Origin of the sequence: Pelagicoccus mobilis (assembly GCF_016595505.1) — a bacterium.
Taxonomy (GTDB): domain Bacteria; phylum Verrucomicrobiota; class Verrucomicrobiia; order Opitutales; family Opitutaceae; genus Pelagicoccus; species Pelagicoccus mobilis.
On sequence record NZ_JAENIL010000054.1, the window covers coordinates 1 to 48,477 of the forward strand.

The 48,477-nt window shown below is 53.1% G+C and carries 26 protein-coding genes; 13 read left to right on the forward strand and 13 right to left on the reverse strand.

The window, feature by feature from the left end; all coding sequences use genetic code 11:
* Positions 1-35 precede the first annotated feature (35 nt).
* From JIN87_RS22475 to JIN87_RS22515, 9 genes are all read right to left on the reverse strand, one after another.
* Positions 36-1,685: a sulfatase gene (locus JIN87_RS22475; RefSeq protein ID WP_200357880.1), complete on the reverse strand. Its 1,650-nt coding sequence runs from the start codon at positions 1,683-1,685 to the stop codon at positions 36-38.
* 129 nt (positions 1,686-1,814) lie between these two features.
* Positions 1,815-5,591, reverse strand: coding sequence for a TonB-dependent receptor plug domain-containing protein (locus JIN87_RS22480; protein WP_200357881.1), 3,777 nt, complete (start codon positions 5,589-5,591; stop codon positions 1,815-1,817).
* A gap of 447 nt (positions 5,592-6,038) precedes the next feature.
* Positions 6,039-7,460: an aldehyde dehydrogenase family protein gene (locus JIN87_RS22485; protein ID WP_200357882.1), complete on the reverse strand. Its 1,422-nt coding sequence runs from the start codon at positions 7,458-7,460 to the stop codon at positions 6,039-6,041.
* Position 7,461: 1 nt separating this feature from the next.
* Positions 7,462-8,607, reverse strand: a complete 1,146-nt coding sequence (locus JIN87_RS22490; protein ID WP_200357883.1) for a mandelate racemase/muconate lactonizing enzyme family protein — start codon at positions 8,605-8,607, stop codon at positions 7,462-7,464.
* 198 nt (positions 8,608-8,805) lie between these two features.
* Positions 8,806-11,613 carry an alpha-amylase family protein gene (locus tag JIN87_RS22495; RefSeq protein ID WP_200357884.1) on the reverse strand — a complete coding sequence of 936 codons (2,808 nt, stop codon included), beginning with the start codon at positions 11,611-11,613 and terminating at the stop codon, positions 8,806-8,808.
* 69 nt (positions 11,614-11,682) lie between these two features.
* Positions 11,683-13,659: a glycoside hydrolase family 127 protein gene (locus JIN87_RS22500; protein ID WP_200357885.1), complete on the reverse strand. Its 1,977-nt coding sequence runs from the start codon at positions 13,657-13,659 to the stop codon at positions 11,683-11,685.
* Between the two features lie 29 nt (positions 13,660-13,688).
* On the reverse strand, positions 13,689-15,257 hold the full coding sequence (locus JIN87_RS22505; RefSeq protein WP_200357886.1) for an MFS transporter: 1,569 nt from the start codon (positions 15,255-15,257) through the stop codon (positions 13,689-13,691).
* A 44-nt stretch (positions 15,258-15,301) separates the two neighbouring features.
* Entirely contained in the window at positions 15,302-16,738 is a 1,437-nt protein-coding gene (locus JIN87_RS22510; RefSeq protein ID WP_200357887.1) for a sulfatase-like hydrolase/transferase, read from the reverse strand.
* A gap of 31 nt (positions 16,739-16,769) precedes the next feature.
* On the reverse strand, positions 16,770-18,212 hold the full coding sequence (locus tag JIN87_RS22515) for a sulfatase-like hydrolase/transferase (RefSeq protein ID WP_200357888.1): 1,443 nt from the start codon (positions 18,210-18,212) through the stop codon (positions 16,770-16,772).
* 419 nt (positions 18,213-18,631) lie between these two features.
* On the opposite strand from JIN87_RS22515, the gene JIN87_RS22520 reads away from it, so the two are divergent.
* The 7 genes from JIN87_RS22520 (at position 18,632) to JIN87_RS22550 (ending at position 33,041) form a co-directional block, all read left to right on the forward strand.
* Positions 18,632-19,540 carry an IclR family transcriptional regulator domain-containing protein gene (locus tag JIN87_RS22520; RefSeq protein WP_200357889.1) on the forward strand — a complete coding sequence of 303 codons (909 nt, stop codon included), beginning with the start codon at positions 18,632-18,634 and terminating at the stop codon, positions 19,538-19,540.
* A gap of 139 nt (positions 19,541-19,679) precedes the next feature.
* Positions 19,680-21,701, forward strand: coding sequence for a DUF3857 domain-containing transglutaminase family protein (locus JIN87_RS22525; RefSeq protein WP_200357890.1), 2,022 nt, complete (start codon positions 19,680-19,682; stop codon positions 21,699-21,701).
* 19 nt (positions 21,702-21,720) lie between these two features.
* Positions 21,721-23,730: a transglutaminase domain-containing protein gene (locus tag JIN87_RS22530; RefSeq protein WP_200357891.1), complete on the forward strand. Its 2,010-nt coding sequence runs from the start codon at positions 21,721-21,723 to the stop codon at positions 23,728-23,730.
* 247 nt (positions 23,731-23,977) lie between these two features.
* On the forward strand, positions 23,978-25,726 hold the full coding sequence (locus JIN87_RS22535; protein ID WP_200357892.1) for a 3-keto-alpha-glucoside-1,2-lyase-like domain-containing protein: 1,749 nt from the start codon (positions 23,978-23,980) through the stop codon (positions 25,724-25,726).
* A 413-nt stretch (positions 25,727-26,139) separates the two neighbouring features.
* A complete protein-coding gene (locus tag JIN87_RS22540) occupies positions 26,140-28,458 on the forward strand; it encodes a TonB-dependent siderophore receptor (RefSeq protein ID WP_200357893.1) in 2,319 nt (772 codons plus the stop codon).
* A gap of 160 nt (positions 28,459-28,618) precedes the next feature.
* Positions 28,619-30,229, forward strand: a complete 1,611-nt coding sequence (locus tag JIN87_RS22545) for a sodium:solute symporter family transporter (RefSeq protein ID WP_200357894.1) — start codon at positions 28,619-28,621, stop codon at positions 30,227-30,229.
* A gap of 307 nt (positions 30,230-30,536) precedes the next feature.
* Positions 30,537-33,041, forward strand: coding sequence for an ABC transporter permease (locus JIN87_RS22550; RefSeq protein ID WP_200357895.1), 2,505 nt, complete (start codon positions 30,537-30,539; stop codon positions 33,039-33,041).
* An 88-nt stretch (positions 33,042-33,129) separates the two neighbouring features.
* Here the strand turns inward: JIN87_RS22550 and JIN87_RS22555 are convergent, their stop codons facing one another.
* From JIN87_RS22555 to JIN87_RS22570, 4 genes are all read right to left on the reverse strand, one after another.
* Entirely contained in the window at positions 33,130-33,915 is a 786-nt protein-coding gene (locus JIN87_RS22555) for a hypothetical protein (RefSeq protein ID WP_200357896.1), read from the reverse strand.
* Positions 33,916-34,193: 278 nt separating this feature from the next.
* Entirely contained in the window at positions 34,194-35,546 is a 1,353-nt protein-coding gene (locus tag JIN87_RS22560) for a Gfo/Idh/MocA family protein (protein ID WP_200357897.1), read from the reverse strand.
* Between the two features lie 69 nt (positions 35,547-35,615).
* Complete coding sequence (locus JIN87_RS22565) at positions 35,616-36,188, reverse strand: hypothetical protein (RefSeq protein ID WP_200357898.1); 573 nt, start codon at positions 36,186-36,188, stop codon at positions 35,616-35,618.
* A gap of 120 nt (positions 36,189-36,308) precedes the next feature.
* A complete protein-coding gene (locus tag JIN87_RS22570; protein ID WP_200357899.1) occupies positions 36,309-37,880 on the reverse strand; it encodes a tetratricopeptide repeat protein in 1,572 nt (523 codons plus the stop codon).
* A gap of 872 nt (positions 37,881-38,752) precedes the next feature.
* Here JIN87_RS22570 and JIN87_RS22575 point away from each other — a divergent pair.
* The 6 genes from JIN87_RS22575 (at position 38,753) to JIN87_RS22600 (ending at position 48,355) form a co-directional block, all read left to right on the forward strand.
* Positions 38,753-40,981 carry an NADP-dependent isocitrate dehydrogenase gene (locus JIN87_RS22575; protein ID WP_200357900.1) on the forward strand — a complete coding sequence of 743 codons (2,229 nt, stop codon included), beginning with the start codon at positions 38,753-38,755 and terminating at the stop codon, positions 40,979-40,981.
* 147 nt (positions 40,982-41,128) lie between these two features.
* Positions 41,129-43,492, forward strand: a complete 2,364-nt coding sequence (locus JIN87_RS22580) for an RCC1 domain-containing protein (RefSeq protein WP_200357901.1) — start codon at positions 41,129-41,131, stop codon at positions 43,490-43,492.
* Between the two features lie 254 nt (positions 43,493-43,746).
* Complete coding sequence (locus JIN87_RS22585) at positions 43,747-45,183, forward strand: ATP-binding protein (RefSeq protein WP_200357902.1); 1,437 nt, start codon at positions 43,747-43,749, stop codon at positions 45,181-45,183.
* A gap of 10 nt (positions 45,184-45,193) precedes the next feature.
* Positions 45,194-46,459 (forward strand): M48 family metalloprotease, encoded by a 1,266-nt coding sequence (locus JIN87_RS22590; RefSeq protein ID WP_200357903.1) that lies wholly within the window; start codon positions 45,194-45,196, stop codon positions 46,457-46,459.
* Positions 46,460-46,465: 6 nt separating this feature from the next.
* A complete protein-coding gene (locus JIN87_RS22595; protein WP_200357904.1) occupies positions 46,466-46,726 on the forward strand; it encodes a DUF7683 domain-containing protein in 261 nt (86 codons plus the stop codon).
* Positions 46,727-46,921: 195 nt separating this feature from the next.
* Positions 46,922-48,355, forward strand: a complete 1,434-nt coding sequence (locus JIN87_RS22600; RefSeq protein WP_200357905.1) for an efflux RND transporter periplasmic adaptor subunit — start codon at positions 46,922-46,924, stop codon at positions 48,353-48,355.
* Positions 48,356-48,477: the final 122 nt, after the last annotated feature.

A 48,477-nucleotide genomic window follows, 5' to 3' on the forward strand; every position in this document is an offset into this window, starting at 1 on the left:
GGAGCGGCCGTACCACCATAGTAAAAAGAGGAGATTCAGCTACTCGGTGGTTGATTACCTTCCCAGCCAGCGTCGAACTGCTTGATGAGCTTCTTGACCAGCTTCGGACGCTTGGAGGCGATGTTCACCTTTTCCATTTCACCATCCAACTTATAGTCGTAGAGCTCCACGTCTATCGGATCGGCCTCTGGGTTTCTGACATCCTTCCAAAGCACTAGACGGTAGCGATCCGTACGCATGGTGTAACCCATCAAGTGATTCTCATAGAGATCGCGATCCCAACGATCCCCCTGCTGAGCGACGATTCGATCTTCCACTTCCTCAATGAGCGGACCGAAGAAGGTTTCCCTCATACCATGGGAAAGTGGATTCGCCGCCCATTCGCGAAGCGCAGGATTGGGGAACTGGCTAAACGCAGCCCCTTCCCACTCGCGATCTGGATCGTCGAGAAGAGGGACAAAGCTCGTACCTTCCAGATGGTTAGGAAGCTCCAGACCGGCGAGCTCGCAAAGGGTCGGGTAAATATCCACGAGCTCGACAAGAGCATCTGTAGTTTTTCCACGACTACCGGCTGGCATATTAGGCGTCCAAATCATCATCGGGACGCGAGTAGAGATTTCATAGTTGGTCGCCTTACACCAGACCCCCATGTCCCCAAGGTGCCAGCCATGGTCACCCCAAACAATGATGATGGTATTGTCGCGAAGTCCGAGTTCCTCGAGTCCTTCGATCACTAAACCAATTTGTGCATCGATATAGCTCACACACGCAAGATACGCATGTTTCAAAGTCCGCGATAGCTCTTCGTCAAAGTCACCCGCTTTGGGGATTCCGTCACGTACCCGCATTTCAAATGACGCATGTAAGCCCATAGCAGCTCCATCCTTCGGACCTTTTGTCTGTTCTGCGAGTGGGATGTCCTTCGGGTCATACATATCCCAATACTTTTTCGGAGCGATGAGGTCGAGATGCGGCTTGTAGAAGCCCATGCCGAGAAAGAACGGTTTTTCGGGATTCTTCTCCACCATATCTTTCATGGTCTCGATTGCGACCAGGGCGTTGTATCCATCACGGTACTGATGATCTTCCACATCCGCCCCTTCGTAGGCGGGACCTTGAACGAGTCCAGTCTTCGCGATCCCGACACCGTACTTCGCTTCGAGCACCTTCTTGTTGTGTTGCTGGATCTTGCGATTTTCCGGAAGTGCGTACGGGTGGAAAGGCTTTCCGACTGTCACGCGCTTGACTGCAGGATCTCGACTCCAGGAGAACTCCCGATCGGAGTGATCGAGATTGTGGTAGATCTTCCCCACTTGAACCGCTTCGTAACCATTGGCTATGAAGTGCTGGGAGAGTGTGAGAATGTCAGGGCTCGATTCACGAAGCTTCGCTCGGTTTTCAACAACTCCAATGCTATCCGGACGAGCTCCCGCCATCAGACTGGCACGAGACGGCCCGCAAATCGCTTCCTGGCAATAAGCTCTGTTGAAGAGCAGACAGTTGTCGGCCAGCTTGTCGAGATTCGGAGAAATCGCCACTGGCGAACCATAGCAACCAAGCTCCGGACGCAAGTCGTCGATCGCAATGAATAGAACATTTGGTTTGTTAGCAGCTTCAGCGTTGCTCGTAGGAGCGAGGCCACTCGCAAGCAGAACGGTTAAGGTTAAAATAGTCTTCTTCAGCATTAGACGATTCGATTCACGATTCTAATCATAAGTATCCAATAAGCAATGTCGTCGGCTCTTTGCACCCGAAAGGGCGTACCCGGTCTAGCACCAGATACGCCCCTGACTAAGAACTTCTAAATCTTACCCCTAAAATTCGAAGCTATTAGAGAATTGAACAAGGAACGGCGGATCCCAGCGTACAGTGGACGCGGTGCCATCGAAGTTGGCTCGGACTGTAGTGAGATTGTCGCTACCGTGGTTGTTGATGTTCTTGAGGTGGACACGTGCATTGTAGCGCACCTTGTCGTCCATGATCTTTTTGCTGAAACCGGCATGTAGGTCCACATAGAGGGCATCGTCACCCTTCCATGGACGTGACACGTCTGGAACTTCAAGCACAACGCCTGGAGACACCTCGTAGTCCATGAGCGGGTAACCGATCGCGCCCGAGCTCTGCCAACGTACCGCGCCACCTACTGAGAAGCCCTTGAACTTGCCTTCGGTGAACTTGTAGTTGGTCACGAAGTTCGCGCTCCACTCACGTACTTCGTTAGTGGATGAACCTTCCTGAAGTTTCTTCTGGAAGTAGCTCATCACGTGTGGCTCGAACCAGCGGCTAAATGGCGCCCCACCATTGGTGTCGTGAGACTGCCAAAGCGTGTAGTCCTTGATGGTGTTGTAGTGCGGGAAGAAGGAGTTCATCAACTTCTCCGTCAATGGGCCAACATTGCTCGATATCGACTTAAGCTGAGTCGCGTTGATAGCGATACGCCAGTTGCGAGTCGGGTTGTAAGTGATATTCGCTTCATAACCCTTGGCTACACGATCTTCCGTGTCCTCAAGACCTGGATACCATTGCTGGAATTGCTGGATACCGTTTGGACGCATGACGAGCAGACCGTTGTCCAACTTGCCTTGCTCCCAACCGTCGTCGACGATGAACTGCGTGGCTTCGAGCACGTTGTAGGTGCGAGAGATGTCGAAACGATCGTTGCCAGCACGTGGGTGAGCTCCACCATTCGCGTTGACGTCGATGATGCCGTTTCCATCTGGGTCATCAGAAGCGATGTCCTGCAACGCCCAGTGGCGAGCGCGGATGCCCCAGTTAACCAATTGGTTGAGCGTGTTGCCGAGACCCGCAGCGGTGTTGTTCTCGATGGAAGACTGGAACCAGTTGAATCGAGCGACCAACTTGTTCTCGTTGAGGCTAACGGTGAAACCTACGTCTTCACCTTCACCAATCGGAGAAGAAAGAGCCTCGAAGCTGTAGTCGGAGCCAGTGACGAAGGTGTTGCGGCTCGCATCTGGTACGAAGTTCTTGGAGAAGTTGTAGTGGAAAGACAGACCTGTTCCATCTGGCAGGCTGAAGATACCCAAATCCTTAGGCATGTGAAGCACGCCGCCGTAGCCGAATGAACCGTCGCCCGATGGACCCTTGTCAATCTCAGTGAAGATCGCTCTTTCCGGATCGTTAGCGTAGAAGTACTCTGGATCGATCATGAGAGTGCGGTCGCCGAGATAGGAATCCGACAACTGACCTGCAAGAGCAAGATCGTGCTTCTCTTGAGCAAGCGTATTGAGCCAGTTCTCCACAACGTCTTCGCGGTAACCGAGGTTGGTAACGAGATGGTTGTTGAAGAACATCGACTGGAGATTGATCGCCCAGGATTCAACGACCGTTTCACGAGTGCTGTTGTTGTTGGTTGGTGTCCAACGCGAGTCCACATGACCGATATCCCAATACTCACGGCGGTCGCCGGTGTACCAATCTGGCTCGGTACCATAGTGGTTTGAAGGGGGATCACCGTAGTTGGTTTCTGGAAACAGAACTTCTCTTTCCGCTTCGCTGTAGCCGGTGGTCATCCAATTAGAGCCTTCCGCATCTGGACCGAGATTCCAGAATGTAGTGCGAGCAACAGGATTGTGGTCGAGAAGGTTCGCTCCCGAAGCATCGATGATGATGTCATTGATGTTAATCGGCGTATTCGGATTGAAAGGATCGTCGATGTAGGTCTGAAGAGCTGGCCCCATGTAGATCATCTTCGAAGTACGACGGTATCCACTTGCTGGATCATCACCATTGCTGGTGCCTACTTGCCAACCGAGATTGAAGTCATTCGAGTAAGTCTGGTGGCTAGTGTGCGCCGTGCGGAAACGCTCCGTGTATTCATCTCCCAATGCGGTCATGGTATGAGAACCGAGCCACTTGAGGAACGAATCTGAATGCTTCTCCTCGAAGTCGTACTTTACGAACGCAGTCGCGCGGATCGTCTCTCTCTCCTCGAAGGAGGTGGAGCGATTTGGCTCAGTGACGTAAAGCGGGCGTCCATAGTTCGGATTTGGCATCGCCTCCGAAACTACGTTTCCATCGAGATCCGTCTTGAACGAACCGTCTGCATTGAGAGCCGGCAGCGGTAGAGTCTTGTTGATGTCGATCAGGAATTCGCCCTTCCAACCATTGAAGTTGGTGATCGCGTCGTTGTTCATCGTTTCACGATCGAAACCGATCTCCACACCCGCTTGTCCGTCCCAGAAAATCTGCTCCAGAGAGAGATTGTAGGTCTGGAAGTCGTGCGAGTAGAAGTCTGTGTTGCCGCCGAAGTTGCGACGAGAGAAGTCAAATCCGTCGAGCGATGTGAACCCCTGAGCAGGTCCGCCTACTGGACGATCATCTTCCAGACGGGCGTTGCGGTAGAACATCATCTGAACCGCGCCATCGGCCATGCCGCCTGGCGAACCGTCAGCGAGAACCGCTGGGTCCCAGAAAGGATCGCCCGGCAGGTCACCGTTCGTCTCGTACTGGTTGTTCGCGATTTCAGGCTGGAAACCAAAGCTCGGATTGCCTCCGTTGGCACCATCGTAAACCATCGCGTAGCCCCACATGGAGCCGTTGCTCAAAACAGAACCTTGAGCGCTGTCGCGGTTTACGAACTGAGCAGCCGCAGCTGGATCTTCCGCATAGAGCGCATCCCATTGCGCCTGATCGGGGCCTTCCGAATCACCAAAGTGCTGCACGTTGTAGAACAAGTCGACCGGTGTGCGGTACTTGATGAAGCTATCGAAAGCCTGCGTCGGCAGGAGCGTATCAGGAGCGTTGCCCATGATGTCGCCATCCTCGAAGTGAGCGCGGAAAGTCGTGTTTTCGAAGGGCCTGTAAGTGATCGCTCCGAAGTAGCGATTGTCGTCGCGGTAGGACGGATCTTGACGGTAGGTCTTGTTGTTCACAAGCGCCGCCATGCGGACCGCGAGCTTCCCTTCAATCAACTCGCGATTGAAGTTCAATGCAGTGCGGAAGCTTCCTTCGCTATCCACATCAACATCGACTCTTGATGTATTCGAAAAGTTAGCACGTTGGTACCCGGTATTGATCAAGCCAGCTGGCGACCCAAGACCAAAAAGCATGGAGTTCGCGCCACGGTTAATGTCAACACGGTCCGTATTGTAGCTCTCCATCGGAATGTTCGTCTTGTAGTAGTTACGAACGTAATCCGGACGACCAATTCCACGTAGACGCGTATTCTGGTGAGGAGCGCGGCGAGCCGAAGTGTTGTCGGCCTGGCCATCCTGACCACCCGCAGAGTGTCCTACAAAATTGCCTTGGCTACCACCAACTTCACCACCAGTGGTGTATTGAAGAAACTCTTCAACGTTGCTCGCACCGACGTCATCAAGGAAGTCCTTGGTAATGACTTCGATGGATGTGCCCACGTCCTTGATGTTGGTGGCGGTACGGCCACCTGCCAAGGTTTGCGATGCACGGTATCCTTCGTCCTGCGACCCATCGACAGTGAAGGGTGACAGTTCAAAGATTTCTTCTTCTTCATCCTGCGCATATCCAATTTGCAGGGCACCAAAAAGAGCCGCCGACACGAGCGACCACTTCCTGAGGCAATATCGTTTATTATATCTAGTTTCGTTTTTCATTTATCCCTGGGGTGTAATTCAGTTGCTGGAAAACAGAACCGCGTCAGACGGTTAAAATGAGCGCTGAGGCGTAATCCTTCGATGCATACAGCATCCACGTTAGGAAGACTTTCTCAGAGCAATAATGTCGAATGGGTGTTGTCGGTTCTGGGGTAATTGGATGACTCGAACAGAGTGATCATCCAGTGGGTGTATTATTCTGACTGTGCCCAGTATATAAACTTTTGGATACCCCAGCTATGCAATTTTCAACTTGGGCCATACACTTTTTGATTCAGCTCCCTCCTGCCAACGTAGCACTTTGTGCTAGCGAATGTTCAAAACTCGTAAAACACCATTAAACCCCTTAGGAACACTTGCTGTAACACCCCAAAAGACGGAGCCCTCTTACCTGGATAACTCCAAGAAAGAGGGCTCTCACTAATTGATTAAGAAAAGCGCAATGTGCTAATCGACGAGCACGGATACCCGTTTTAGCGTAAGGTACTCAGCAATGCTGTAGCGGGAACAATCCTTCCCCACGCCACTCTGCTTCAACCCGCCATGAGGAAGCTGAACCGAGTAATGAGGCTCGTTCACACAGACGCTTCCCGACTTGATGTCGCGTGCCGCCTTCAAGCCCTTTTGCATATCCTTGGTGAAAACGTAAGCCGCGAGTCCAAACTCAGTATCGTTCGCAAGAGCGATCTCGTCATCACTGTCTGAATACGGGATAACTGGAAGTACTGGACCAAAGATCTCCTCCTTGGCTATGCGCATGTCGCAAGCTACTTCACTGAGAATCGTCGGCTCCATGAAATAGCCATCGCCCTCCAAGGCCTTGCCGCCCGTTACGACATTAGCTCCATTTACGATCGCATCCTCGACAAGACCGATGACCCGCGAGCGCTCCTTTTCATTGATGAGCGGTCCCATGTTTACGCGACCGGCACGGGCTGCCGCAGCCTCAAGAAATCGCTCGTAAACAGACTCGTGCACAAAGCATCGATTAGGCGAGACACAAACCTGACCTGAGTTAGCAAACTTTAGATCAACAATCTTGTTCGCAGCCTCTACGACATCGGCGTCTGGATACACGATTACAGGAGCGTTTCCACCCAGTTCAACGGAGAAATGCTTGATGCTCGTGCATGAGGACTTCATGACTTCAAGCCCACCCCGAGTCGACCCAATCATGGTGACGAGTTCAGGAATATCGCTTTCCAACAGGCCTTCCGTGACAACGTGGTTGCCAGCTGTAATCACATTCACAACCCCGTCGGGGATACCTGCCTCTTTAGCAAGGTAACCGACTTCAAGAGACGCTAATGGAGTAACACCTGCAGGCTTGATAATGGTGCTGCAACCAGCCGCGAGAGCCGGTCCCAATTTGTATCCAACGTTCAACAACGGAAAGTTCCAAGCAAGGAAACCAACGACCACGCCGAGAGGTTGGCGTTGCACGTAGTGAAGAAAACGGCCATCGGGATCATGCAATACTGGCTGATCCAATCGCTCGACCTCTTCCACAAAGAAACGCAAGCAGGTCGTCAGCATGCCAAAGTCGTACTCGGCATTTTCTAGCGGCTTGCCTGTTTCTTCCATCAACAAAGAAATCAAACGATCTCGGTTATCCTCGAGGATATCCGCATAGCGCAAAATAATCTCCTTGCGCTCAGCAGGAGACTTAGCGGACCATGCCTTGAAGCCACGCTGGGCTGCTTGAAGAGAGAGCTGAATCGATTCCGGATCGATGTCCGGCACGGAACCAATAATCTCACCCGTGCTTGGATTCTCAACGTCGAAGGTCTCTTCAGCAAGGACCTGCTTCCCGTCGATCAGCAGTGGGTAGAGCTTAGTTTCAACTTCAGGTGAAATAGTTTCTGACATGTTAAGTTTCTGTTTTTTGGATACAGAAGGATTCCATGCGCTCTCGATCCGGCTCTACACCGAGTCCTGGCACCTGTGGAACCTCAACGACTCCATTTTCGATTTTGAGGGCTGTTACATACATGTCGTCCCGCATCGGGTTGGGGGTATTATCTACCTCCAGTAGGGGCTCCGGAGATTCAGCCCGGCCTGGTTCAACATAGTTGCTTGCTAGAAAGTGTGTCGCGCTGGCGAGATTGAGCATCGTTCCCCACGAGTGCGGGACCGTATTGACTCCATGCGATGAAGCGATGGCACGGATCTTCACCGCTTCAGAAGGCCCGCCGCAGTAGGCGAGGTCAGGTTGGGCGATATTTACTCCGCCCGCCGATAGCAGATCTTGAAATCCCCATCTTGTTTGTTCGCACTCGCCTGTCGCAATGGGAACATCAACCTTTTCGGACAATTGACGAAATAGGTTTTGGTGCTGCGGTGAAAGTGGTTCTTCGAACCATGCATAACCACACTCGTCGAGGACGCGGCCCATTTTGACCGCCTCTGGCAAGTCGTAAGCATGGTTAGAATCCGCCATCAGCTGCGTATCCGGAAATGACTCACGCATCTTGCGCACCTGGCGCTCGTCGAAAGACATATTCTTTCCGACCTTTATCTTCATCGCCCCATAACCACGATCAACATACGTGGCAGCTTCCTCTACGATGATGTCGAGCAGTTCATCCTCGGATACCTTTCGGAAGTACATACCGGTCGCGTAGCAGCTCACCTGCTCACGAATCCGCCCCCCCATCAACTCAGAGGCCGACGCTCCGAGCAGCTTTCCCTTCAGGTCGAGCATCGCCATGTCTAGGCCAGACATCGCTCCCATCATTATTCCTTTGCGGGAGAAGTCCAAACCCGCTCGCCACATATGCTGCCATGCGGCTTCATTTCGCGTTGCATCCCGCCCGATAAGAAGTGGAGCGTAAAACGAGCTGATCGCGGACTGAGTCACCTCTGAAGGACCATAACACTCGCCCCAGCCAACCGCGCCCGAATCGTCCACAATCTCTACCAGGAGATTGTTACGGGTGTCGTAATGCCACTGCGAAAAACCGAAGGATTCTTCGAGCTTGTGCTGCAAACGGTAAGTGTTGATGCGTTCGATCATGTGTTGGGGAAATCCTCTCCCCTCAGCGGGCAGAGCTAACGGGGTACCCTAAACTATCACGATGCCGCTGTCCTTGATATGCACTTTTCAACTTTGGGTATACCAGTTGTGGCAGGCACATTTTGTTTTCGCTTACTAGAGGCCGCTTTCTGGGGAGAATTCCCCCTATTTTAGGCGTTTTCAGGACTGCCAGCTCCATTACTCGACGTTTTCGAGTTTCACGCGAAACAGGATCAGTTCGATCTCCCCGTCAGTCACTTTATGACTTGAGACTTCTAATCCTTCGTAAGCGGATGGAGAAGAGCTCTGCACCTCCCAATCAGAGGTCCACACACCGGCTTCGATATCCTCAGTCCACTGGGCCACATAGTCGATGTCCCACCGGTTATGAGAAGGCCTCACAAAGGTAAAGGTAATGGACCCGTCCTCATTGATTTGCGTACGGGGGCGATGTCCACGAACCAAGGGGTCAACCGGATCGCCTCCAAAAGCATACTCTTCGAAATCGACCACCCCATCTGCATCAAAGTCAGCGGCAAGATCCCCGCTCAACCCATGTTGCTCGACTAAGGCCTGCCAAGCACTCGTACCCTGCTCCCGAAGCAACAATACCTCGTAGGGGTCCATAGTGAAGTTTTCCCCGTACTCCCGACCAGTAAGCAGATCAACAAGGACCACCTCGTCGCCATCTCCCGAGGAAAGTTCCACCTCAACAGAGCGAAGCCCTTGGCTTACATTGATCAATGAAAAGGTCCGCCGCCCTACACTCGCCTCTTGGTCTTGGGTGAGCAACACCCCGTAAGCCGGATTCGCGTTTTCGTCCTCGACTGTCAGCTGGACCGGCAATTCCGGAATCACGCTCTGCAAAAGAGAGCCGAAGGAATCCGCCATACCCAAGACCTCACCAAGCTCAAGCTCGCCGAAAGGAGTAAACCCGAGCTCCCCCTCTCGCAGCGCGCCGAGTTCAGTGCGAGCAAAGCAATTGTCAGGATCAACCAATACAACGCGCCCTCCCGCTTGGGCAAACGCTTGGATGCCTGCAAAGTCCGCGTCGGAAACGTAAGCCGTTGAGGGAACGATCAAGGTCTGGGACTCGATCGAGACGCTACCCAAGCGCTTTGGAGTCGTGAAACCGACTGGCACGTTCAGGATCTTCAGTGCTTCATAGACATCGATCAAATTCTCCGGGTACTGCCCATCTTGGATCGCCGAATCCTGGCTGTAGTAGATTATGTGATACCGCTCGCTAGGAACGACTGAATCAACTGCATTTCCATGAGCATTGAGTTCCTTGAACGCCCGACCGAAGGCATCCATCTGGATTGGTTGAAAATCGGAAGTTGCCAGGTATACGGACGCACGGACCGATCCATCCGAGCGACGATTCCAAAGCCAAGCATTCATCGCGTTCAAGCCGTTGGTTCCCGCAAGCCACAAGCCGGCTTTGACAAACTCAGGTGGTAGATGAAAGTCCAACCAACGCCCACCGGACAGACCATGCCACTCCGAATCGAAGAAAGGCTTGTTGGGAGCGAGCGACTTAACGAAGTCCAACATGATCGCCTGTGTTCTCCACTCCAAGATCCACCGATCCTGCCAGTCGAGATTACGCCGCGTATTGTAATGAGCCGTGCTGGAGGACATCTGGTTATCCGTCCCAGGGACATCGACCAAATCGACAACGTACTCGATATCGATTCCCTCATCGACAAAGTCCTGATGAATTGATCCCTCGCCCCATAGCTTGATGTGGGTCTTCCCCGCAGGATCCACCGCTTTGACTTCGTCGTTCAAGAACTGGAACCATTCGTTCACACGATCCATGTTGAACCGCATCCAATCGTACCAGACCGGCCCACCACGATAACTGTTAGCCAAGGGAATCGTGTATGTCGCCTTAACTGACGCAAAGTCGGCGTGCGACGTTCCGTAAACAGCGTTCAACTCTGTGATGGACGTGTATTTGTTCTGCAACCACACCCCGTACTTATCCATCGTCAGATCAGAAACCCCGTGACTCGCATCGCGGCCTCCTTGTCGAATTGCGAAGTTCGGTTCGTTTGAGAGCATGTGGATTCGCTCCGAATCGCCGAGACGTGCAGACTGATCGCCAAGCATTTCATCCAGCAAGGTCTCGATCCATTGCCTAACCAGAGGATTGTCGATGTCGTAGTCGGTAAACTCCCGCCCTCCTCGCTCGAAGACCTCCGGGTGCTCAATCCGCGCCCAAGAATCAGGTTGCACATAGTGCCCGAGAAACGTCTGTAGCGGCAAACGATTCGCAGCCACCTGATCCTCTATCGATGAGTGCAACAAGGTTCGGCGCCCCTCACGAATCGTTGTAGCAGACTCCATATCGGAAACAGCCATGTACTGCTCGCCCATGCGACCGTACGCTTGGAGCAGATTCTCCTGAAACTTGCCCCAAAAGAACTTGCTAGGAATAACCGCTTTCCCATCACGCTCAAAACGCCCTCCTGCGACTCTCGTATTGCCAGAAGCAAAATCGGGAGGAGCTTGCAATATAAGTTCACCGTCGATTTGCCTCTGCAGTTCGGCAATCGCCGCATCCGCAAGTTCAATACAATCGGCTAACTCATCAAAGGGAACTCCTTCCGCCCCGACCGGATCGCGGTTGCCGAGAAAGCTCCTCGCTGAGTACATATCTTGAATGAACTGATTGTTCTCCCGATCCCAAATCGCTATCACATTGCGATACTCATCAAGAGTCGCCAGCGACACCTGGGCATAAGCAGTGGTATGCCCGGCCTGTTCCGCCTCATCCATCTTTGCCACAAGATCGACTCGCTTCGCATCAACATCGCTTAACAACTGCGTGAACGCCGCATCTGTTGTCGGTCCGTCGTAAACGCCAGCAAATGAGAGCTGAGCGAAAACAACAAAGCAGATTGCAACTAAGGCAGGGCGTGACCGCCGGGCACGCCGCTCTGCATTCGGATGGCTTGACAGTCCACCCCTACCGAAATTCGGGTTATCTAGGCACATAGATAGAAATAAGGGGTTGGTTCGGGCCAACCCCTTGTATCAATAATTCAGTTACTCCTTGAGAGGCAATCAGCCCCACAGAACCGGCATGAACACCGTCATCTCAGCGTCGCCACGGTTACTCCAAGCAAAGTAGGGGACCAGCTGCACTTCCTTCTTTTCCCATTCAGGGCGATAAACCGTGCGATACATTCCATTGAGAGAGCTTGTACGCAAAGAAACCTCGGCGTTGATAACAGTCACCCCTCCTAGGAAATCTGGCTTCACTTCAATTTCACGCTTCCCGTCGAACGGCAGGTAAACATCGGTGACTCTTGTATCCCTCGGCAGATCTGGGGACTCGACACAATACACGACAGGACCGCGCTTTATCGCGAGTTGATTACGAACCTCTTCAATACGCTCGTGGCCTTCCACCAGAGTGATGTCCATAGGCATATAAAGTTCGATCACATCTCCCGCACTCCAAACACGCTCTATCTTAGCGAACTTGCCTGGGACGGCCTCTACGCCAGCTTCTTCACCATTGACCTTGATCGTAGTGCCTTCCGCCCAATTCGGAATACGCAACAGAACCTCGAAGGCTTCGAGCTTACAAGCTTCAACAGTTATCTTAACGTCTCCATTCCACGGATACTCTGTTTCCTGCTTAAGTCGCAGTTCCGATCCGTCCTGCAATTCGGTAGTGAGTTCGTTACCTCCATAAAGGTTCACAGAGACCCCATTTTCCGATAGGCTATACGCCCATGACGCAGACTGAGCCACAGTGCGTACCAAATTTGGCGGACAGCAGAAACAATACAAATACGGCAAACGGTCAGAACTCTCCGTATTCATCGTCGAGTAGTCACGAGCGCCGTGAATCTTCCGCAAAGGATTAGCGTAACAGTAATGCGTCCCGCTAATGCTGATTCCGGACAAGCCACTATTGTGCAGAACCAACTCCATAACATCAGCGTACTTCGACTCGCCATTAAGTCCCAACATGCGGTAGCTAAACATCGAGTTACAGATATTCGCGCACGTCTCGTTGTAAGCAGTCAAATTCGGCATCATGTACTCGTCGAGGAAGCCTTCCTCAATCTTGTCATGACGGCTAGACGCGCCGTAGTGGGTCTGCCCCACCGCTCCGGTGACGTACATCTTCTTGTTCACGACATTATCCCAAAGACGGTCGAGCGCATCGAGAAGCGCCTTCTCACCAGTCTCGGCATACACATCGGCAGCACCAGCATAGTAGTACAATGCCAAAACAGCGTGGCCAACCGCTTCCGTTTCCTCACGAAGCGGTACGCGCTCCTGTACCATATCACCAATCGGGTAACCCTCAGTGGATGGCTCCTCAACGATCTCCGACTTGCCACGGTTATTGATAAAGAGCTCTGCGAGTTCGAGGAAGCGTTTGTCTTTAGTTGTTCGATACAATTCTACCAAACCCATAATCTGAGTTTGGTTGAATCCGAATCGTCGGAGATGCTTGGGATTCGGGGAGAAGAGCTCGTAGAGCAAGTTTGCGTTCTTTAGAGCGATCTCAAGCAAGTTGGTCTTCCCAGTCAAACGGTGGTGCACACACGCTGCCGTGTAGAGGTGACCGCAGTTGTACATCTCATGATACTTGCGGTTCGAGAAATGCTCGATCCCATTGATCTGGATGTGCGTATGCATATAGCCATCCTCACACTGAGCTTCGCCTATGATCTCAATGATCTCATCAAGATCATCGAGAATTCCCTGATCTTTATTGGTCGCGTAGATATAGGTAGCCGCTTCCATCCATTTCAGGAAGTCTGCATCATGCCAATACTCACCGAGATGCTCGCCTTCCTTCCGGCCAGCTGCGATCTTGAAATTGTTTAGACCATGCCCGGTATCCCCCTTGAGGATTTCACCCATGTGCGGCACCATCACCTCTTCGCAGACCTTATGCTTGTCCGCCCAGAAGCCACTGGTCCACTTACAATCTCCGAAGTTGATGTTCCTCAACTTAGCGTGCGGACTTTCGGAGTTATCAATAACGACTTCGTTTTTTGAATACACAGAACTCATGACGAATAAATATAAATAAGGGTCAGCGACTAGCCTCCGTTCGTATAGGACGCTTCAATTTCTTCAATGGACATGCCCTTCGTTTCCTTAAGCGTGAAGAACATGATCAACAGGCCGACCGATACCGTTGATGCGTAGAAAAGAAAAATAGAACTCATCCCCATATTATCGAGCTGCCATGGGAAGAACCACTGCACCACCGCGCTCGTCACACTGGTAATGATCGTGAAGAACGGGATCGCAATCGCTCGAATAGATATAGGGAAAATCTCAGAGAAAAGCACCCACATGACCGGCCCTACCGAAAAGTGGAAGGCCGCTACAAAACTTAGGATGCCAACCAGCACCAGTACTGCGTTCATCTTAGTTGAAGATTGCTGAAGAGCAGCCATGTGGTTGGCGGCCTCCTCTTCACCGAGGGCTTCCTTAACCGCTTCCTTAAACGCGATGTCGTTTTCGAACTCTACCCCGGCAAGAGCAGCTAACTTGTCGACATTCGGCACATCCGACATCTCGGCGATGGTTTCTTCGGAAATCGTATAACGAGCCTGCTTAAACGCGTAGGAGCATACACCGAGACTGGCAATGATCCAAACCATACCCCAAATGATCAAAGGGCGACGACCGAGCTTATCGACTAGGAGCAGTCCTAAAAATGTGAATACAATGCTATTCAGACCCACCCATACAGATTGCGCAAACGCAGCGTTCTCACCGATCCCGAGCTGTTTGAATACAGTCTGAGCGTAGAAGAGAATCGCATTGATGCCGGTTGTCTGCTGAGCAATTCCCAGGGCGAAAGCGATCACGAAGATGAGCCGCATGCGTTTGCTGAAGAGCTCCTTTAGCTGCGAAAGCATAGAATGATCCTGAGACGCCTTCTGCACACTCGCGGTCATCTCCTGGATATGCGGCTCGATTTCGTTTTCTGGCAGGATCTTGCGAAGTGTCTTCTTCGCATCCTCGACTCGACCTCGCAGGAACAACCACGATGGGCTTTCTGGAATTCCTATCAGCAAGAAGAACCAAAGAAGGGCGAACGGGATTTCGGATCCAAGCATCCACCTCCACGTATTGTCCGCGATGCCCAAGGAAGTGACCCACTCCGCTCCGGAGGTGGACCAGCTGTGGATCATGTAGTTGATAAAGTAGGCTCCCGAAAGACCAATCACGATATTGATCTGAATCATGGATACGAGCTTACCACGTAACTTTGGCGGAGCGATCTCGCCAATGTACATCGAGGCGAGCGATATCGAGCTGAATGCCAAGCCGCCTAAGAAACGAGCTGCCACTAAAACCCAATAGCTAGGAGCGAAAGCGGAGGCAACCGCTGAAACCACATAGAGGATCGCGATCAGGATAATCGCTTTTTTCCGACCAAAGTTGTTACAGATGATCCCCATGAACGGGAGGGCCACCAAGACACCCCATGCGGGAGCGCTAACTGCGGTACCCAACTCCAACGAGCTCAAGTTAAACTCCTTGGTGATCGAATCGACCGTTCCGGCGATCAAGGCCGCATCGAGGCCAAATATAAGGCCTCCCATCGCCACGATCGTGGAGTAGATTAGTGCATTCGTCTTACTAGAACTCATTCGTTTGCTTGCTTGGGGTTTGAGGAAATTTTGAATACGGGGATTTAGTAGTCTTCAGCAGGAGGCTGGCGGAACTGATCCGCTCGGCGTGCCGACCAGCCTTCCTCCTGGCGACGCAAGAGGAACAATGGACGTTCAAGAGTTTGCTCCCATTCGAAGTGCTGACGGAAAAGTTTCTTAACGAGCTCGGGCTGCTGAGCCGCCAAATCGTTTTGCTCTCCCGGGTCCTTCACGATATCGAAGAGCTCTGCAGGACGATCTGGATAGCGGATTAGCTTCATGTCACCATCACGAATAGCGCCCCTACCCTCCATTTTCCAATGCAATGTCTGATGAGGACGTCCCTCATTCTTTCCAGTTAGGTACGGTACCATGTCCACACCGTCCAAAACCTCGAACTGGCTGGCATCTCCGCCACCGGCATTGATAAAGGTAGGCATCAGATCAAGCGTGATCATCGGCTTGTCATAAACAGTACCTGCAGAAAGCACCTTCGGCCAAGTGATGATACCAGGAACACGAAGACCGCCCTCCAACTGAGTTCCTTTAACCCCGGCAAACGGATAGTTGCTGGAACCGTTTTTGTCCATCGGGCCGCCGTTATCATTACTGAAAACGATGATGGTATTCTCGTAGAGCCCAAGCTCTTTCAGCTTATCCATGATTTGACCACAGGCCCTATCCATGGAGAGCGTCATCTGAGCTACCTTACGACGATCTCCTTCGAGTTGAGGAAACGTGCCCTTGTCCTTCGGGTCCGGGTGCATCGGTGTGTGTACCGCATTGAAGGATACATAAGCGAAAAACGGCTTATCTTTGTTTCGCTCGATGAAGTCGCAGGTCTCGTCCGCGAGGACATCCGTGAGGTAGCCCTCGTGTTCCTTGTAGTTTTCGAAACCGCGTTCCATCCAATTTTCGTGCGGCTCTCTCTTCAATTGCTTTTCAGTGTAAGGAAAGAAACTACGCGCCCCGCCACGAAAACCATAAAACTCGTCAAAGCCGCGCTTCAATGGGTGATAACGATCCGCCACTCCCATGTGCCACTTGCCAAAGACCGCAGTCCGGTAGCCGATATCCTGCAAATACTTGCCCATCATAGGAACGTCCGTCGGCAATCCCATTTCATCCCCGAGCAAACCACTGTGAGGACTCATGATTCCGGGTACATTGATTTCTTCGAAACCAAAACTCTGCTGATAACGCCCCGCTAGCATGCCAGCCCGTGAAGGCCCACAAGTCGCGCCAGTCACGTAGAAGCTGGAAAGCAAAACGCCGTCGGCGGCGAGACTATCCAAGTGCGGTGTCTTGAAGTGCTTGCTGCCATGGAAGCCAAAATCTCCGTAGCCTGCATCATCCGCAAACAGGAGGATGATATTCGGTTGCTCTGCGGGCTTAGCCCATAAACTACCCCAAGGGCCAGCCAACAGAGCAACCATGTACAAACCTACGATACCTAATCTAGAAATTCTTGTGCGTTTCATTTCAACTGACTTTTCTGTACTTAAATTATAACTACTTAGATCCGAACGCTTCGTCATAGCGCGGCATCTTTTCCTTTTCCCACAAATTCATTTCCTCAACAGAGTGAAACCACAAAGGCTCAACATGGGTGGCCGCCCAGCGACGGATCCCGGCTTTCAACTCCTGGAGCCTTTCCGGATACTGCGAACTCAGGTCTTTCGACTCCGCTTTATCCTTATCGACATTGTACAAGCGCCAGCTCCCACCTTTCATGTCCCAAATCGCTTTCCAGCTATCACGGCGCCCGCTTATCTCGCTGTGGTCTCCTCTGTGACGGACAGCATAAACCATTTCGCCTCCACGGGGGCTTTCGCCTTTCACAACAGAATCCATCACGTCGACCCCATCGAGGATCTTACCATCCGGAGCTACCGTCTCCGCTAAGGAAACGAATGTCGGATAAAAGTCTAAGGTCGTAACAGGATAGTCGTACACTTGGCCAGAAGGCACTCGCTTCGGCCAATGGAAGAACATCGGGACGCGTATTCCTCCCTCCGATACACTCCCCTTCCCTTTTTTCAGCGGATAATTGTTCGCGCCCAACGAGGATTTGCCACCGTTATCACTCGTGAAAATAATCAGAGTATTTTCAAACTCGCCCGTCTCCTTCAACGCATCGACCAGCTTACCTACACCTCGGTCCACCGCAGCCATCATGCCCGCATACTTACGACGTTTGACGTCCTTGATGAACTGATACTGCTCCATATCTTCTTCCTTGGCCTCGAGCGGACTATGCGGAGCATTGTAAGCGAGATAGAGGAAAAACGGCTCCTCCTTTCGAGAAGCGTGAGAGACGAAGCGAATCGCTTCTCGAGAAAGACCATCGGTGATATACTCGGTCTCATCCACTTCCTTACCGTTATGCTCCAAAGGAAGCAGGTACTCATTGATCGGGCTCTTACCCGCTTTCAACTGACGTTCGTAAATCGGCTTGTACTGCTCAGGAAAGTAAAAATGCCCGCCTCCTAGGAAACCATAGAAGTCGTCAAAGCCACGCATATTTGGATGATACTCGGGCTCGAAGCCAAGGTGCCATTTCCCAACAATTCCCGTAGTGTATCCAGAGTCCTGCAAAACCTTGCTGATGAGAGTCTCCTCAACAGGAATGCCCAGCTTGGAGGATTCTTCGAAGTCGTAGGAAAGGGGAGCCAAATTATAGGGTGTACCCATCGGGTGCGGATACCGGCCTGAAAGCAAAGACATGCGGCTCGGTCCACAAAAGGGGTGAGCGACGTAAGCCGACGTGAACAAGGTTCCTCCCTCGGCAAGCTTATCCAACTCCGGTGTACGAATGTCCTTCGAGCCATTGAAGCCTAAATCTGCGTATCCAAGATCATCGCACAGTATGATCACGATGTTTGGTCGTTCATCAGACGCTGAAGCAGTAAGCCCGAGGGCCAACATGAATACAACTGCCAGTTTTCTAATCATCAAAATTCTGTTCGTTCTCGCTCCTTAGCTCCGTGTCCGAACATTCCACTGAGAACTGTTCGCTATCAAGCTACGCAAAAACGCTATGCAATACAGGGGTGTGTTCATCGGGGTAGCTAAAGTAGTTTTTGGAGTTTTGCAGCTCCCGGCCTAAATCTGAGCATTCAGACGAGGCCAAGCAGCTGAGACTACACTAGCGCAAAGCCGCAGCATAGCCTATGCACTTTTTGATGCTCCGTATTCCACATTCGGTGGGGCGCGTGGATCAAAAAGTACACTCGCATACACTCGAAACGCGTCACCCCAGAGGGGAGTCTTCACTTTTTGGCTTTCGATTTACAGATTCTGAAGTATATTCGCCCACAAACAGGTACTCTTATCTGCACGAAACGATTGCCACTACCCCTCGTCGAATCCCTATGAACATTCAGGAACCGGAAAGTCAAAATCTACTCGTAGAGAACATCTTAGACATCCTCGCCAACCTTCGCGACACCACCGGAATGACTTCCGCCGTCGCCATGCTCAGCAAGGCAAAGACCGAGGGAATCGTACTCGCCGCGCTTGGTGGTACTTGCGACCACTCCTACGTTCCGCGCGTGGGTTCCCGATTCCAGCTTCATTGCACCGCACCTGGCAAAGCCTTGCTCGCCTCGCAACCTCGCGAGGAACGCCGCCGCATCGCCACTTCCATAGAATACACCCAGCTCACCTCTCGCACGATATCGAACGCGGAAGACTTCATCAGCCTCCTCAAAAAAGAGGAGGGCCAAGGCTTCTCGATAGACGTCAGCGAAAATGTCGAGGGCGTGAACTGCGTCGCCAGTTGCGTGCATTCGCCCAACGGCATCCCCCTCGCCGCGGTCTGGATCACCGCCTTGTCGATCGATCTTCCCACTTCTCGGCTGGGAGAGTTCACCCGGACCGTGCTCAACGCGGCCAAGGACATGGAACTGCGCCTGCAAAACGCACAGGAAGACCCCAATTTCCACGCCAACGCCATCGTCGAGGAGGCGAAGAAGTTCATCGATCAGAACTACGTCAACGCCGACACCATTCAGGACTACTTCGACAACATCAGCCTAAGTTACAGCTGGTTTCGGAAACTCTTCCGCGAAAAGTACGGGATCGCCCCCATGCAATACCGTCAAAAACTTCTGCACGACCGGGCGCTGAAGCTGATCACCAACACCCGCCTCAGCATCAAGGAAATCGCCTTCCAGCTGAACTTCGATTCGCAGAACTACTTCTCCCGAGCCTTCAAGAAGCAGTTCGGGCTCTCACCGCAGCACTACCGCGAAAAAGCCCGGTCCCGGATATCGGGCTAAGCCCCCGTACCCGTCGCCCCGAAGCAACGACGGGCAATAGCGGTAAATACGATCTTGCGCTTACTACTATTTCGCTACCCAATGTAGGTACTATCCCGCAGATGCGATCACCGCATTCCCGAACCCATTGTACCTACCCATGAACCGAAATCACCTGTCCCGATCCCTATTCTGTCTCCTCGCCCTGGCGCTTAGCATTCTCGATCTCAACGCCTACAAATGGGACGAAATCCTCCCTGAGGATTTAGCCGCCACCGAATGCAGCTTCGATCCCGAAGCTCCGGCCGAAGTTCTCTACAAGCAGATCATCTACGACCTAGTCGACAATAGTTCGATTCGCGACGCCAAGACCTCCATTCGCGTCATAAAGTACCATCTTCGTACAAAAATTTATGACAAAAGCGCCTTGGACTACGCCCGCCGCACGCGTTTCTGGTACAGCGACTACTTCAAAGCCTCCGCCATCCACGCCCGCGTCATTAAGGCAGACGGCAGCTACATCGAAATCGATCAAGAGGACGTCGTAACCAAGGTCGACAGTAAAACCAAAGATCGTACCCTAAAATCAACTACGATCTCCATTCCTAACGTAGAAGTTGGAGACATTGTAGAATACAAATACCGCATCACACTCGACGAGGGTTACTATTTGCCCAAGGACGATGTAAAATTCCAGGAGGAGTGGCCCATACGAAAACTCCACCTGAAAATGAAGCCCTACATCTACAAGGGGGATGGCTTCAAGTGGACCTCTCACCGAACCAACAAATCCATGAGCAAGGGCAAAAACGGTTTTTTCGAGATCACCCTGGAAAACCAGCCAGGCTACCCGGAAGAGCCCCACCAAGCTCCGGATAGCGACGCCAAAGCATGGTTCGCCTTCTACAACGTGAAGTCGCTCGCAAGCGGGGACGCCTACTGGAAAGGCGAGGGCAAACGACTCCACAAGCAAATGCTCACCCAAACCAAGGAATCAAAAACGATCTCCGCCAAGGCAGCAGAGCTCACCAAAGGCAAAGCCTCCGAGCAAGAGAAGCTCGAAGCGATCTACGACTTCTGCCGCTCCGAAATCGTCAGCCTCTACCACGGAGAAGCCGACCGGCTCACTCCAGAGCAACGCAAAGAGATAGACAGTAAATGGACCGCGAGCAAAGTCCTCGAAAAAGGATTCGGCAACTCCAAGAACATCAACACCCTGTTCTGCGCCCTCGCCCGCTCGGCAGGGATTGACGCTCGCTTGAGCCACTGCGCGGACCGAAGCGACTACTCCTTCACCAAAACCATGGAAGAGGTCGATATAGCCCTGCCCCACACCATCGTCGCCGTCAAAGAAGAGAGTAGTTGGAAATTCTATAATCCAGCCGCAAAATACATCCAATTCGGTCAGCTAGACTGGATACACGACAACGTGACCGCCCTCGTCCCCGATAAAAAGAAGCTGCTGCTCGTCAAAACCCAAGCAGCTTTACCCGAACAAAACGCCAGCAAAACCAACGGTAAATTCACACTTCACGAAAATGGCGATCTCTCCGGATCCATCGAACTCATAGCCAACGGAAACCAAGGCCTCCGCCTCAAATACCTGCTAGACGACAAGAGCGAAGAAGACCGCAAAAAAACGCTCCGCAAAGCGCTCAAAGAAAATTGGCCCAACGCGAAGATCAACAACATCATTGCTCAAAACGTTACCAGCACATCCGAACCACTGCGTATCAGCTGCGAACTTACACTCCCCAACTACGCAGAGTCAGTCGGCTCCCGACTCTTCTTCCAAGCAAACGTCGACGCCCGCTACACTGAACCGAAATTTCCCAGCCCCACCCGAAAGACAGACATATTCTTTGACTACAAGTACCTCGACGAATCCTACTTCGAAATCGCCCTTCCAGAAGGCTACACCCTCGAAGCTCCCAGCGCTCCCAAGCCATTCATCGTCGAATATCTAATGAGGTACGAACCCAAGCTTTCCTTAAAACGAAAGAGCAACACCCTTGTGTACAAGCGACTATTCGAATTCGAAGGCAACCGCTACCTGGAGAGAGCCTACCCGATCATCAAAAACGCCTTCGACGACCTTCACACCCAGGACCAACACGCGCTAACGCTCAAAATGCAAGAGGTCAGCACCTCCACCAACAAGCCAGAAACAGGCGATTCCTAACGCCCCATCGGCTACAAGAATGCTACACAAAAACGTATTCGCGCTCCTATTACTGATCTCCTTCTCGGTAGTCCCCTCGCTAGAAGCGAAAAAGAAGAAATCAAAACTTCCGGATTGGGTGAACGCCGCCCTCGAACTGCCCGCGGCGCCTCGGCATAAGGACGAAAAACCGGGTTACGAAGTCCTGTGGGACGAAGCCCACTACACCGTCCTCTCCAACGGACGCGTCCACCAAACGGTTCGCTACGCTATCCGCATCCTCGACCTCGAGGAACGCTGGCGAGCCAAAGCCTACGCCTCCTACTACAAATCCTCCGGGACTCGTCCCGAGATATCGGCATGGACAAGACATAGCGACGGCGAAGTCTACAAATACAAGCGACAGGACAAATCGGAGCGAAGCAATGGAAACTACCTCACGCTCGATACAGAATCCAGCACCGTAACGATTGACGGTTGGGAGCAAACACGCGTTGGAGACGTATTCGCATACGAATACGAGAAGACTCAAGCGACTATCTTCACGCAGTACTACTGGCGCTTTCAGAGCAACTGCCCAGTCGCCTTCTCCCAGATCAGCATAACAACCCCGGAGGATTGGACAATCTCCGAGCACTTCTTCGGAGAAGCACCCAACCGTGTCCAATCTGGCAATACAATCACTTGGGAAGCCACAAACCTTCTCTCCAAAAAGTCCGAGCCGCTTAGCCCAACCTCAGCAAACAAACACCAGTACATGATCGCTTCCATTACACCACCGGAAGGCTCAAATGCTCGCTACACCAACCTTATACTCAACTCATGGGAAGACCTTGCCGCCTACAAAGCCAAAGTTAGCGATCCGCAAGCGGAACCCACCCCCGAAATCATTGCAAAAGCCAACGAAATCGTCAGCGGCAAAGACACCGAGTGGGAGAAGATCCAAGCTCTCGGGGAATTCGCCAAATCGATAAACTACGAACACATTTCCCTCGAGCTAGGTGACGGTGGCGGCTACACCCCTCGCCCAGCAAGCGAAACCCTTCGCGTCGGCTACGGGGACTGCAAAGACAAAACAGCACTGCTCAGAGCACTGCTCAAAGCCGTCGATATCGACTCCTACAGCGTCACGGTCAACGCAACCGACAACGACAACGTCGAACCCGACCTCCCATCCCCATCCTTCTTCAACCACTGCATCACTGCAGTTAAAGTGAGTGACAGCGTGGACACACCCGCCGTCTACGAAGACGAAAAGCAGGGGCGCCTCCTCTTTATCGATCCAACCTGGAACAACAGTCCAATCGGGGAAATTCCCTTCGAAGCCCAAGGCGGGCTCGCAGTTGTAGGAAGCCTCGAAGCCAACCCACTCGTTAAACTCCCGCTCAGCACCCCCGAGCAAAACAAGATCCAACGCGAAATCCTCACCGAAATCTATCCAAACGGAATGCTCGTGGGACGAATGGAAACCACCCTGCATGGGCACGCCGCTGTGCAAGAGAGGAGAACCCTCAACTCCACGGACGAAAAGGAATACAAAGAAGACCTAGTCGGCCGATTCTCCGAAGGCGGCAACCCAAGCCCCATCGTGGCGATCATAGATCAGTCAGACAACTACCTCACGGACCGCACCTACCAAAAAACAATCGAGTTCGCCTTCAAAGGATACGCCAAACCGATGCGGAACGTCCTCATGATCGTGAAGCCAGCCATCCTAGGTCGGATCTCCAAAAACCCCTTCACCAAAAACCAGAGAAAACTCCCCGTGCGTCTCCGCTCCCGGATGGTCGAGGAAAAGGTACAATTCTACATCCCGCTAGGGTACGCCGCAGACGAGTTCGAGAAAGAGATATCGATCGAGACCGATTTCGGCAGCTACCACGCCACAACCGAGTACGACGAAGCCAACGCTCAAATTCACTACACCCGGACTTTCCGCCAGACGGACACCACCATCCCAGTCGACCGATATCCCGAACTGCAAGATTTCTACTCCTCAGTGATCCAAGCGGAGCAAACCCCAATCGTCCTCGCTCGGTCGGAAACGTAATCCAAGAATCGGATACAACTGAGAGCCAATGAATTCGTCCGAAAGACGAAACAGAGAACACCAACTACGAGCACCCACATTGCCCCCGCTATCCCGGAGTCCAAAAGCTAAGAGAGAAGGATAGACTTTAAGCAACGACTTGGGCTTGCTCACTAGGCTAGACGTTGAAACGGTTTAGCGAAGCCTTGATCGCAATATTCAGACAGGCTGATTGAAGCTTACTTAGCTTCGTACCCAACCATATACTATGAGAAAACTACTCCTGTCCCTCACGGTGCTCGCCCATGGCTTGCTACCGTTCGCCCTGAGCGAGACAGCCGATGACAATATAAAGGTCATGCTGCTCACCGGCCGCTCAAATAAGTACCACAACTGGAAAGGCAACTCTGCCGCAATCCATCGACATCTCGAGAACGCGGGTATCTTTGAGGTGGATACAGTCGTTACCACTCCCACTGGCGAAAGTCTCGAAGGATTCTCACCCAAGTGGAGCGACTACCAAGCCATCGTCATGGACTACGAAGGAGAAGAGTGGCCCGAAGCCACCAAAGAATCCTTCGTAAAATATATGAAGAACGGTGGCGGCCTTGTAATCGTGCATGGCTCAGACAACTCCTTCCCTCACTGGCCGGAGTTCAACGAAATGATCGGTCTAGGAGGCTGGGGCGGCGCTGGGCTTCATGCTCCTCCGCTCTACCCGGACGACCCATCCAAACGCGGCAGCCGCAACCACGAATGGGGACCTCGCGTCCATTGGAAAGGCTGCCAAGCGGTACATCTCCACGATAAAGGCGGCGCCTTCCACCCACCGAGTCACGACTTTATAATGACAGTTCGCACTCCGGATCACCCTATCACAAAAGGCCTTCCCGAAATGTGGTTGCACGCCAACGACGAAGTCTATTCCCGACTACGCGGTCCCGCAAAGAACATGACGATTCTCGCAACCGGATTCGCCAACCCTGCCAAGCGAAACGCATCTCCCTACAACGAACCTCTGCTCTTCACCATCGATTACGGAAAAGGACGAGTGTTCCACACCACTCTCGGCCATGTGGGAGCCAAGCAAGACGACACGGTTCCCGCTGTGAACAACGTCGATTTCATTCTCACACTGCAGCGTGGGACCGAGTGGGCCGCCACCAGCGAGGTCACCATCCCAGTACCAGATGACTTCCCGCACGCCTACCAAACCTCCATCCGCCCGCATCCAAAATCGGGGTGGAGCGATCTACTCGATCCAGAGCTCAGTAAATGGGAGACCTTCATGGGCATTCCACACAGCACTGTAAAGGACCTGCCAGCTGGAACCTTTCAAAGCGAGGATGTCACCAAAGGCACCCCCATGGGACTCAACAACGATCCGAAGAGAGTATTCTCCACCTACCATAAAGACGGCGAAACGATCCTCCATATTACCGGAGAAATCTACGGTGGACTCACCACTCTCGAGTCCTACGCCGACTACCATTTGCAAGCCCAAGTCCGCTGGGGCGAAAAGAAGTGGGAACCACGCCTGACAGTAAAACGGGACAGCGGCATTCTCTACCATTGTCACGGCGAACACGGAGCCTTCTGGAACGTTTGGAAAAGCTGCCTCGAGTTCCAAGTTCAAGAGAGCGACATGGGAGACTTCATCACCCTAGCAGGCCCCAAAGCTAAAGCCCCGCAAAAGAAGGACGGCAAACGAACAGTCTACGCGCTCGGCAAAAAGTACGAAGAGTGGTCAGGCTACCTACACGCGGAGGTCGAGCCCGACTATCCCAACGGGGAATGGAATACCTTGGATATTTACGTCGTTGGCGACCAGGCAATCCACGTCGTCAACGGTAAGCTCGTCATGTCATTAAAAGACGCCGTCGACAAAAACGGCAAAAAGCTGACAAGCGGCCAAATTCAAATCCAGTCGGAAGCGGCCGAAGTTGAATACAAAAACGTACGCATTCGCCCGATAAAGACGCTGCCTCCAGTGCTCGTGCACAAAGCGCAACTCTAGCACGAACCACCCAAAGTCATTCAAAGCCCTCTCGATTTCGAGAGGGCTTTTTTAGTAAACGCGTCGTAGGAAATACATGTTTCCGCCATGCCGCTTTTTCTATGTTTATTTAAGCAAACGAACATTACAAGAAGGGCTCATAGATCCTATAATCCGAGCTGTTTCAATACCCCAACTTTGCCAGAACGGCGTTCATAATCCGCATCCATTCCGCTTCTCGACGAAGCAAGGCCTCGTACCCCTTCCCTATGATTGGTATCGCTAATTCTGATACGTTTTTCTGACGAAAAGTTAGACCACGGTTACTCAGTCCAGGTCGCTAATGTCCGAACACATTTGGCCTGTTTTCCAACCCCCTGCTTCCAACTCACACAAAGGCAGGGACTATCAAACTGTATCTAACCTCTATCCCTATGAAGAGAAACAAGGCTACCCTATGGGCGACGGCTTTAACACTTAGTGCGTCACCATTATTACACTACGCATACGCTCAATCCACGGACGACGAAATCTTTAACCTGCAGCCCTTCCAGGTTACCTCCAACCGCGAGGAAGGCTACCGCGCCACCTCTACGATTTCCGCTTCCCGCCTGAACGTCCAACTCGACGAAGTTCCCGTCAACATTCCCGTTATGACGGCAGACTTTATCGACGACACAGTCAGCGTCACCCAGCGTGAAGCGCTCGAATGGCACGCCGCCGTCGAAGGAAAGAACGTACGCGGATTCGGGACCGAGGAATTCTACCGACACGGCTTTCAACACCTTTCAGACACTCAAGGCTTCCTCATCCAGCGTATGGAAATCGTACGTGGACCAACCGCGATTCTCAGCGGGCCGATTCACCCTGGTGGAGCGATAAATGTTATTACAAAGCAAGCCGTTCTCGACTCGAATTTCGGTGAAGCACGTTTTCAACACACGTTCGCGGAGAACCACTCCTACGGAAACATCGGATTTGATATCAACGCGGGAAACCTTGGCAAGGACACCGACTACGGAAACACCATGGCATTCCGTTTCACCGGCGCTTACCAACAAGACAGTGGACGCGGTGCATGGACTGGTAACGACTACGGAGCCGGCCTCATGTCCTTCCGCTGGCGCCCCCAGGAAGAAACCATAATCACGGCCGAGTACTACAACTACAAGCTCGACTCCGATCGTACGGACCACATGGCCGGGCTCCGTCTCAACATGCCTACCGACTCGGCAACCGGCTTCCAAAAGCCAGTCGGACTCGCTGCTCGCGAACAGGGCTATAGCGACATAATCAACGGAGCAAACTGGCTCGGCCCGGACGCTTCCGCGCCAGAACGGAACAATGAGTTCATCATCAATGTGAACCACAAGTTCAACGACTTCTTCTTCGTCGACGCATCCTTCACTCGTGCCGACCGCGACCTAGACTTTATCAACATGATGCACGGCAACGGTATGGGCACCTACCAGCTTCGCTTGAAGGACGGAGCTCCCGCTGGCTCGCAAGACGTGGACGACTACCTCATCTACCGTCGCCTCGGCCCCTCCCGCCTCATCGGCAACATAGTCGATCAAATTGGCGTCATGGCGACCTGGATACCGGACTTCACCGAGAACTCGAACCACAAGGTCATGTTCGGCTACCAAAGCTTCGAACAGGACAAACTGCTCGACTTCAAGTGGTACAAAGAAATCGGAACCGGCGAACTCTGGCATAGCCCGGTCGAAATCTCCGACTACCCTAGAGGCGACCTCTCCTACGACTTCAGCCTTCTCTACGAAGACGTCCACCTAGACCGACAAGAGGTCAACGAACAAGACACCCTCTTCGTAAACTGGACCGGCGAATGGCTCGACGAGCGCCTCCACACCATGTTCGGTCTCTTCAATACAGACCTCTCGCAAAACCAGACCAACTTCGGCACCGCCAAAGAAGTTCACGACAGCAGCAAGACCCTTCCGCAAATCGGAGCCGTCTACGACTTCACTGAAGACTTTGGCATGTACGCTAGCTTCACCGAGTCTGCTGCCATCAACTCAAACCAAGCGCCTCCCGCCGACAACGCCGACTTCCACTTCCCGCCCAAATCCGGCGAGATGCGTGAGATAGGCTTCCGCTTTGATCTCCTCGACAAGAAGCTCGTTGGCAGCCTTGGTATCTACGAAGTCAATCAGACCGATGTCGTCTCATACAACTCCGAGACCGAAGAATTCGTGAACCTCGGCGATGTAGAATCAACAGGCTACGACCTCGACATTTTCTACTACCCCACCGCGAACTGGTCAGTCATCTTCGGCTGGGCTCACAACGACAAGGACGTCCCCGCCCTCATCGCATCCACCGGCGGCACCGCAGCAGACCGCAACGCCTTCGCGAGCCCGCCAAACAAGTACTCGCTCTGGACCAAGTACACCATCAAAGATGGTCCGATGCACGGCGTCTCGTTTGGTGGCGGATTCAAGCTCGTTGAAGGCACTCCGACAGAGCGTACTGTAAACGGCACTACATACCGTGCCTCGACTCCAGACCGCACCCGCTTCGATCTCTTCGTGCAAAAGAAGGGAATGTTGAACGACGACGTAGAATACTACGTTTCACTCAATGCCAGAAACCTGACCGGCAAGGAACTCATCAACCAAAACCCAGGCCTTGGATCCGGCATCGCTTACGGCTGGCGCCCAAATTCCGCCCTCCGCTACGAGTTCGATCAAGACCCGGAATACACGGTCACTACTGGTCTGAAGTGGTAGAAACAACTGTAGGGCGGGGCGTCGACCCGCCTTCACAAATCGCCTCAACGCGGCGACCTACAATCAAGTCTCAAACCTTTTCAAAATCTGAGTAACCAACCACCGCAGGGTTAGCTTCGCTATCGGAGCTAGCCCTGCCTTTTCTTTTTCAGCGTCGCACATGCCTTCCAGCCCGCTCACGTTCCTCGACTACCTTGCCATCGCCGCCTACCTAATCGCCGTGGCGGCGATCGGCTACACCGTATCCAAACAGGGAGCACGAACTACAAAAAAATATTTCATAGCGGACCGGAACATGCCGCACTGGGCTGTCGCCTTCACCTTGATGGCCACTCTCATCAGCAGCAACACCCTCGTCGCTCACCCAGGCATCGTCTTCAAGAACAGCATGGTCCTGGTTCCCGGCTTCCTCGTCCTACCGATCGTACTGGTCCTCATCGCGAAATTCGTCGTTCCCTTCTACCGTCGAGTCATCGGGCTCAGCGCTTACGAATACATCGAGAAACGTTTCGGACTCGAATCGCGTATGTATTCGTCATTCGGATTCCTCATTGATCGCATTTTCGACATCGGCGTCACCCTAATGACCACCGCCCTCGTGGTGAACGTAATCGCTCCTCAGTGGCCTGTGGCTTATGTTCTCTTCGGACTCGGGATCTTCACCCTCCTCTACACTATGATCGGAGGAATCGCAGCCGTCGTATGGACAGACGTATTACAAGGCGTCATTCTAATAGGTGGGGGGCTGCTGATCTTCCTCTACCTACTTTTCACACCTGCCGCAGGCGCTCCGTTCTCGACCCTTACTCACGCATGGGAGGCCGGGAAGTTCAGTTTCGGTTCAACAGAACTCACATGGGCAAGCCTCTTCGATACGGAAAACCGTACCGTCTGGATGTTCATGATCGCTATGGCGATCATCTGGACACGCAAGTACGTGAGCGACCAAAACATGGTACAACGCTACTTGCTCGCCCGCACAGACCAAGAAGCGCGGCGAGCAGCTCTTCTCGGAGCCGCCCTTTCCGTTCCGATCCTCATCGGCTTCAATCTGATCGGGGCCGCCCTTTTCGGTTTCTACGAACTGAGCGGAGCCACTCCACCCGATGTTGCAGACAAAGTGCTGCCGCACTTCATCGTTACACAACTTCCCAACGGAATTGTCGGCTTGATTGTGGCAGCCATCCTCGCCGCCTCCATGTCCTCGGTAAGCTCCGACCTCAACAGCGTCGGCACCGTCGTGACGAGCGACTACTTCCAACGCTTCCTCCCTCGCAGTGCAGATCGGACACGCTTGCTCGTAGGCCGTACAACGGTTCTTATTGCCGGCCTTCTGGCAGCCGCGATCGGAGTCTGGCTGATCCCAAGCGAAACCTCAGAATCAACAGCCAGCCGCGTGCTCGCCTACGCGACCATCTTGTCTGCTGGGACTCTCGGGCTCTTCTCGCTCGGATTCCTCACCAAACGCGCAACCCGCCAAGGCGCTTTCGCAGGGATCGTCGCATGTCTATTATTCACCACTTGGGGAACGCTAACGCATGGCAATTCGCCCATAGTCGACCTTGGCCCTTTCAATTGGCAGATGAACTTCATTCTGCTGGGCGTCTTCGGTCACTTCGTCCTCTTTGGGGTCGGCTACTTGTATAGCCTCCTCTTTGGCGGCTATCGCCCGGCAGGAGTTGAACAGCTCGTAGTTGGAGCCGAAGTGCCCGATGAAGAGATCGCCGAGCCGGCCTACGCGACAGGCCAACAGAAAAACGGCGACCTCTGAGAGATCGCCGCTCTATTACCCCTAATATATACCCTTGAATACCTAAAACTGTGTGATTCAGCGGCCTCATTCTGTTTTGTTCGGCTCGTTCCTGAATCTGGAAAAAGAATACCACGAAGCCTCGAAATCCGATATAGGACCATGGTCTTATGCTGCGATCGGGAGTCGTACCGGATGACGATAATTCTCCCCACAAAATTAGACGTAACCGCTGGCGGGCGGCGTAGTAAGGGTTAAGGTAAGAGGCTGTGCGGCGCCACCGCATGCCTTCCCAGAGTCTGTCCAACTGCACCCCCACCTCCCCGCCATGCTCAGCTCTTCCCATGACCTGAAAGTCGGTCTCCGTTCGCTCGCCAAGGAACGTTCCTTCAGCGTGCTCGCCATCTTCGTCCTCGCCATTGGCATCTCCGCAGTGACCACCCAGCTTTCGGTGGTCAACTCCGTCCTCTACCACGCCTTCGAGTTTCCGCAAGCCGACCGGCTTGTCGATGTTCGCATGGTAGATCCCAACAACTTCACTCCCACCAATTTCAACTCGATCATGTCCACCAAGGACTTCGTCGAGGTACAAGAGATCGCTACATCCTTCGATGAACTTGCTGCCTACATCAGCGGATCCACCGTCAACATCCGCTACAAAGGACAACCCAAACGTCTCACCGGCGCCTACGTAACCCATAACTATTTCAAGACGCTCGGCGTCAGCCCAGAAATAGGGGACGACTTCCGTCCCGAAAACGATCGCGTGGGAGCTGAAAAAGTTGTGCTTCTCGCCCACTCACTCTGGAAGTCGGACTTCGATTCGAATCCCAACATCATTGGCGAGTCACTGAGAGTGAACGGTAACGTCGCAACAATCGTCGGAGTGATGCCACCTCGCTTCAACTTCCCTACTCGCGAGCAAATTTGGATTCCGCTCAACTCGGAGTTTCCAGTCCGAGAACGGGGAGATCCAGGGATCAATTTCGTCGACGCACTCGGGCGCTTGAAAGGTGACGTATCGATCGACCAAGCACAGCTGGAAATGACGGGAATTGCCCAGCAGTTCTCCCAGAATTTTCCCGACACCAACGAACAGTTTACCCGCGGCTTCGTTCGTCCACTCATAGACTATTTCACTCCCGGCAATCTCGCTGGAACCATCCTCTCCATGCTCGCCTTCTGCATTGGCGTCCTGCTGATCGCTTGCGTCAACGTCATGAACATGCAGTTCGCCCGCGCCACTCTCCGCGCCCGCGAACTCGCAATCAGAGCCTCCCTGGGCGCCTCCCGTTACCAGCTGATTCGCCAGATGCTCACCGAGAGCTTCCTGCTTGCGGCAATCGGTGGAGCCATTGGAGTCTCCGCTGCAGTTTGGGCAACCACAGCCCTCGACACGCACCTGCATACGAACACGCGACAGATCCCCTCCTGGATGATCATTCAGATCGATCCGAAAACCCTGGGTCTCGTACTCGGTGCCGTCTTCATATCAACGATTGCTTCCGGACTCATCCCCGCATTCTTCGCATCCCGTACCGACGTTTCCGATACACTCAAAGAGGGAGGCCGCGGCAATACCTCCAAGGCCGCTCTAGTCGTTACTCGTTCGCTCGTCATCCTGCAGATCCTCGTCACCTGCATACTCCTAATCGGTTCCCTGCTGCAAACCCAAGCCATCATCCGCCAACAGTCTCTCGACTACGGCTACGATACGGAGTCCGTACTGGTCACCCGACTCGGTTTGATGGAAGGCGATTATCCTGAAACTGCCGATCGGGTCGACTTCTACCGGAAGGTTCTCAAAACCGTAGAGGAGTCCGAACACTTTGAATACGCCGCGATCACCAACCGTTTCCGCATGGTTTTCTCTGGCAACGGACCTATCGAAATTGAGGGCCGCGAATACGTGCAGAACACCGACCGCACCAACGCCCAGTTCGAGCGAATCTCGCCGGATTTCTTCAATACACTCGATGTCAAACTTCTCGAGGGACGCTTCTTCGCCGATTTCGACTCCGATCAACGGGACCCAGTTGCGATCGTCACCGAGTCTTTCGCCCGTACTCATTTCCCAGACGAATCAGCCATCGGCAAACGCTTCCGTACCACGCGGGCCAACGGGACATTCGCCGGTCCTTGGCGAAATATTGTCGGCATCGTATCCGAAGTGCGGATGCACGGCCCCTTCAACGCAGAGCAAGAAATCCCAGGATTTTACGTCCCCTTCTTCAACAACGCCTTTGGTCCTGCCGAGGACATCCCGGTTGCTCCGCAATTTGGAACCATTCTCGCCCGACCACGCGGAGGACAGGACCCACTGCTCTTCTCCCAGCAAATCCAAGAGCTCGTCAATAAGGTAGACCCAAATCTACCGCTCTACTTCACCGAAACCCCACGCATCGCGCTCGACAACTTCACTGCTCAAAGCCGAGTCGTCGCGAACCTCTTCGCCTTGTTCGGAATCATCGCCGTGATCCTTGCAGCGGTTGGGCTTTACGGAGTGATGAGTTTCTCCGTCAATCAACGCACCCCTGAGTTCGGTCTTCGTATGGCCCTGGGAGCCGGCAAACCCAAGATTCTCCGCATGGTCATAAATCAAGCTGCCTGGCAATTGGGAGCTGGGCTCCTTCTTGGAATCGGAGCAGCTCTAGCCATATCCCAACTCGGAGGCCAAGGTCTTGCCAACGCGTTTTTTGGCATCAGCCCTCGCGACCCACTCACCTACACAATCGTGTCCGTTTTTCTGATACTCACAGGCTTGGCATCAACCTACGCCCCCGCAATTAGGGCCACCAAGTCAGATCCCATGGTGGCCCTCAGAACAGAATGAACCTTGTGAGAAGCGGCCTTGTGCCGCGATCAGCTTGATCAAACAACCGCAGTGTGGCGGCAAGCGCCAACACTACATCCGCAGGATACTACTCCGCCGCCTTGATGGAATAGTCAGGCAAATGGCGGAAGTGATTGCTCACTGACTTCGCGACCGAATCGTTCAACTGATCGAAGATCTCCTTGGTCTTTTCCTCACCGAGCGCTTCGAGAACGACTTCATAAGCGTTGGGCGACGGGTCTTCCATCCCCGCCCAATCTTCAGAGGGGAACACCAACCAAACATTGTTTCCTACACCTCCCGCCTTCTGTACGCTGACGCTCCAATCATAATCCCAAGACTCAGTCTCCTTGAGCACGTTTCCAATCTGCTCGATCGCATTGAGATAATCCCACTGCCTACCGATCTTTGTCCTAACTGTATTGACCGTGAAGTACTCGTAGTCGCGACCATCGGTCCATTTGCTCAAATCTTGCCTGTCTACAGCAATATCCGCCTCAATTGACTCAAGGTGCGGGGCTACGGTGGCATACCAATGCTCAGAAGCCTTCTTCCCAAACTCGCTATTGTAGTACTCGTCAAAGTCCGCCCAAGAGTGCGGATAAGAACGGACATGGTAGTTTCCGAGGTCTGGGCCATTCACCACTACGAAGCACTCCCAACCCCATGTGTCTCCATTATCGCGACGCCATTGCACATGCTCCGCGAACGCTTTTTGGAAGTCAGCTTGGGAACCCATCTTGACCTCAAAGGTATAACCGCGGCCAAGAACAGCCCCTTTTTCATCACTTTTGTGGTGATCCGAAAAAAGAGAACAAGAAAGGAAGAGTGAAACAAGAGCAGCCACGAGGGCCTTGAGGATGGGGTTTCTCATAATACGCAGGATTAGTTGGGTTAAGATCGAGAGTGCGGCACTCTCCTAGAGTCAGTATCCGTCCATCAGATACATTTATTCCATACGCTGTTTGAGAAATAAAACGCTTATAGAGATAAGCGCAGCAGGCCGTTCGGGAGGGAGCATAGAAGTACTCCAACTCGGCTGACCCGTAAAGCGGCAAGCCAAGATTCCTCTAAACTTGTCAGCAAGCACTCTAGGAGGAGACTCCTCTCACCCGTAGCCTGCTCCCAGAAACCCCTGACCAACTCCAGAACTCACACCTTCTCCGGGTCCGGGTGCTCCCAGTCTCCGCGATAGGGTCGAGCGAGTTTCTTGGTCGCTTCCTCGTCCCCAATAATCGTCCGGGTCGCTGGATCATACTTTAAGGTACGCCCTACCTCCAAAGCGACATTCCCTAGAATGCAGCAAGCACTGGAAATATGCCCTTCTTCAATATTGGAAACCGCGCGCTTCCGCTCCTGCCTCGCTTCCAAAAAGTTCGTAGCATGAACGTAATCCACTTGGCCAAAGGCGTGCCCAAACTGTCCGAAATCTACATTCTCTAGATTGTTTGTCTTGGACAACATGTGACGGCCCTCAGGCGATCCACCATCCTTCGGCGTGAAACGATACTCTAAAGTCGTCACCCGCAAGGTCCCTTTCTCCCCAATGATGTCCGCACCCCAGCCATCCGTCCAATGGCGCTTGGGGAACGGAGCAGCTCCCCAGGAGCGATGCTCCCAAGTCACATCGAGGTCTGGGTATTTGAATACAGTTTTCTGAGTGTCTGAGATATTGGCTGAACCTCCCTTCAGCATGTAAATACCGCCAGTCGAGCTCACCGAGATCGGCCAGCCGATACCCAACAGATGGCGAACGAGATCAAAGATATGCACTCCCATGTCCCCAATCTTTCCGTTCCCATACTCCATGAAGTTCCGCCATCCCTTCGACTCCAGCGGCGGCACGAACGGAATTTTTGCTGCCGGCCCTGCCCAGAGGTCGTAGTCCAAATGAGCCGGCGGCTGGACCGAGTCGATTTTTCGAGCTCGACCGCCTCCGTAAAGAAAACACTCAACAGTTCCGATTCGACCCAGTTTTCCCGTATCCAGGTACTTCTTACGAACTTCCTCGTAAAGCGGACTACTACGACGCTGCAGGTTCACCTGCACGACGCGATCGTATTTGCGGGCCGCAGCCACGAGGGCTTCACCTTCCATCACGTCCACACTGATCGGCTTTTCCAGATAAACGTCAGCTCCGGCCTTCATTGCTTCGATCGCAGGTAAGGCATGCCAATGGTCGGGTGTTCCAACGATCACCACATCATGTTGATCCGCCGCCAGCATCTTCCGGAAGTCCGCATAGGTAGAAGGAGCTTTGGACTGTCTTCCCGACACCTCGTCCAATGTCTGCTGCAAATGCTTTTGATTCGGGTCACAAAGAGAAACGACTTCGACGTTCCCCACCCTCGACAAGGCGGCCAGATCCACATTCCCAAACCAGCCGCAACCGATCAGACCGACTCGAATTTTGGGGCCACTGCCAACCGCTCTCAAACTCTGAAGAGGCAACGAGCTTAAAGCTCCCGCTGCTGCCAAACTATTAATAAAGGTTCTTCTATTCATCTCTCTCTTTCTAAACTTCAATATCCCGCAGCCTGGCCATCCTGGCGACTCTCTGAAGCGCCAAAATACTCAACGCCACCCTTTTTCAAAATGTCCAATCCCACCTGCACTGCCAATGGCTGGCTTATCGCCTCCATCGCTCAAATCCACGAAGGGCAATACCGCGACCGACTTTTCTACCCCACTCGTTACGGTTCCTTCTCGCCCGCCTCCCTTGAAATAAAAGAAAACTGCCAGCGTCCCAAATATCAGAGTCGGCAATCCAGCTGCAAAAGCGAAAGCCATCCAATTCCGCTTACGTTGCTGTTTCTTCGGCACGGGTAAATCCCCGCGAGACTCTCGAGCCGCTTTCGTCGTTTTGATACCATCCGGTGTCAGCTCGAACGCCCAAGCTAAAATCAAGGCGACGGGAAAGCCTAGTACCAACATAATCACTACAAAACGAAACGCCCAAACCGGAATTCCAAATCCTCCAAACGTCGCCGCCGCCACCTGGATGATCAACCATGCGACCACAGCATAAGTCACCGCCACACGTGTCACTTTTCGCTTTTTAAGTTCAGCGAAAAACGTGAGCTTATCCGGTAACTGTTTTGGAGATTCCGGCGGCTTTTCGGGAGGGGATTCTTCGGAAGAAGGCATGGTTCCGAGTCGGATAGGGCGGCAGTACGGGGAAGCGTTACCCCGTACTCTAAAATTAGAAAATAGCTTCAAAGAAGTAGCGAGCACACTTTTCGCAAAACGCTCTTTCTTTGCTCCACCCTATTCCGATTGGTTTACCATTGCGAGTCCATCCACAGCTTGCGGGCGCCGCGGGTTACGCTCCACCGCTCTTCGATAGGCTGTTTCAGCTTCTTCGATACGGTCTAACTCCAACAAGGTTTTACCTAAAAGCTCAAAGGTTGGGACTACAGTCCGAGGAGGACCAAACTCCAATGGAAGCGCATCTTCCGCCCCAGCTGCCTTCCTCAGCAAAGCAACTCCCTCTTCAATTCTTCCATCCTTTACTGCCACCAATCCCGCAAGCTGATCCACCTGCAATGCCTTCCACGCTTTTGAAGGGCGTGGGCCCTCAATCAACTCGTTCGCCAGCGAACGATCACCTAGCTTCAATCCCACAAACGCATCGGAGACACGATAGCTGAACAGGATGTTATCATTCTCTTCACTCGGGATACTCTCAAGCGGCACCGCCCATCGAGGCCCATTTTGCCAGTCCTCGAAATCAACCAGGTGACGATAACGCATTCGATTGAAATACCACCACTCGCCGCCAGTTGCCTCTCCACCCATCACATACTCATGAGCAAGATCCATCAGTGCTTCCGCCTCTTCCTTCTGCCCCAGCATGAGGTAACCATAATGAAGCCAGCTTGGATAGTGCCCGCAAACGTTCGGCTTCTTTCCCTCCCGAATGGTTTCGGCGTCTTGTAGTTCTTTTGCCCGGATGTTAGCTGAAACCGTTCTATCCCACATCCCCAAGGCTACAAAGATGTGCGAAGTCATGTGTTGGGCATGAGCCGCATTGGGAGCTATCTCCGAATAAGCGTTGGCAGCGACCAAACCCAGAGAAGCGTGCACCGGATCGTCGAACGAATGGATAATGTAGTGCGCTGCCCCCGGATGCCGAGGATTCCGTTGAAAGACCGGCTGCACCACAGCGGCCGCTTGCATGTAAGTCGTGAAATCTCGCTTCCCATTTCGACTCCCTAGGATCGAAAGTCCATAAAAGCTGCGAGCCTCGTCGTCCTCTGGATAAGCATCATGAAGCTTTCGCATCGCCCCCATGTAAGCACGGTCTCGCTTACGCTTTATCTCCGTGAGCACGAACTCCTTGCTCTGCCCATTGCTGCACATTTCCTTTTCGACGAACTCTTCACTTGGCCCCTTCAAAGCCAGCAGAGTCTCAATCGCATCCAAGTACATCCGTTCTCGCTCGGTCTTAGCCTTAAGCAGTCTTTCTTTCCTAGTGGGAGCAAGCTTCTCGAGAGCAGCTTGCATCTCCTCTGCCATGTACACCGACCAAATCGGCCGATTATAGGTCATCGCTTCCCCCCAATACGCCAACACGAAATTCGGATCAATCTCTTGAGCCTCCCTGAACGCCGACGCAGCTTGCTTGTATTCAAAACTGTGAAGCAAAAGGACTCCGCGATAAAAGGCATCCTGAGCTTCTGTGGCTCCTGAATTGGGAAAATGGATTGCTCCAAGTTCTGGATAATCAACGATCCCATCAAAGGATTCATCCGTACCCACAATCCCTTTACCGACTGATGGCGTCAGCGATACAACAAAGATGATTACAACGACTCCAAACTTAGTATACACGTTCATAGATAGAGAGGGCTAAGAGTTACAGCAGTTCGCTAGAGGACCACCCATTCGTGAGTCCCAACGGACAAAATTGAAGAAAAACGAAAACGCAGGAGGCTGCACACGATCCTCGTAGTTTAAATTCTAATACAAAAAGCACCCAACACTTCCGAAAAACATTACTTCGCGATGAGGGTGCCCCATACAGTTTCGCCAATGAGGTTCCAAACGCGGGCGACCGATCCAAAATTGGCGGCCTGCAAAGGCTTGGGAAAGCCGCCATAGCTATTGGCAGAAACGAACAGGGTACAACCGCATACTTGATCGCAATCCGGAGAAGCTGGCCCCGACGCAACTCCGCAAAAAAGGTGCGCGACTCCGGTTCAGAAACACGATTTTCCGGAGCCTCATAGTTAGGGGTATCTTCGGAAGGAGGCATAATTCCGAGTTGGATAGTGGGCAGAGAGTCAGCAAACAGTACGCTCACCGACCGGCCAGACACTAGCCAGCTCCCCTCAAGATGCGAGCCCACAGTTCGAGTGATCTCCGGTTTTCAACTCAATCACTCGAGATTTCGCACCATTACCCAGAGGGATTGATAAACTCTGCCGCTTAATCCCCAAGCCTGTCCCAACAAGACCTTCTACAAGATCAAACTAACATTACTCCAACTACTAGGCCTGAACTTTTTCGACAATGAATCGGACCGCCACCAAACCCAATTTCTGCTCATATCCCGCATCATAGGAACCCATGTAGTCCCCTCTTTTTCCTCAAAACTGGCTCTCACTCCCGCTCATGTCCCCTATCTTGTTGACCCGCGGACTATTCCGCATACCCAAGAACTCCCCTATAATTGATTGCAGGGGCAATTATCCAAGGTCTCGACAAAAATGAGCACAGAAAAATCCACCATCATCTACACGAAGACGGACGAAGCGCCAGCGCTCGCCACCTACTCCTTCCTGCCCATGGTGCAGGCCTTCGCCAAGACTGCAGGCGTCGAAGTTGAGACCCGCGACATCTCCCTCGCAGGACGTATCCTCGCTCACTTCCCAGAAAAACTCACTGACGAACAGAAGATCGGCGACCACCTCGCAGAACTCGGTGAACTGGCAAAGACTCCAGCGGCCAACATCATCAAGCTCCCGAACATTTCCGCTTCCATCCCGCAGCTCACCGCTGCGATCAAGGAACTCCAAGACCACGGCTACGACATTCCAGATTTCCCAGCCGACCCGCAAACAGACGAAGAAAAGGCCATAAAAGCAAACTACGCCAAGGTCCTCGGTTCCGCAGTTAACCCAGTCCTCCGCGAAGGCAACTCAGACCGCCGCGCTCCTGGTGCCGTCAAAAACTACGCCAAGAAGAACCCACACTCCATGGGTGAATGGACAGCCGCTTCCAAGACCCGCGTCGCTACCATGGGTAAGAACGACTTCCGCTCCAACGAGAAGTCAGTCACTCTCCCAGAAGCGACCACAGCTGACATCGTCCTCACAACCGCTGACGGCGAAAAGCAAGTCCTCAAGTCCGGCATCGCTCTCCAAGCCGGCGAAGTCCTCGACTCCACTTTCATGTCCGCCAAGGCACTCGACGCCTTCCTCGAAGACCAAGTCGCAGCCGCCAAGGAAGAAGGCGTACTCTTCTCCCTCCACATGAAGGCGACCATGATGAAGGTTTCCGACCCCATCATCTTCGGCCACGGCGTACAGGCTTACTTCAAGGATCTCCTCGCCAAGCACGCCGACACGCTCTCCGGCCTCGGCGTTGACTTCAAAAACGGTTTCGGCGATCTCGTATCCAAGATCCAAACACTCGACGCCGACAAGAAGGCGGAAATCGAAGCCGACATCCAGGCCGCCTACGACAACGGACCTGACCTCGCCATGGTCAACTCCGACAAGGGCATCACCAATCTCCACGTTCCATCCGACGTCATCATCGACGCCTCCATGCCAGCCATGATCCGTGGCGGCGGCATCATGTGGGACAAGGACGGCAAGGAAGCCGACACCCTCGCCGTCATCCCAGACAGCAGCTACGCCGGCGTCTTCCAAACCGTTATCGACTTCTGTAAGGAAAACGGAGCCCTCGATCCACGCACCATGGGCACCGTGCCAAACGTCGGCCTCATGGCCCAAAAGGCCGAAGAGTACGGCTCACACGACAAGACTTTCGAGATCCCAACCGACGGTACCGTCTCCGTTGTCGACGCATCTGGCAACGAGCTCATGTCACACGAAGTGGAAGCCGGCGACATCTGGCGCGCCTGCCAAGTGAAGGACGCCCCAATTCGCGACTGGGTTAAGCTCGCCGTCTCTCGCGCTCGCGCCACCGGTTCTCCAGCGGTCTTCTGGCTCGACGAAACCCGTGCCCACGACGCTCAGCTCATCGAGAAGGTCGGAGCTTATCTCAAGGACCACGACACCGAAGGCCTTGAAATCCTCGTTATGGCTCCAGCCGCCGCGTGTAAGTACTCCGTCGAGCGCATGGGCAAGGGCGAAGACACCATCTCCGTCACCGGCAACGTTCTCCGTGACTACAACACCGACCTCTTCCCAATCCTCGAGCTCGGCACCTCCGCCAAGATGCTCTCCATCGTTCCCCTCATGAACGGCGGCGGCCTCTTCGAAACAGGCGCTGGCGGATCTGCTCCAAAGCACGTCCAACAATTCCTCGCAGAGAACTACCTCCGTTGGGACTCCCTCGGCGAATTCCTCGCCCTCGCGGTTTCCTTCGAACACCTCGGCGAAGTGAACGACAACGCCAAGGCCAAGGTCCTCGCCACCACGCTCGACGCAGCCACCGGCAAGTTCCTCGAAGAAAACAAGTCTCCAACCCGTCGCCTCGGCGGCATCGACAACCGAGGTTCCCACTTCTACCTCTGCCTCTATTGGGCCCAAGCCCTCGCCGCTCAGAGCGAAGACCAAGAACTCGCGGATGCCTTCGAGCCAGTAGCAACTCAGCTCACCGCCAGCGAAGACAAGATCGTTGAAGAGCTCATCGCTGCCCAAGGCAAGGAAGTCGACGCCGGTGGTTACTACCACTTCGACGACGATAAAGCCTCCGCCGCCATGCGCCCGAGCACTACGCTCAACACTATCCTCGCAGTTCTATAAACTGTAGGCCGCCGCGCCGAGGCGGCATCAACCAAACCATTTCCCCAAGGGCAGCCCTCACCGGCTGCCCTTTTTTATTCGAGAATTGAAGATCGCAAACAACTTCAGGAATCCCTAGCTCCATTTACAGCGAATACGTACTTCAGGATGCGACTCAAACAACTCTTCTTCACTCTCTTCATTCCCCTGGCTTACTGGTCACTCCCTGCCCAAGGGTCCTATACCTACCGATTCGGCGAAGGAAATTACTCCAGCATGGATCAAAGCCTCAGTCCGATTTCAGACGTCATCAAGATTGCAGCAGGAACGGACCATACCCTTTTTCTTAAATCTGACGGAACCCTTTGGTCGGCAGGCGGAAACCAGTTTGGGCAACTGGGCGACGGTAGCATAAACAACCGACCCTACCCCCAACAAATTGCATCCGATGTTCGCGATATGGCAGCCGGTCACTACTCCAGCCTTTGGGTCAAAAACGATGGTAACCTCTGGACCTGCGGAGCGAATGAGCGTACTCAGATTGGAGGATCAACCTCGACCGGTCGCTGGCAACCTCAAGCAATCGCCAACTCAGTCAAAGCCGTTTTCGCGGGAGCAAACCATAACCTATACTTAAAAAGTGACGACACGCTCTGGGCCCTCGGATTCACAAACACGCCAACCCAGATCGCAGAAAACGTACGGAATGCAGCAGCTGGCGAATTCCATACATTGTATGTGAAAAACGATGACACTCTCTGGGGGCTCGGCTACGACTCCAACGGAGTCCGAATCGTCACCAACTTCGTTCAACAATCCAATCCCCGCATTTTAGCCATCAACGTTTCCAAAGTCTCCGCAGGCTCCAACCATTCTCTTATACTGAAAAAGGACGGCACGCTCTGGGGCGAAGGAATGAACCAGTCCGGCGAACTAGGTACTGGAAACACAAATCCCGTACCGGCCTACCAGTTGATCGCCTCAAATGTCACCGATTTCAGCGTCTACGGCAATGCGAGCGCCTACGTTCAATCCAATGGACAGGCCATGGCTATGGGCGCTGCAGTACTCGATCCGAACAACTCTTCCAATCTGCTCCAAGCAACGCCTGTCGCCCAAGACGCAACGGCGGTCTCACTGGGTGGCCAACATGGCCTATGGATCGACTCGAACACCGAGCTCAACGCGTCAGGATCTAATCCAGTGGGTCAACTCGCTTCCGAAGCCTCCCCTCCTCCAGGAAACTTTCTCTTAGTCGGGGATAACATCAAGTATGTATCCAACGGAGGAGGACAGGCCTTATTTATCGACGAGGACGGCAATCTCTGGGGAGCTGGCAAAAACGAATTCGGAGCCTTAGGCGATGGTAGCCAAATAGACCGCACAATCCCAATTCTCATCGACTCCAACGTCTCCGCCGCTTCAGCAGGAAGCTACTACTCGCTCTACCTTAAAGACGATAATACCCTTTGGGCAATGGGTGCAAACTGGTACAACAACCTTGGCTCGTCTGTAGAACATCCACAACTCACCCCCATCAAAATCGCTGACGATGTACAACGCTTCGTAGCAGAATTTGAAAGGACCTACTTCGTGACCACAGATGGGACGCTTTGGGGTCTAGGTGCCAATATTCTCGGTCGGGATCACTTGGGCAATAGTTCCGACTCTCCCACTCCTACCAAAATCCTCGAGGATGTGATCTCCATCGATAGCAGCGGCAAGCTTTCAGTTTTTGTTACCAGCGACGGAACAGCTTGGGGTACAGGATTGGATCGTTATCGATATGGCATATCCAACACCTCCCAGAGCGGAAATTTGTACCCAGTTTTCCAGGACGTTTCTAAAGCCAGCGTTGGAGCGATCCATGTCCTCTACTTGAAAACAAACGGAGAGCTATGGGGAGCAGGGGCGAACGACTATGGCCAATTGGGTCTCGGATTCGGCCACTCAAATGTACCAGTGCTTATCGCAAAAGACGTCATCAACGCCCAAGCGTTCGGATCATCCACTCGCTACCTAAAGTCCGATGGTACCCTTTGGGGGCTCGGTTTAGGGATCTCCACTCCCAGCCATCCAAACATCAGTCAGCCTGCACGCACTCCAGTTCTCATAGCCAGCCAAGTGCTGTCCTTTTCCGGATCCCTTGTCATCAGCTCCGCTCCACACAACGCTGACGAAGACCTAGATGGCCACCCCACGCTATTCGATCCCAACGACACAAATCCGCACAACCCGCTAACCGATTCTGATGGCGACTACGTCCCGGACACATACGCAGCCCCGTACACTCCTGCGAACTACTCGCCGCGAATCGTGCTCTATTCCCAAACAAGCAAAACACTCTCGGTTTCGACTCCCGTAGCCCCCGGTTACCTCTACTATTTCGAAGGTTCCAACGATCTGCAAAATTGGGAACAAGTCGAAGAAACCGCTTCATCTTCCCAAACCTTTTCCTCGCCTCAAACCGAAGCGAAACTCGACCTACCAACTGGATACAAATTCTACAGGCTCGTTTCTGAACTGCGGTAACCAAGCCCGGTCCAAAAACGACGCCCGCATCGACCACGTCAACCACCGCGTCACACCTAGAGCGCTACTCTTTAGAATTGGCGTAATCTTCCTAAGGTCGGAAGGTAGGGCGGCCTCGCCGCAGGCCGCCGTGGAGCTTTTACCCTGCAATGCGATTCTCGCCTTAGCTCACACAATAGTCGGAAAACATCTTAATACACATTATTAATTAAAGTATACTTGCACTAAAACCATCATTTTGTGTAATTTCCCTCATGAGAATCCCACAAAGCGATCTTTTGGCCGTTCTGAGGAATTACAACCCATGGTGGCAAAACCAGCCGCTTCCTGACCTTCCAAACTGGAAACGTGCCGCTTACTACAAGATTGCTGCTTGGGCTGCCGAACCTCCAGCAGGCAGAGCTCTACTTCTTAGCGGAGCCCGCCAGGTGGGCAAAACGACCCTTTTCCTACAAGCGATCCAGGAGCTACTAGACCAAAAGATTCCTCCAGGAAACATCCTCTATGCCACTCTCGATCACCCTCTTCTCAAACTCGCAGGCCTGGAACAAATCCTTGAAGCATGGCAAGAACGCGAACCACGGCGCGAAGGCCCTCTCTACCTGTTTATTGACGAAATCCAATCAGCCAAGGACTGGCAAACTTGGATCAAACATCAGGTCGACTTTCACAAAGGACAACGGAGAATCGCAGTCACAGGTTCAGCCACTCCACTCGTAACCGAAAACCAAGAATCGGGCGTCGGGCGTTGGCAAACCATCAAGCTGGCGACGCTCTCCTTCTACGAGTATCTGCAAATCCGCAGCGAACCCGTGCCTACACTTCCTCAAATCCGGTCGCTTCGACAACTGTTCGATTGGAAGGAGTCTAACTTTCAAGAAGTCTCGCACGTCGCTCGCCCCATAATCGCCCTCTTTCACGAGTACCTTCTCCGAAGTGGTTTCCCTCAGTGCTCAACGATTTCAAGTATCACGCTATCACAAAAACTTCTCCGGGAAGACATTGTAGACAAGGTACTCAAACGCGACATGACCGCACTTTTCGGTGTTAGACGCGTGCTCGAGATCGAGCAAGTGTTCCTCTACCTTTGCATGCACGATGGCGGACTACTCGATCTACAAGAACTCTGTCAGAGCCTGGAACTCAAGCGTCCGACTGTATCCAATTTCATAGACCTTCTCGAAGCAACACACCTCATCTACCGACTCAGACCATACGGCTACGGCAAGCAGATCTTGCGAGCGAAATCCAAGGTATACCTTGCGGATGCCGCCATTTCGCCAAGCACGCTTCTGAAAGGGAAAAGTCTCTTAGACGATCCGATCGCTCTCGGCCAGGCAGCAGAAACAGCCTTCTTCAAACATCTCTTCACTCGCTACTACGATCAAACGCTCGGCTTTTCTTATTGGCAGAACAAGAAAAAGGAGGAGGTCGATTTGATTGTAGATCTCGCGGGTCGTAGAACCGTCCCATTCGAAATCAAATACCGATCTCCTAACCACACCAAGACCAAGGCCTTTCCTGCCATGCAAGAGTTTTGCCAGAATCAAAAGATCGAAAAAGGGTATATCATCACGCGTGAAATCGACGACTTTAAAACGCTGCAACTGTCAGAAAACCTGCGTATCCAAAAAATTCCAGCAGCGCTAGCGTGCTATTGGCTCGGTCAATCCGAGATCGATCGTCTTTAGAGAATTCAAAATGCCCCCCTCCCCCGCACTCCTCCAAGCCCGATCCAACAAGTATGCTCGCATCGACTACGCGACCATCGGTCTACTCCTAGCGATAAACCTTTTCCTGCTCTATCAGATCATAATCCAGAGCTCGATCTACTCAGTATTCGTTTCCTGCATACTTCTCGCCTTATCGTACGCGATCCATCTAAGTTTTACCCACGGTCTCTTTAAACTCCCCAAAGCTCGCATCATCGAGTTTGGCTCCACTCAAAAGATTGGCCGCTACCAAGCCGGAAAAATCTACCTGATGATGCGCGAACTTCTCGCGCCCCATAAAGGAAAGGAGCAGCCAAAAACGTACATCACCTTTCAGAAATACGACGGTGCCTTCGTGCTCAACAGCCTCTTTTTCAATTTCGTTCGTCCCCTCAACGCTGTTTATATCTCACACCATCTCTTTCAGATTCTCAAAGCGGGCGAAGTCAAAGCCATCCTCGCTCACGAGCTCGCTCATTTCTATGAGTACATTCGACCGCTCAACCGTGTTCGGTTCGCACTGATGAGCTTCAATGCTCTCTTCCCGATCTACCTCTCCTTAAACCAAGGACAGATCTCCTTTTGGAAAGCGCTTCTCACTTGGTTCGTCTTCTCTGCCATTTTCAACCGACTGACAAACCTCTGGCTCAGCCGGACGTCCCAAGATCACGAATACCTCTGCGACCTCTCTGCCGCCAAACGCTACGGTGTCCTAAACATCGTTAACGGGCTTTTCGGCGTCGTGAAAACAGCTGAAATCCAGGCCCAGCTCTACAAGGCTCTCCTGACTCGTATTCGCAACGACAATACTCTGTCTATCAAGGATCTCGAGGAACTGGTCTCCCATTGCGAATCGGAACTCCCGAGCAAAGCGATCGGGGAACGAGACATAGAACGCCTCGTGCGGAAAATAATGGGCGACCACAAAGTCCGCGACCTACGAAAACGCCTTTCAAAAGAGGAGCAAAAAGCGGAAGAGAAGGAAATACAAGGGATCGTCGAGCGACTCATGCTCTCCCACGACTTCAAGGTTCTCGACTGGAAGCGATTTGACTACGTCATTCCTGACGGGCGCCTCAATCCCAGCGAATACGAACGCCTCATTCGCACATTGGAAGCGAAGCCAGACCACCAGCTTTTCGATATGGCCACAGACAATCCGGACTTCACTAAGAAATCTTCCCACCCAACTGTTGCACAACGTATCCAATTTCTTGAACATGCTCGTAGGGCCGACCCAGCCATAGCGCTTTAAGCCAACATGCAGTCACCAGAGGTTACGCGCTTGATTCGTTGGTTCGAAAATGACGGATCCGACACCCTAGTCGGCGAAGCCCCGCTTTCGGGCCCCACTCTTTCCGAGCTCCAGGAACTCTTCGAAGTACCAACCGACGACCCCATGTACGACTGTTTTCCGGTAGCAGAAAAACACCGCGTTTTCATCGAAAGCCACGCCTCTCTGTCGCTCGATTTCGATCGTTTCGACTATTTCCTAGAAGCTGACGCAGAGCCGCAAACTTAACACAACAAAACGTGGTCCTATAAAAGCACTACAGGACATTCGCTACAAACTGATGGCTCGACCTGACTTTAGGCCCCTTATACCACCAACTATAACGGTTTAGGGCATTCTAGCTCAACAATCACGCCCGAGTCCCGTAAACCAAAGAGCATCTACCACGTTTTGGACGTAGGAAACCGGCACCAACATTACTCCATGAAGTTCTTACGCTACTTTCTCCCGATTCTTATCCTCTCAATCGCGGGCTACTTTACTTGGCATTTGATGAAGTCACGTCCGGAGCCTCACCGCTATCGACCCGACACTTCTGCTCCCGAGGTTCAAGTCACAGAGCTTCAACCACAGGATTATCAGATCATCCTACATTCCCAAGGCATCGTCGAAGCCCGCACTCAATCCGCGCTAATCCCCGAAGTTCGCGGACGCATCATCGAGATCTCCCCCAACTTCCGCACCGGAGGCTTCTTCGAGGCAGGCGAAACGCTCGTTCAGATCGACGCTTCGGACTACCACACCGCGCTCGTAACCGCCGAGGCTACCGTCGCCCAGATGGAACTACGCTACGCCGAGGAAAAGGCTCGCTCCGAACGAGCCGAGCTGGACTGGAAACGCCTTGGCAACGAAGTCGCCCCCACCGACCTCGTCCTCCGTCGCCCTCAACTCCGCCAAGCCGAAGCCAATCTCGCATCCGCCAAGGCTCGCCTGGAAGCAGCTCGACTCAATTTGCAACGCACTCGCATTGTCGCCCCTTACGCCGGTCGCATCCTCAAGAAAAACGTGGACGTTGGCCAATACGTTTCCCCCGGGAACCAGTTGGCTACTCTGTACGCTATCGACTACGCCGAAGTCCGTCTTCCGCTTTCCGAAGCGCAACTCGGCTTCATCGACCTCCCCGAAAACTACCGTGGATCAGGCGAGCTCGCGAACTTCTCCAAGCCCGTCAACCTCCACGTCGAAGCCGGGGAAACTGAAACGGTCTGGACCGGCGAGCTCGTCCGTGCCGAGGGCGCGTTCGATCTTCGGTCTCGCCAACTCTACGTCGTCGCTCAGGTCGCCGATCCCTACGGACACAGCGAGGAAGGTCGCCCCACACTCAAAGTTGGCTCTTTCGTCTCTGCAGAGATTCCGGGAACCTTTCTGCACAACGTTTACGTCATCCCACGCCGCCTCTTCCGCGAGAGCCAGTACCTAATTATCGTAAATAAAAGGGACCGCATCGAGCGCCGCCAAGTCCAGCCGCTCTGGACCGACGAGGAAAACATCATCGTGCGCGAAAACATTTCCCCCGGCGAACGCCTCTGCCTCACTCCGATCAAGTACGCCTCCACCGGAATGCGGGTGAAGATTCCCGACCCCGACGAAGCCCTCGCCGATCACGACATTGCCAATCTCGAAACTCTCGACAGGGTCCTCGCCGCTATTCCCAAGTCTGCGAAGATCCCCCTCGCCCTCAGCACTGAAATCACCGCCCTGGAAACCGAGCGCGACCCAAGACGAGCCCGAATCCTCGTCAACGAGCTCCGCCGTTGGGCCATGCAAAAAGACCTCGGCCTGCCTCAAGAGCTTTTCAACATCGACCGCAAGGAAGGAAAGAAAAAGCAGGCCAAACCTGTCGCAGCCCAATCCTAGCCCTTTCGAAAGGTAGGGCGTGACGGCCCTGTCTGGTCAAGATACATGGTTAACAGGTGTTAAGAGACATGGTTAACACTTTTTGATGCCGTGGATGGAGACCGATAAGATAACCCAAAGAA

Coding starts and splice junctions, on each gene's coding strand:
- JIN87_RS22570 (WP_200357899.1), bottom strand. CDS start 37,880: ATGAACGTGTATACTAAGTTTGGAGTCGTTGTAATCATCTTTGTTGTA.
- JIN87_RS22590 (WP_200357903.1), top strand. CDS start 45,194: ATGCCCCCCTCCCCCGCACTCCTCCAAGCCCGATCCAACAAGTATGCT.
- JIN87_RS22580 (WP_200357901.1), top strand. CDS start 41,129: ATGCGACTCAAACAACTCTTCTTCACTCTCTTCATTCCCCTGGCTTAC.
- JIN87_RS22525 (WP_200357890.1), top strand. CDS start 19,680: ATGAACCGAAATCACCTGTCCCGATCCCTATTCTGTCTCCTCGCCCTG.
- JIN87_RS22475 (WP_200357880.1), bottom strand. CDS start 1,685: ATGCTGAAGAAGACTATTTTAACCTTAACCGTTCTGCTTGCGAGTGGC.
- JIN87_RS22490 (WP_200357883.1), bottom strand. CDS start 8,607: ATGATCGAACGCATCAACACTTACCGTTTGCAGCACAAGCTCGAAGAA.
- JIN87_RS22550 (WP_200357895.1), top strand. CDS start 30,537: ATGCTCAGCTCTTCCCATGACCTGAAAGTCGGTCTCCGTTCGCTCGCC.
- JIN87_RS22520 (WP_200357889.1), top strand. CDS start 18,632: ATGAACATTCAGGAACCGGAAAGTCAAAATCTACTCGTAGAGAACATC.
- JIN87_RS22495 (WP_200357884.1), bottom strand. CDS start 11,613: ATGTGCCTAGATAACCCGAATTTCGGTAGGGGTGGACTGTCAAGCCAT.
- JIN87_RS22510 (WP_200357887.1), bottom strand. CDS start 16,738: ATGAAACGCACAAGAATTTCTAGATTAGGTATCGTAGGTTTGTACATG.
- JIN87_RS22505 (WP_200357886.1), bottom strand. CDS start 15,257: ATGAGTTCTAGTAAGACGAATGCACTAATCTACTCCACGATCGTGGCG.
- JIN87_RS22595 (WP_200357904.1), top strand. CDS start 46,466: ATGCAGTCACCAGAGGTTACGCGCTTGATTCGTTGGTTCGAAAATGAC.
- JIN87_RS22560 (WP_200357897.1), bottom strand. CDS start 35,546: ATGAATAGAAGAACCTTTATTAATAGTTTGGCAGCAGCGGGAGCTTTA.
- JIN87_RS22540 (WP_200357893.1), top strand. CDS start 26,140: ATGAAGAGAAACAAGGCTACCCTATGGGCGACGGCTTTAACACTTAGT.
- JIN87_RS22485 (WP_200357882.1), bottom strand. CDS start 7,460: ATGTCAGAAACTATTTCACCTGAAGTTGAAACTAAGCTCTACCCACTG.
- JIN87_RS22585 (WP_200357902.1), top strand. CDS start 43,747: ATGAGAATCCCACAAAGCGATCTTTTGGCCGTTCTGAGGAATTACAAC.
- JIN87_RS22480 (WP_200357881.1), bottom strand. CDS start 5,591: ATGAAAAACGAAACTAGATATAATAAACGATATTGCCTCAGGAAGTGG.
- JIN87_RS22530 (WP_200357891.1), top strand. CDS start 21,721: ATGCTACACAAAAACGTATTCGCGCTCCTATTACTGATCTCCTTCTCG.
- JIN87_RS22500 (WP_200357885.1), bottom strand. CDS start 13,659: ATGAGTTCTGTGTATTCAAAAAACGAAGTCGTTATTGATAACTCCGAA.
- JIN87_RS22555 (WP_200357896.1), bottom strand. CDS start 33,915: ATGAGAAACCCCATCCTCAAGGCCCTCGTGGCTGCTCTTGTTTCACTC.
- JIN87_RS22515 (WP_200357888.1), bottom strand. CDS start 18,212: ATGATTAGAAAACTGGCAGTTGTATTCATGTTGGCCCTCGGGCTTACT.
- JIN87_RS22600 (WP_200357905.1), top strand. CDS start 46,922: ATGAAGTTCTTACGCTACTTTCTCCCGATTCTTATCCTCTCAATCGCG.
- JIN87_RS22575 (WP_200357900.1), top strand. CDS start 38,753: ATGAGCACAGAAAAATCCACCATCATCTACACGAAGACGGACGAAGCG.
- JIN87_RS22545 (WP_200357894.1), top strand. CDS start 28,619: ATGCCTTCCAGCCCGCTCACGTTCCTCGACTACCTTGCCATCGCCGCC.
- JIN87_RS22565 (WP_200357898.1), bottom strand. CDS start 36,188: ATGCCTTCTTCCGAAGAATCCCCTCCCGAAAAGCCGCCGGAATCTCCA.
- JIN87_RS22535 (WP_200357892.1), top strand. CDS start 23,978: ATGAGAAAACTACTCCTGTCCCTCACGGTGCTCGCCCATGGCTTGCTA.